This window comes from Mycobacterium sp. NGS51, from assembly GCF_059812525.1.
Window position 1 is genome coordinate 224,747 of sequence record NZ_JCALCV010000007.1, and the last position, 45,070, is coordinate 269,816.

At 64.0% G+C, this 45,070-nt stretch carries 49 protein-coding genes (1 of these 49 only partly in view); 21 read left to right on the top strand and 28 right to left on the bottom strand.

Annotation, left to right across the window (positions count from 1 at the left end; all coding sequences use genetic code 11):
- From AC5Y5W_RS11480 to AC5Y5W_RS11520, 9 genes are all read right to left on the bottom strand, one after another.
- Positions 1-65, bottom strand: the 5' portion of a protein-coding gene (locus AC5Y5W_RS11480; protein WP_500009509.1) for an NAD(P)H-dependent amine dehydrogenase family protein. Its footprint begins 1,009 nt before the window's first position; 65 of the gene's 1,074 nt are visible here — the first part of the coding sequence; its start codon is at positions 63-65; its stop codon lies beyond the left edge, outside the window.
- Complete coding sequence (locus AC5Y5W_RS11485) at positions 62-487, bottom strand: hypothetical protein (protein ID WP_500009510.1); 426 nt, start codon at positions 485-487, stop codon at positions 62-64. The genes AC5Y5W_RS11480 and AC5Y5W_RS11485 overlap by 4 nt, the downstream gene beginning before the upstream one ends.
- Before the next feature lie 21 nt (positions 488-508).
- Positions 509-1,114 (bottom strand): hypothetical protein, encoded by a 606-nt coding sequence (locus AC5Y5W_RS11490; protein WP_500009575.1) that lies wholly within the window; start codon positions 1,112-1,114, stop codon positions 509-511.
- A gap of 89 nt (positions 1,115-1,203) precedes the next feature.
- Positions 1,204-1,332 carry a hypothetical protein gene (locus tag AC5Y5W_RS11495; protein ID WP_269455137.1) on the bottom strand — a complete coding sequence of 43 codons (129 nt, stop codon included), beginning with the start codon at positions 1,330-1,332 and terminating at the stop codon, positions 1,204-1,206.
- Positions 1,333-1,348: 16 nt separating this feature from the next.
- Positions 1,349-2,152, bottom strand: coding sequence for a CbbQ/NirQ/NorQ/GpvN family protein (locus AC5Y5W_RS11500; protein WP_500009511.1), 804 nt, complete (start codon positions 2,150-2,152; stop codon positions 1,349-1,351).
- 23 nt (positions 2,153-2,175) lie between these two features.
- A complete protein-coding gene (locus AC5Y5W_RS11505; RefSeq protein WP_500009512.1) occupies positions 2,176-3,708 on the bottom strand; it encodes a nitric oxide reductase activation protein NorD in 1,533 nt (510 codons plus the stop codon).
- A gap of 162 nt (positions 3,709-3,870) precedes the next feature.
- Positions 3,871-4,473, bottom strand: coding sequence for a TetR/AcrR family transcriptional regulator (locus AC5Y5W_RS11510; protein ID WP_500009513.1), 603 nt, complete (start codon positions 4,471-4,473; stop codon positions 3,871-3,873).
- A 177-nt stretch (positions 4,474-4,650) separates the two neighbouring features.
- Positions 4,651-5,298 (bottom strand): hypothetical protein, encoded by a 648-nt coding sequence (locus tag AC5Y5W_RS11515; protein ID WP_500009576.1) that lies wholly within the window; start codon positions 5,296-5,298, stop codon positions 4,651-4,653.
- A 187-nt stretch (positions 5,299-5,485) separates the two neighbouring features.
- Positions 5,486-6,097 carry a TetR/AcrR family transcriptional regulator gene (locus AC5Y5W_RS11520; protein ID WP_500009514.1) on the bottom strand — a complete coding sequence of 204 codons (612 nt, stop codon included), beginning with the start codon at positions 6,095-6,097 and terminating at the stop codon, positions 5,486-5,488.
- A 161-nt stretch (positions 6,098-6,258) separates the two neighbouring features.
- Between AC5Y5W_RS11520 and AC5Y5W_RS11525 the strand changes: the two genes are divergently transcribed.
- Positions 6,259-7,047, top strand: coding sequence for an SDR family NAD(P)-dependent oxidoreductase (locus AC5Y5W_RS11525; protein ID WP_500009515.1), 789 nt, complete (start codon positions 6,259-6,261; stop codon positions 7,045-7,047).
- On the opposite strand, the gene AC5Y5W_RS11530 is transcribed toward AC5Y5W_RS11525, so the two are convergent.
- Positions 7,041-7,946, bottom strand: coding sequence for a hypothetical protein (locus AC5Y5W_RS11530; protein ID WP_500009516.1), 906 nt, complete (start codon positions 7,944-7,946; stop codon positions 7,041-7,043). The genes AC5Y5W_RS11525 and AC5Y5W_RS11530 overlap by 7 nt on opposite strands.
- Positions 7,947-8,083: 137 nt before the next feature.
- On the opposite strand from AC5Y5W_RS11530, the gene AC5Y5W_RS11535 reads away from it, so the two are divergent.
- On the top strand, positions 8,084-9,547 hold the full coding sequence (locus AC5Y5W_RS11535) for a protein adenylyltransferase SelO (protein WP_500009517.1): 1,464 nt from the start codon (positions 8,084-8,086) through the stop codon (positions 9,545-9,547).
- Positions 9,548-9,567: 20 nt separating this feature from the next.
- Here the strand turns inward: AC5Y5W_RS11535 and AC5Y5W_RS11540 are convergent, their stop codons facing one another.
- Entirely contained in the window at positions 9,568-10,065 is a 498-nt protein-coding gene (locus AC5Y5W_RS11540) for a hypothetical protein (protein ID WP_500009518.1), read from the bottom strand.
- A 254-nt stretch (positions 10,066-10,319) separates the two neighbouring features.
- On the opposite strand from AC5Y5W_RS11540, the gene mbp1 reads away from it, so the two are divergent.
- The 3 genes from mbp1 (at position 10,320) to AC5Y5W_RS11555 (ending at position 11,556) form a co-directional block, all read left to right on the top strand.
- Complete coding sequence (gene mbp1 / locus AC5Y5W_RS11545) at positions 10,320-10,565, top strand: microaggregate-binding protein 1 (protein WP_500009520.1); 246 nt, start codon at positions 10,320-10,322, stop codon at positions 10,563-10,565.
- 116 nt (positions 10,566-10,681) lie between these two features.
- Complete coding sequence (locus tag AC5Y5W_RS11550; protein ID WP_500009521.1) at positions 10,682-11,266, top strand: hemerythrin domain-containing protein; 585 nt, start codon at positions 10,682-10,684, stop codon at positions 11,264-11,266.
- 23 nt (positions 11,267-11,289) lie between these two features.
- Entirely contained in the window at positions 11,290-11,556 is a 267-nt protein-coding gene (locus tag AC5Y5W_RS11555) for a YdeI/OmpD-associated family protein (protein WP_500009522.1), read from the top strand.
- A gap of 13 nt (positions 11,557-11,569) precedes the next feature.
- On the opposite strand, the gene AC5Y5W_RS11560 is transcribed toward AC5Y5W_RS11555, so the two are convergent.
- Positions 11,570-12,766, bottom strand: coding sequence for a cytochrome P450 (locus AC5Y5W_RS11560; RefSeq protein ID WP_500009523.1), 1,197 nt, complete (start codon positions 12,764-12,766; stop codon positions 11,570-11,572).
- A 39-nt stretch (positions 12,767-12,805) separates the two neighbouring features.
- Positions 12,806-13,591: a spirocyclase AveC family protein gene (locus AC5Y5W_RS11565; RefSeq protein WP_500009524.1), complete on the bottom strand. Its 786-nt coding sequence runs from the start codon at positions 13,589-13,591 to the stop codon at positions 12,806-12,808.
- Positions 13,592-13,830: 239 nt separating this feature from the next.
- Here AC5Y5W_RS11565 and AC5Y5W_RS11570 point away from each other — a divergent pair, with 239 nt between their 5' ends.
- Entirely contained in the window at positions 13,831-14,496 is a 666-nt protein-coding gene (locus AC5Y5W_RS11570; protein WP_500009525.1) for a TetR/AcrR family transcriptional regulator, read from the top strand.
- Between the two features lie 18 nt (positions 14,497-14,514).
- Here the strand turns inward: AC5Y5W_RS11570 and AC5Y5W_RS11575 are convergent, their stop codons facing one another.
- From AC5Y5W_RS11575 to AC5Y5W_RS11590, 4 genes are read right to left on the bottom strand one after another with little or no spacing between them, the layout of a single operon-like run.
- The gene (locus AC5Y5W_RS11575) at positions 14,515-15,354 is read right to left on the bottom strand and encodes an SDR family oxidoreductase (RefSeq protein ID WP_500009526.1); all 840 of its coding nucleotides are present in this window, start codon (positions 15,352-15,354) and stop codon (positions 14,515-14,517) included.
- Positions 15,351-16,481: an acyl-CoA dehydrogenase family protein gene (locus AC5Y5W_RS11580; RefSeq protein ID WP_500009527.1), complete on the bottom strand. Its 1,131-nt coding sequence runs from the start codon at positions 16,479-16,481 to the stop codon at positions 15,351-15,353. Before AC5Y5W_RS11580 ends, AC5Y5W_RS11575 begins: the two co-directional genes overlap by 4 nt.
- Positions 16,482-17,693: an acyl-CoA dehydrogenase family protein gene (locus AC5Y5W_RS11585; protein WP_500009529.1), complete on the bottom strand. Its 1,212-nt coding sequence runs from the start codon at positions 17,691-17,693 to the stop codon at positions 16,482-16,484.
- A gap of 51 nt (positions 17,694-17,744) precedes the next feature.
- Positions 17,745-18,953, bottom strand: coding sequence for an FAD-dependent oxidoreductase (locus tag AC5Y5W_RS11590; RefSeq protein ID WP_500009530.1), 1,209 nt, complete (start codon positions 18,951-18,953; stop codon positions 17,745-17,747).
- A gap of 109 nt (positions 18,954-19,062) precedes the next feature.
- On the opposite strand from AC5Y5W_RS11590, the gene AC5Y5W_RS11595 reads away from it, so the two are divergent.
- Entirely contained in the window at positions 19,063-19,752 is a 690-nt protein-coding gene (locus AC5Y5W_RS11595; protein WP_500009531.1) for a VldE C-terminal domain-containing protein, read from the top strand.
- A gap of 19 nt (positions 19,753-19,771) precedes the next feature.
- Here the strand turns inward: AC5Y5W_RS11595 and AC5Y5W_RS11600 are convergent, their stop codons facing one another.
- Positions 19,772-20,914: a peptidase M42 gene (locus AC5Y5W_RS11600; protein WP_500009532.1), complete on the bottom strand. Its 1,143-nt coding sequence runs from the start codon at positions 20,912-20,914 to the stop codon at positions 19,772-19,774.
- A gap of 194 nt (positions 20,915-21,108) precedes the next feature.
- On the opposite strand from AC5Y5W_RS11600, the gene AC5Y5W_RS11605 reads away from it, so the two are divergent.
- The 4 genes from AC5Y5W_RS11605 to AC5Y5W_RS11620 all read left to right on the top strand — a co-directional run bounded on the left by AC5Y5W_RS11605 (position 21,109) and on the right by AC5Y5W_RS11620 (position 25,900).
- Positions 21,109-21,996: a fructose bisphosphate aldolase gene (locus AC5Y5W_RS11605; RefSeq protein ID WP_500009577.1), complete on the top strand. Its 888-nt coding sequence runs from the start codon at positions 21,109-21,111 to the stop codon at positions 21,994-21,996.
- 72 nt (positions 21,997-22,068) lie between these two features.
- Positions 22,069-22,494 (top strand): hypothetical protein, encoded by a 426-nt coding sequence (locus AC5Y5W_RS11610; RefSeq protein WP_500009533.1) that lies wholly within the window; start codon positions 22,069-22,071, stop codon positions 22,492-22,494.
- Between the two features lie 185 nt (positions 22,495-22,679).
- On the top strand, positions 22,680-23,078 hold the full coding sequence (locus tag AC5Y5W_RS11615; RefSeq protein WP_500009578.1) for an MmpS family transport accessory protein: 399 nt from the start codon (positions 22,680-22,682) through the stop codon (positions 23,076-23,078).
- A 47-nt stretch (positions 23,079-23,125) separates the two neighbouring features.
- Positions 23,126-25,900, top strand: coding sequence for an MMPL/RND family transporter (locus AC5Y5W_RS11620; RefSeq protein WP_500009579.1), 2,775 nt, complete (start codon positions 23,126-23,128; stop codon positions 25,898-25,900).
- A 14-nt stretch (positions 25,901-25,914) separates the two neighbouring features.
- Here the strand turns inward: AC5Y5W_RS11620 and AC5Y5W_RS11625 are convergent, their stop codons facing one another.
- Positions 25,915-27,219, bottom strand: coding sequence for a lipase family protein (locus AC5Y5W_RS11625; protein WP_500009534.1), 1,305 nt, complete (start codon positions 27,217-27,219; stop codon positions 25,915-25,917).
- A 216-nt stretch (positions 27,220-27,435) separates the two neighbouring features.
- Here AC5Y5W_RS11625 and AC5Y5W_RS11630 point away from each other — a divergent pair, with 216 nt between their 5' ends.
- Complete coding sequence (locus AC5Y5W_RS11630) at positions 27,436-28,467, top strand: fused (3R)-hydroxyacyl-ACP dehydratase subunits HadA/HadB (protein WP_500009535.1); 1,032 nt, start codon at positions 27,436-27,438, stop codon at positions 28,465-28,467.
- 35 nt (positions 28,468-28,502) lie between these two features.
- On the opposite strand, the gene AC5Y5W_RS11635 is transcribed toward AC5Y5W_RS11630, so the two are convergent.
- Complete coding sequence (locus tag AC5Y5W_RS11635; protein WP_500009536.1) at positions 28,503-28,673, bottom strand: hypothetical protein; 171 nt, start codon at positions 28,671-28,673, stop codon at positions 28,503-28,505.
- 283 nt (positions 28,674-28,956) lie between these two features.
- Here AC5Y5W_RS11635 and AC5Y5W_RS11640 point away from each other — a divergent pair, with 283 nt between their 5' ends.
- Both AC5Y5W_RS11640 and AC5Y5W_RS11645 read left to right on the top strand, forming a co-directional pair.
- On the top strand, positions 28,957-29,253 hold the full coding sequence (locus AC5Y5W_RS11640; RefSeq protein ID WP_500009537.1) for a hypothetical protein: 297 nt from the start codon (positions 28,957-28,959) through the stop codon (positions 29,251-29,253).
- Complete coding sequence (locus AC5Y5W_RS11645) at positions 29,250-29,699, top strand: type II toxin-antitoxin system VapC family toxin (RefSeq protein WP_500009538.1); 450 nt, start codon at positions 29,250-29,252, stop codon at positions 29,697-29,699. The genes AC5Y5W_RS11640 and AC5Y5W_RS11645 overlap by 4 nt, the downstream gene beginning before the upstream one ends.
- Positions 29,700-29,944: 245 nt before the next feature.
- Here the strand turns inward: AC5Y5W_RS11645 and AC5Y5W_RS11650 are convergent, their stop codons facing one another.
- Positions 29,945-30,703 (bottom strand): SCO6745 family protein, encoded by a 759-nt coding sequence (locus tag AC5Y5W_RS11650; protein WP_500009539.1) that lies wholly within the window; start codon positions 30,701-30,703, stop codon positions 29,945-29,947.
- A 39-nt stretch (positions 30,704-30,742) separates the two neighbouring features.
- The gene (locus AC5Y5W_RS11655) at positions 30,743-31,522 is read right to left on the bottom strand and encodes a DUF1906 domain-containing protein (protein ID WP_500009540.1); all 780 of its coding nucleotides are present in this window, start codon (positions 31,520-31,522) and stop codon (positions 30,743-30,745) included.
- Between the two features lie 97 nt (positions 31,523-31,619).
- Between AC5Y5W_RS11655 and AC5Y5W_RS11660 the strand changes: the two genes are divergently transcribed.
- Both AC5Y5W_RS11660 and AC5Y5W_RS11665 read left to right on the top strand, forming a co-directional pair.
- Positions 31,620-32,630, top strand: a complete 1,011-nt coding sequence (locus AC5Y5W_RS11660) for a glycoside hydrolase family 6 protein (protein ID WP_500009541.1) — start codon at positions 31,620-31,622, stop codon at positions 32,628-32,630.
- A gap of 251 nt (positions 32,631-32,881) precedes the next feature.
- Positions 32,882-33,796, top strand: a complete 915-nt coding sequence (locus tag AC5Y5W_RS11665) for an MBL fold metallo-hydrolase (protein ID WP_500009542.1) — start codon at positions 32,882-32,884, stop codon at positions 33,794-33,796.
- A 37-nt stretch (positions 33,797-33,833) separates the two neighbouring features.
- Here AC5Y5W_RS11665 and AC5Y5W_RS11670 read toward each other — a convergent pair whose 3' ends face one another.
- The 4 genes from AC5Y5W_RS11670 to AC5Y5W_RS11685 all read right to left on the bottom strand — a co-directional run bounded on the left by AC5Y5W_RS11670 (position 33,834) and on the right by AC5Y5W_RS11685 (position 37,821).
- Positions 33,834-35,189: a hypothetical protein gene (locus tag AC5Y5W_RS11670; protein ID WP_500009543.1), complete on the bottom strand. Its 1,356-nt coding sequence runs from the start codon at positions 35,187-35,189 to the stop codon at positions 33,834-33,836.
- 9 nt (positions 35,190-35,198) lie between these two features.
- Positions 35,199-35,729, bottom strand: a complete 531-nt coding sequence (locus tag AC5Y5W_RS11675) for a hypothetical protein (protein WP_500009544.1) — start codon at positions 35,727-35,729, stop codon at positions 35,199-35,201.
- A 1-nt stretch (position 35,730) separates the two neighbouring features.
- Positions 35,731-36,999, bottom strand: a complete 1,269-nt coding sequence (locus tag AC5Y5W_RS11680; protein WP_500009580.1) for a molybdopterin-dependent oxidoreductase — start codon at positions 36,997-36,999, stop codon at positions 35,731-35,733.
- Between the two features lie 123 nt (positions 37,000-37,122).
- Positions 37,123-37,821 carry a class I SAM-dependent DNA methyltransferase gene (locus AC5Y5W_RS11685; protein WP_500009546.1) on the bottom strand — a complete coding sequence of 233 codons (699 nt, stop codon included), beginning with the start codon at positions 37,819-37,821 and terminating at the stop codon, positions 37,123-37,125.
- Between the two features lie 238 nt (positions 37,822-38,059).
- Here AC5Y5W_RS11685 and AC5Y5W_RS11690 point away from each other — a divergent pair, with 238 nt between their 5' ends.
- Genes AC5Y5W_RS11690 through AC5Y5W_RS11700 form a run of 3 tightly spaced genes read left to right on the top strand, consistent with a single transcriptional unit; the run spans position 38,060 to position 40,478 of the window.
- Entirely contained in the window at positions 38,060-39,094 is a 1,035-nt protein-coding gene (locus tag AC5Y5W_RS11690) for an NAD-dependent epimerase/dehydratase family protein (protein WP_500009547.1), read from the top strand.
- A 53-nt stretch (positions 39,095-39,147) separates the two neighbouring features.
- Positions 39,148-39,810: a glycosyltransferase family 2 protein gene (locus tag AC5Y5W_RS11695; RefSeq protein WP_500009548.1), complete on the top strand. Its 663-nt coding sequence runs from the start codon at positions 39,148-39,150 to the stop codon at positions 39,808-39,810.
- The gene (locus tag AC5Y5W_RS11700) at positions 39,807-40,478 is read left to right on the top strand and encodes a TIGR04282 family arsenosugar biosynthesis glycosyltransferase (RefSeq protein ID WP_500009549.1); all 672 of its coding nucleotides are present in this window, start codon (positions 39,807-39,809) and stop codon (positions 40,476-40,478) included. The genes AC5Y5W_RS11695 and AC5Y5W_RS11700 overlap by 4 nt, the downstream gene beginning before the upstream one ends.
- A 57-nt stretch (positions 40,479-40,535) precedes the next feature.
- On the opposite strand, the gene AC5Y5W_RS11705 is transcribed toward AC5Y5W_RS11700, so the two are convergent.
- Positions 40,536-40,949, bottom strand: coding sequence for a type II toxin-antitoxin system VapC family toxin (locus AC5Y5W_RS11705; RefSeq protein ID WP_500009550.1), 414 nt, complete (start codon positions 40,947-40,949; stop codon positions 40,536-40,538).
- Complete coding sequence (locus tag AC5Y5W_RS11710) at positions 40,946-41,164, bottom strand: type II toxin-antitoxin system CcdA family antitoxin (protein ID WP_500009551.1); 219 nt, start codon at positions 41,162-41,164, stop codon at positions 40,946-40,948. Before AC5Y5W_RS11710 ends, AC5Y5W_RS11705 begins: the two co-directional genes overlap by 4 nt.
- Before the next feature lie 447 nt (positions 41,165-41,611).
- On the opposite strand from AC5Y5W_RS11710, the gene AC5Y5W_RS11715 reads away from it, so the two are divergent.
- Both AC5Y5W_RS11715 and AC5Y5W_RS11720 read left to right on the top strand, forming a co-directional pair.
- Complete coding sequence (locus AC5Y5W_RS11715; protein ID WP_500009552.1) at positions 41,612-43,045, top strand: hypothetical protein; 1,434 nt, start codon at positions 41,612-41,614, stop codon at positions 43,043-43,045.
- Between the two features lie 261 nt (positions 43,046-43,306).
- Positions 43,307-45,070, top strand: a 1,764-nt coding sequence (locus AC5Y5W_RS11720) for a hypothetical protein (RefSeq protein WP_500009554.1), incomplete at its 3' end; no start/stop codon positions are given.

Here is a 45,070-nt window from a genome sequence, read left to right on the forward strand (position 1 = left end):
GCCGCGACGGCATGGCTACCGACGTTCCCGGTGGCCCACTGAACGACTTTGAGTGGCTCGGTCATGGACTCGGCGGGCTGTACTGCTCGGCGGCCTGCCGCGCCAAGCGCTCCTGGTGGATACGGACCAGTTCGCGAAACCCGAGCCGGTGGTACTTCGGCGTTGGCTGAATGCCCCACTGATCCTGGGCGGTGTCCTTGCCTTCAGCACCTTCAGGCGGCCCGAAGGGCGGGTAGGGGAACTTGCACTCCAGCGTGTCGTCGGAGTATCGGACCTTCAGCAGTTCGCTGCAGATCTCGGTGAGGCTCAGCGTCGGGTAGCCGTAGTACACCGCCATGAAGGGCAACGTGAATGCGCCCTCGATGACCAGGGCGACCAGGCAGACCAGCACGGCCCGCTTGATCCAGGTGTGCATCCGTGCGTAATAGGGTGTGGTGCCCGGCGGCAGGTCATTGGCCGGGTCTTTTTCCTCGGTCGGTGTGGTCACAGTCGTGCTCCTTGAATCTGTTCAGTCGGAGAAGATTTCGCGGTTGACCGTGTGCAGATACGGGATCGCCAGGAAGGGGGTGATGTAGAAGATGTCGTAGAGCCACCACCCGATGACCGGGAACACCACCCCGGCGTAACGCACGTCGGCGAACATCGTCATGTTGAACACGTAGCCACACCAGATCACCACGCCCATCCAGCAGGTGATGATCATCCACTGGTGGCCCCAGCGCTTCATCTGCAAGAACCCGATCGCCGCGGCGACCCGCATGGAGAACACGGCGAGGATCAGCCCGGCGACCCAGGCCTTCTCCCCCGGCCCGGCCGATCCACCGACCCACAGCTCGTTGTAGTGCCAGAAGTATCCCGCATCGAACATGTTGCCCCAGCCGACCATCAGCACCCGGTTGATCAGGGTGTGGTTAGCGATCAGGTCCAGGGCCCACCCCAGACTGTTCAGGCATCCGTCGATCAACACCAAATAGCCGATCAGCGTGACGATCATGGGCCGAACCGACAGCCCGGCGCGCAGGGCCTGGCGCTGCAGCCATACTCCGCGCATGAAAATGGGAAAGCCGACAAGCCCTGGCACCCACATGCCCATCAACGCAGCGCCGACGATCATCCATTTGTCAGCCCGGCGCTGAGCCCGCCGCGACTCGTCGTGGTGGTCCTCGAGACTGATCGACGCTTTGGCGGTGGTCACTGGCGAGTTCACAACTGCCACCAGCCCCGGGCGAACGACATGTAGAGCTGAATGAGGAACATCGTCAGCAAGTAGCCGTAGATGACGACCTGCAGAATGATCAGCGCCCGCTTGCGTTTCCGCTCTTGTTGATCCATACCGGACGGTCCCTTCCTAGCTCGGTGTGCTCGAGGGGTCTGCGGCGGCCAGGCTGGCTGCCGCGACTTCACGTAATCCGTCGCTGATGGCCCCGTCGGTACTCAGCGGTGCGAGAATGCACACGTCGGCCGCTTGCAATTCGGTTGCGCCTGCGACGATTAGCTGTGCGGCATTGACCAGTACCCTGGTGGAGGGCGGCTCGAAGTGGAAGGCATCGTCGGCGGAGCGGATCGCAACCGCGCAGCCCACCAGCCGCCGAGCGGTGGCCAATGCGACACCGGTTTCGGCGACGATCACCTCGGCCTCGCGCTTGGGAGGCAGGTACTGCATGGGCAGAGTGGCAAACCGTTGCCGGAAGGAGGGTTTGAGCTCCTTGAGCGAGCTGCGGTAGGCGGGATTGTACGAACACACGAGCATGAATTCTTCGGGTGCTGTCACCACCTCCCCGGCCCGGTCCAGATACAGGGAGCGGCGGTGATCGGTCAGCGAATGCACGATGGCGAGCGAGTCATGGCGCGCCTCGACGACCTCATCCAAATAGCAGATCGCCCCAGCCTTGACCGCTCTGGTCAATGGCCCGTCGGTCCACACGACGTCGCCGCCGGTCACCATGAATCGGCCGACGAGGTCGGAACTGGTGAGGTCGTCGTGGCAGCTGATGGTGACGACCGGTCGCCGCAGCAGCACACCCATGTGCTCGACGAACCTCGTCTTGCCGCACCCGGTGGGCCCGGTGAGCATCACCGGGATACGGCGATGGAATGCCTGCTCGAACAACTGGACTTCATTGCCGCTGGCGAGATAGGTGTCGGGGGTCATGGGTTCCTTCACGTGGTGAGCGGTTATGCGGCGACGAGTTCGCGGTGGACGTGGGCTAATACGCGGGGCAACTCCTCGACTCGCTTGATGCGTTGCGACCGGCGTGGTCCGAACACCTCCGGGAGGGGATCGACCCGGGTAGGTCCGACGCCGACGTAGTACACGGAGACGCCGGCGTCGTTGGCTTCCTCGACCGCGTGCGCGGCATCGGCCCAGGCGTAGCGGCCTTCGTAACCTTCATCGGAGATCAAGCCGTCGCCGATCACGATCAGCAGGCGCCGCTCAGAGGGCTGTGCCAAAAGCCGGCTCGTCAAGTGGCGCAACGGGGCGCCCAGCCTGGTGTAGCCGCTGGTGGTCAGGCCCAGCCGGCTGGGCGGCACGAACCGCCGATCGGCGAAATCCTTCAGGCAGCGCACTTCGACCCGGTGGCGGGTGTTACCGGTGAACACGAAGACGCCGTGGCGCTCGCGGGCGACCGTCATCGCCCGTGAAAGCGCGTCGGCACAAGCCAATTCGAGTCGAAAGACCTGTCCGCCGTGCACACCCAATGACGAGCTGCCGTCGAGCAGCAGTGCGGTGGTGACATCGCGGCTAGAGGGCAGCAATTCGCGGAAGATGCGGGGTTCGGACACCTCGCCGGTGGACAAGTCGAGGTAATGGCGGACGTATTGGTCGACATCGATGTCGGATCCGTCTTCCAGGCGGCTGGTCATCGCGCGATGGGTGTGCTCCTGGAACCACCTGCGTAGCTCTGCCCCGATGGGTGCCTGATCGGCGGTGTGCCGGGTCTCGGCGCGTTCCAGCACCGCGACGTGGTCGCGCATAAAGCTTTTCGTCCACGCATTCCACTCCGGGTAGGGAATGCCCGGCCGGTGCTGTGGAGTGATGTCGAAATCGTTGTCCTGCGGCCGGCTCGGCGGCGGGAGATTGGGGTTGCGAACACCGCCGTCGCCGCCTACGGGCACGGAATACGGTCGCGGCAGCCGCTTTTGCGTCGTGGTCCACGGCATTCTGCCGAAGCTGCGCCGCAACTTGTCGGACAGTCGCTGCGGCGTGGTGTAGGCCCGTGGCAAGGTACCCAGCACTGGGTGCACCGCCAGGCTCTGCTCCTGACGCGCCATCGCGATGGCACGGTTGAGCATCTGCTGGGCGTCCATGTCACTGGCCGCCGCCTCCACATGGGGTAACAGTCGCCGGATTTCGGTCAACAGGCCCGGCCAGCGCGACGCGATCCATCCGAGGGCGACGCCGGCCTCGACGAGTGTGAGCGCCCGAAGCTCGCGTGCCGACAACTCGTTCAGCCGGTACTCGGTCAATCGATCTTTCGACGGTGCACACTGAAAGGCGATGCCGCAGGTCATGGTTCGGCGTGTCCAGTCGCCGGTGATCCACGGATACGGAACGTGCACGAAGGTCAGGGCTGCGTTCAAGCCGAAGCTGCGCTTCTCCCCAGTCACCAGTCGCACGCCTTCGCGACGGTTTTCACTCAACGCGACCGCGGTCACCGCGCAACTGCGCTCGATCGCCATCGCGGCGGCGTCAGGTAGCTCAGGCATTGAGTGTTTCCCGGCTCAGAAGGTGCCGATGTTGGAGAACATCCAGTACCAGAACCAGATGATCAGTCCGGTCCCTCCCCAAGCGGCGACGTAGCGAAGGATTTCCCAAAGCATCGCCATTTCCAGACCTCCTTGTTGATGGGCGGTGAGCAAGCGGATGTGTCATCGGATCTCCAGTCCGCGCACCGCAGAAGCGACCAGCTCGTCAAGCATCGTGTCGCGGGCCTGCGGATCGTGCGTTGTCGTCAGCACGCCGTAGACGCCGAGCAGGAAGAAGATCGCGCTGTAGAACGCGTCGACCTCCGGGTGTACCTCGCCGTCGCTACGCACCCGCTCGACGTGACGGACCAGCAAGACGATCACCGGGTGATCGGTCCATTCGTCGGTATGCGGCCGTGACGGCGAAAAGTGCAGGGCCAACAGCTCTTTGAAGAGTCTGTCACCTAGTTGCCGCTCAAGCCCCTTGACCAGGCGTATTACCTCGGTCAGCGGTGCGGTGAGGTCGACGGTGGTGTCCAGGAACTGGGCCAGCTGGGTGGCAATTCGGCTCTCCTCCCGGCGCTCCAGCTCGAGCAGGACGTGCTCTTTCGACGGGAAGTGAAAGTAGAAGGTGCCGTGCGCGACGCCCGCAGCAGCCACGATTGCGCTGACGTCCGCGTCGGCCATGCCCGAGCGCTTGAACTCAGTGATTGCCGCATCCAGGATGCGCTGCCGGGTCTGCAGTCGGCGCACTTCGCGTGCGCACGTCTTGACCCGGGGAGCCATGTCTTGTCTTTGTAGTCCCTAGACTGACTGAAGTCAATGATATGAGTCAACGAATCAGTCCATCCGCGACGGCGCGCTAACGGGTTTCAGTGTGTATCCGGGGCGAAAATTCGGCGAAAATCCCGCCCACGATTCACGCTCGAAGCCAACGATTCACCCTCGACTGGGGCGTCGACGTCAGTCCGAAAAGATCTCGCGGTTGACCGTGTGCAGATACGGAATTGCCAGGAACGGCGTGATGTAGAAGATGTCGTAGAGCCACCAGCCGATGACCGGCAGCACCACCCCGGCGAAGCGCACGTCGGCGAACATCGTCATGTTGAACACGTAACCGCACCAGATCACCACGCCCATCCAGCAGGTGATGATCATCCACTGGTGGCCCCAGCGCTTCATCTGCAAGAACCCGATGCCGGCGGCGATCCGCATCGTGAAGACGGTGAGAATCAGTCCGACCTCCCAAGCCTTTTCGCCCGGACCCGCGGCGCCGCCGAGCCACAGTTCGTTGTAGTGCCAGAAGTAGCCCGCGTCGAACATGTTGCCCCACCCGTTCAGCAGCACACGGGCCAACAAGGTGTGATTGGCGACCAGGTCGAGGGCCCACCCCACGGTGTTGATCGCCGCGTCGATGATGACGAGATAGCCGAGCAGGGTGACCAGCAGCGGCCGGACCGACAGCCCGTCACGCTGTGCGCGGCGCAGCAACCACACTCCGCGCAAAAACAGTGGCAGCCCGAAGATGCCCAGCGCCGCAGTGCCGATCAGCAGGCTGCCGGAAATCAGCCACTTATCGGCTCGGCGCTGCGCGAGTTGCGATTGGGCCATGTGTTCGTCGAAGGACAGTCCGTGCGCAGAAGGCGCCGTCGAAACCGAGGCCGTCGGCTGTTTGCCGGTATCGCGCTGGATCAGCTTGGACAGGTTCACCAACCCTCCTCGTCGGAGCCGCCCGGACTGGCGGGTCCAACATAACAAAACTGACTTCAGTCACCAAGAGCGAAGACGGCCGCCGCGATCAGCCCGCCTGCGACGGCGCCATGCTGCGTAACGTCCTCGCGACGTAGTCATCGAGTAGCTCGCGCCGGGTTGGCCAGTCGTGCGTGGTGATCAAAAGCGCGTAAAGACCCAACAAGAAGAACACCGCGCTGTTCATCGGGTCGACGTCCGGGTCGGTCTCGCCGCGCTGGCGAGCATCCTCAATTTCCTGCGCCACCAAAACGATCACCGGATGATCCCGGCCGTCCTCGGTGGGTGGACGGGTCTGCGAGAAGTGCAGTGCCAGAAAATCTTTGAAGAGCATGTCTCCGAGTCGGCGTTCCAACCCCATCACCAGACGCACGGCCTCATTCAAGACGGCAACCAGATCGCGCTGCCCTTTGAGGAATTGCGCCAACTGTTTGACGATGCGATCCTCTTCACGCCGCTCCAACTCCAGCAGCACATGCTCCTTGGTGGGGAAGTGGAAAAAGAACGTCCCGTGGGCCACCCCCGCAGCTGTCACAATGGTGCTGACATCGGCCTCGGCCATCCCGGAGCGCTTGAACTCCGCAACGGCCGCGCCCATCAGTCGCTCCCTCGTCTGCAAGCGTTTCGCGTCACGTGCAGACAACCCGTCCGTCACTGCCATCTTTGGTCCTCTATGCGATCCTAATGGAGAGGCTATCTTCTCGAGCACCCCAATTGGGCTCGCCGGCCGACCGTGTGATCAGGCCGGTCAGGTCAAGGCGGTCTCCGGGCTTGTCCTATATCTCATTGACTAAAGTCAGTCAGTTCGACTTAGATCAAGCGATGGCAATGGAGCAGTTCCAGCTGGACGGACAGGTCGCGATCGTCACAGGGGCCGGTCGCGGCGTGGGGGCGGGCATCGCCAGGGTGTTGGCCGAGGCGGGTGCCGCGGTCGTCGGCACTGCGCGCACCGAGTCGCAAATCAACCGGACGATCAGCGACATCGAGCACGCCGGCGGCAACGGGCTGGCACTCGTGGCAGACGCGATGAACCGCTCGGATAGCCAGCGCGTCGTGAAAACCACCATGGAGCGCTTCGGCCGCATCGACATCCTGGTCAACAACGTCGGCGGGTCCACCTACGCGCGGTTTCTGGACATCACCGATGAAGACTTCAGGCACACCTTCGATTGGTGCGTGACATCGGCATTCATGATGAGTCAGCTGGTGGCGCCGCACATGCTGAGCGCCGGGCACGGCTCCATTGTCAACATTTCTTCGGGCTCTGCCCGGTTCGGCATTCGCGCGCTGACCGCCTACTGCGTCGCCAAGGGCGGACTGGAGGCACTCACTCGGGCGATGGCGCAAGAACTTTCGCCCAAGGTCCGGGTCAATGCCATCGCCCTTGGCTCGTTCGCTACCGACGGACTGCAAGGAAGCCTGGATCTGATGCCCGGATCGCTGGAGAAGATGCAAGATCGCACCCCGCTGCATCGCCTCGGCGACGTCGAAGACCTGGGGCGACTCACGGTGTATCTGTGCACGCGCGACTGCTATGCCACCAACGCCACGTTTCACGTCGACGGCGGCATCGATTCGAACAACTCTCCGCTGCCGATTCCCGACTACTGAGAGCTGTTCTGCTCCAGGCCGGTTCGCAGCAGATCCCAGGCGAGCCCGCGAGCTTCGGTGGCTCGGGTGTGCAGCAGGCCCTGTACCGAGGTGATGGAATCCGGTTGCGGTGCATGGCCTTCGATGACCGCGTTGTGCAGGTCTTCGGCTACCTCGACCGCCATCAGCGCCGCGTCGCCGACACGCTTCAACGCGTGATGCAAACTGTCGTCTTCGATCAGCAGCCGAGCACTGCGCAGCTCCACCGAGAAATCGTTGACGACTTGGCCGATCTGATCGAAGATCGGGCTCATCAAGCGCTGCCGCTCGTCGCGGTCCTCGATGTCCAGGACATCCGAGCCCTGTTTCCACAGGGTTGCCAGCTTTTGGGTGTGTGTGCCCACCGCGCGGGATACCTCGATCATGGCTTGCTTCTGGAGTTGATTGCGGAGCTGGACTCGCTCGACGCGAGCCAGCTCCCGCTGAGCTTCCAAGTCGGCGCGGTGCAATTCCCGCTGTGCGTCGATCTCGGTCCGGTGCAGAGTGCGCGTCAGGTCCAGTTCACGCGCCCATCGTTCCTCGGCGGTGGCGAGTTCCATTCGCACTCGTTCGACGGCTTCGTCCGCGTTCTGCCTGGCCTGACGCTGAACGCTGCTGGTCTGCCACAACGACACCAGGGCGACGCCGCAAACCGCGGCGCCGAAAAACCACTCCGCCCTGGTTCCCAGCTCGCCGGGACTGAGAAAAATGAACCAGCCGATAGCCAAACTGCCAGCGAAACCGCAGGTCAACCAGCCGATTTCGCGCCATCCCCGGGGCGTGAACCCCCGCGGGGCGGGCCGAATGGGCATCATCGCTTGCGTTGGCTCGGCGGAGTTGCTGACATCGCTGACATCGTCGCGCTCCAGCAGTCCGGTCATCGTCACCTCCCGATTGCTTCAGCCTCCCCGACGCAGATTTCAGCCTAAAGGTCTGAGCGCTCGGGCGGGGAGCGGGCCGAGGCCGCCCGCGCTGTCGCGAGCGGTTACCCGGGCGACTGCTCCGTACCCTCGGTGGGGTGAGCGTTGCACCCGAAACCAGCATCGTCCTGGCGGACTGCTTCTCCCGCGACCTACCGGAGATGGCAGTCCGCTGGACGGCCCAGGAGGTTCAGCAGCCGCGACTGCTCGTGCTCAACGAGCCCTTGGTCGCTGAACTGGGGTTCGACCATTCCTGGCTGCGCGCCCCAGACGGGCTGAAGTTTCTGGTCGGCAACCTCGTGCCCGCCGGCGCCGAGCCCGTCGCGCAGGCCTACGCCGGACACCAATTCGGCGGATTTGTCCCGCGTCTGGGCGATGGTCGCGCGCTGCTGCTCGGCGAGCGCGTCGACACCAACGGCAGCCGCCGCGACCTGCACCTCAAGGGGTCCGGAGCCACGCCATTCGCCCGCGGCGGTGACGGCCTGGCCGCAGTCGGCCCGATGCTGCGCGAATACGTCGTCAGCGAGGCAATGCACGCTCTGGGTATCCCCACCACCCGATCCCTGGCTGTCGTGGCGACGGGGCACTCAGTACCACGGGAAACACTGCTGCCCGGAGCCGTGCTCTGCCGCGTGGCAAGCAGCCACCTGCGGGTGGGAAGTTTCCAGTACGCGGCGATCACCGGAGACGTCGACTTAGTGCGCCGCCTCGCCGATCACGCGATCACCCGGCATTACCCGGACGCCGCGCAGGCCAAGCAGCCCTACCTCGCATTGCTGGATGCGGTGATCGCCGCTCAGGCGTCGCTGGTCGCGCGCTGGATGCTGGTCGGGTTCGTCCACGGCGTGATGAATACCGACAACATGACGATTTCAGGGGAAACCATCGACTACGGGCCATGCGCGTTCATGGAGGCCTACGACCCGGCCACGGTGTTCAGCTCGATCGACTTCTGGGGCCGCTACGCCTACGGCAATCAGCCCGCTATGGCCGAGTGGAACCTCGGCGCGTTCGCCGAAGCCCTGCTTCCGCTATTCGCCGACGACCGGGAGCAAGCCGTCGCGCTCGCGCAGGATTCCCTCGGATGTTTCCGGCAGCGCTATGACGCTGCCTGGTCGGCGGGCATGCGGGCCAAGCTGGGGCTGTCCGACGACATAGCCGAGGACGTCGCGGCGCCACTGGTCAATGAGCTGCTAGGGCTGCTGCAGTCCAGCCACGTCGACTACACCTCATTTTTTCACCGGCTGGGCCGAGCGGCTCGCAGCGACACAGAGCCCACACGCGGACTCTTCCTCGATCTCGCCGGGTTCGACGCGTGGCTGGCGCGCTGGCTGCCGCTGAGTCCGGATGCAGCCATGATGGACCGAGTCAACCCGGTCTACATTCCCCGCAACCATCTCGTCGAGGAGGCCCTCGCCGCGGCAACCGACGGCGATGTGCAGCCGGTCGAGCAGCTCCTCACCGCAGTGACCGCCCCCTATGACGAGCGGCCCGGCCTCGAGCGCTACGCCGAGCCGGCACCGGAGGACTTCGGCGCCTACCAGACCTTCTGCGGCACCTGAGGTTTGGCCGGCCCGGCCGGCTAGCCGCCGACCTCGGCGGGCAATGGTGGCGGCAACGGCGTGGGTGGCGTTGCGGTCGCGGGTGCTGACGTCGCCGGTGCCTGGGGCGTTTGCGCGCCGTGGAAGTCCACCATCGGTTCGTCGCGGATCACGTGGTCGCCAGCGCTGACGACCAAAGAGCTTGCGGTGACCGTGTAGTCGATACCGTCGTTTTCTGCGACGAATTTTCCGTCGCCGGACTGCTCGGCCGGACGGATCAGGGTGGCGCCGTCGCGCACCCGCACGCCGCGGTACTCGTATTGGCCGCCCGGTGTTTTGCAGATCGCCACCCGCGAGGTGTCAGTGCTGCCGAACGCCACCGTCGAGTTCGGCTCGGCGCACCTCGCGGTGGAGTCGAGGTAGCCGTGGGCGTCGGTGGCGGGAGCCGCACTGGCCGACGGCACCGGGGTCGTCAGCAACGCGGCCCACGCCACCGCGGCGATGACTGAGCGGAGCTTGGAAAACCCGGTGGACGACATCGACGTCCACCAGACCACGATCGGCCGTGTTGTGCGAGGTGCCACGCCGAGCCAGCGCGATCTCTGCGGAAAAGGCGTATTCGCCAATGCTTGTGATGTCTGTCACCGAGGTGCCGAATTCCGGCAGTTCAACTCGGTTGGCGTGCCGCTGCTGACCAGCCTGTCTTGTTTGCCGAGGTTTGCGTTGCTCGCCCTGCGGGAACTGAATCGCCTGAGACGGTCGAATGCCGTCGAGCTACGAAATTGGAGGAAATGTGGCGGACAAGAGCGGACCTGGGGAAGCCATCAGGGGCGTCGTCGAGGGCGCCAAAGGATTGGCCAAAGAAGCCGCCGGCGCGGTGACCGGCAATGACGAACTGGTCGAGGAGGCGAAGGCTCAGCAGGACAAAGCCGAAGCCCAACGCAACGCGGCGCGCAAGGAAGCCGAAGCCGAAGCGGCCCGCGGTAGCGCGAAGGCCGCCGAAGAGCGACAGAAGTCCAACCAGGACACCAACGACTAACACCTCCTAGGCAGAAGGGCCCAGTTGGATCACCGCTGGGCCCATTCTCGTCTGTCGTGCCGGATTCAACGAGTGAGTGGCAGCGGGCTGACTGCTAGGGAATGCTGGGAGTCGCAATGGCTGACATCACGATGTTGATTCTCGCTGACCATGACTGGTTCCGTGAACGGTTCGCCGAGCTGGATTATCTGCAAGCGCAGACACCCCTCGACGGGGCGGCACTCGAACGGGTATGGCGTCCGCTGGCGGACAAGCTCGATCTCCACGCCTATATCGAAGAGAAGATCTTTTACCCCCAACTGTTGACGCGCGGTGCCGATGATCCCGAAGGGGAGACGCTCGATGCCATCGGTGATCACAACGACATTCGCGACGGAGTGCGGGCTGCCAACGCGTGCCGCATCGGCTCTGTGGAGTGGTGGGCAGCGGTCGGCCGCACCCGAGTAGCCAACGATGACCACATGGCCGAAGAAGAGCGCGAAGGGCTCTCGGACTTTCGCCGTCACTCCCCGATCGGTCTTCGTGAGGCACTCGGCCGGCAATACAGCGAGTTCATGTCTGCGCATGCAACCACCAAGGGCGTGCCGATCGTTGATCGCGACCCCGAAAGCTACGTCGAGGGAGTCGAGCGCGCCACGCAGTCCAAATCCTCGAAGCGCATCGACTTTTCGCTCCAGATCGGCAGCCTGAAAGGCAAATAGGTGTTGCGGGTTACGCTGTCCCGGTGAGCAGCAAGCAAGTGGCCGGCGGGGTGGTGCACAAGCTACCGGCGGACCTGCGCGAGGCGCTGATCGTCAACTCCACGGCACTTGAGGCCTGGAACGACATCACGCCGTTGGCGCGCAACGAGTTCATCTGTTGGGTCGAGGACGCCAAACAGGAGAAGACGCGCGAGCGCCGGATCCGCCGGACCCAGGAGGAACTGGAAGAGGGCAAGCGCCGGCCCTGCTGCTGGCCGGGCTGCAAACACCGCGAACGCAACGGCAGGTAAACCTGCCCGTGCGTTACCCGGTCTTGACGGGCAGGCGCGCCCAACCTCGCACACTGGACGTATGCGCCATAGCCGCGTTGTGGTAGTCGACTTCCCAGTCGGTCCATCGGTTGAGGACCTCTTCGAAGGCGACCCGGGCTTCGAGCCGGGCCAACGCCGAGCCGAGGCAAAAATGCAGTCCCCGCCCAAAACTCAGATGCCCACCCTCTCGGTGGATGTCATAGCGATCGGGATCGCTGAATCGTGTTTCGTCGCGATTAGCTGACCCGTTGAGCAACAACATGTAGGAGCCCTCGGACACGACGTGGCCGTAGAGTTCGGTGTCGCGCGCGACGTAACGCGCCTGCACCGGTGACGGCGCCTGGTAGCGCAATGTCTCTTCCACCGCGGAGGCAATCAGCGACGGTTCGGCAACGAGCTCGCGTCGTTGATCGGGATGTTCGCCGAGCAGCTGCCCCATGAACCCGATCAGCCGAGCGGTGGTTTCGTTGCCCGCGCCGGCGATCATCGCGGTGTACGCCAGGACTTCGGTGCGGTCGAGCGGGCGCAGCGATCCGTCCTCGCCTTCAATCTGTGCGTTGAGTAGATCTGTCATCAAATCATCGGAGGGATGCGTCGCCCGCCAGTCGATGTATTCGGCGAACATCGTGATCGCATCTTCAAAGATGGTCGGACTGATGTCCCCCTGCTGGCGGTCGACAGCTATGCGCTCGTTGTTGCGATCGCGAATCAGCTGTTGCCCGTCCTCAGGAATGCCCAACAGGTAGCCGATCGTGTGCATCGGCATGATCGCACCGAGATCGGCGACGAAGTCAAACCCGTCCCGATCACGAAGCGGATCCAATGCACGCGAACAGAAGTCACGCACCAGCCCTTCGACGGCGAGCATTCGGCGTGGGGTGAAGACTCCCGACAACAAGCGCCGGTGCAAGTCGTGCAGCGGTGGATCCTCGAACAGCAAAATCCCCGGGGGCACCTCGATGCCGCTGAACAGGATGTCGGCGGTCGTGCCGCGGCCGGACCGATAGGTCTGCCAATCGGGCAGCGCCCGGACGACGTCGTCATAGCGACTCAACGCATAGAAGTTGTACTTGTCGTTGAAGTAGAGCGGCGCCTCGGCACGCATCCGCTGCCAAATCGGGTAGGGATCGTCGTCGATGTCGAAGTCGAACGGGTCGTAGTACAGCTCGGCGGTCGGGTTGGTGATCACTGATCCCTTCTCCTTGCTCTGAACCACACCTGGGCGTGCCTACCGCGGTTGGTTTTCAACCCCTGGGAACAGCGGCGCTGTCGGTCCTGCGGTCACCCATCCGCCTAGCTTCGTGGCGAGGTGGGGCGCGAAAACCGCTCCGTAGAGCAGGTTTCCGACGATGACGACAGCAACGATGGACAGCACCGACGATTGCAGGCGACCCTTGGCGCGCTTGTCGGCCCACATCTCGATGACATTTCGTCCCTCGGAATCCGTGCGTCCGAGCAGGTAGGTGAAGACCATCATCTGCACACCCATGGCGAGAGAGTCGTAAATCGGATACTGGTGTTTGGTCCCCTCCGACACTGCAAGCCCCGGGATCACGTAGCCATAGTGGAAGATGCCCAGCCGCGCCCCCAGGATGGCGTTGAACAGGAACGCCCAGCAGAAGCCGACGACGAGACCGACGCTGAGCAACGTGAACGGCCTGCGCCAGTGAAACTTTGCGCTCAGCCGCCGCCCCACTGCGGCACCGATGACGGCCGGCAGCACGAAGTAGGAGATGTAGCCGATAGGAACCGACGAAGGCAACCCGCCCCACGTCATGTTCAATGGCCACCACGAGGGCATGCGCGGCAGCGCGGGCGGGAACTGTGCGTACATCGCCCAGTCATAGGGCGCTTCGATCCACGAGAACGAGATTGCCGAGATGCTGAGCAACAGGAGCGGGTGCACGCGGCGGCGACGCAAGCTCAGGTACACACCGATCGCGAGAAAGCTAACGCCCCCGATGTAGGCGAAGGCGAGGCCCGCCTTCAGCAGCGGGGTCAGCTCGGCGCTCACCCGTCACCCTGTTGGCTCGCGGCCCCGCGTGCTTCCGGATCGAAGTAACTGACCAGGCCGAACACCAGGGCGATCAGTCCGAACAGTGTGCCGAGCATGATGACTGCACCCACGCCCACGCCCCTTCCGATACCGACTCCGGCGCTTTACAGATAGTGGACACTATCTTAAAAATCCGGCGGTGGCGACTATCTTCAAAGCGGTCAACCGCCGAGACGCGGTCCGAGGAGTGAACACCCGTGACCCAGCGCCCTGCCGCTAACAAGCCGACCGCGGCCGAATCGCCGGCCCGCGCTGCGCGCCGGCCCCGCGGCGCACCGCGGACGCTGCTGCTCGATGCTGCTCGTGATCTTTTCGCCCGCCGGGACTACCGCAGCACGACGACGCGCGAAATCGCCGAAGCCGCCGGTGTCACCGAGCATCTGCTCTTCCGTCACTTCGGTTCGAAAGCGGGTCTGTTCCGACAGGCCCTGGTGCTACCTTTCACCGACTTCGTCGATGAATTCGGCAGGACGTGGCAATCGGTGGTGCCCGAGGAAACCGATGAGGAGGAACTGGCGCGACATTTCGTCGGGCACCTTTACGACGTGCTGGTGGAACACCGCGGGCTGCTGCTGACGCTGCTTGCCTCCGAGACGCTCGGCGACGAGGAAATCGCCGACGCCGGCATTGCCGACATCGGACGGGCACTGAGGGTGCTCGGACAGATCAGCGCGGAGGGCATGCACCTTCGTGGGATGCGCTCCAGCCAGCCGGACCTGCCGGCCCACTCGACGGTGGCGATGATCGCCGGCATGGCGGCACTACGTTCGACCTACTTCGGCACCAAGCAGCCGTCTCGCGAAGCCATCGTCGACGAACTCGTCCAAGCGACTCTGCACGGCTTCTTGCACCGACACGACTGAGAGTAAGGACTTTGCGGTTTAACCGTTTTCGGCTGCCACCCTGGCTCGCTCCTGCATGGACGCGACCACTCCGCCATCGCTGAGGATATCGGTGCCGGTGAGGTAACCGGCTTTGTCGCTCGCGCAGAAGGCCAGCAACTCCGCCATCTCTTCGGGCTTGCCCCACCGCGGCACCGCTGCGTCGGCGACCAGCGCGCCGGCGCCGGCCTGCTCCTCGAGCCGGCCCATCTCGGTGTCGATGGAACCAGGGGAAACCGAAACGATGCGGATGCCCCGGCCGTTGAACCTTTCGGCCTGCAAGGTGGAGTACCACCGGACGAAGCTCTTGCTGATCGCGTACGCCAGACCAGAGCGGGCCTCCTCGGGGACGATGCTGCACACCGACGTCATTTCCGTCATGAAACGGGCTTCATCTTTCAGCGCCAGCGGGAAATGCTGTGTCGGGGTGATGTTTTCGGGCAACAAGTGGGCTGCCATCGACGCCACGTTGACGATTGCGGAGCCTTCATCAGACCTGTGGTAGAAGGCCTCGTTGACGTTCAGCGTGCCGATCGCGTTGGTCCGCATGACGTAGTCGGCATCACCCATGCTGGGGCTGACCCCGGCAGTGTGGATCACTGAGGCGACCGTCCCGAGACCGGATGCGATTTCGAGTAGCTCGGTAACTGCCTGCCGGTCGGTGACGTCACAGTTGACGATCGTGGCTGTGATCCCGAGATCCGTTAACGCGCCGGCCGCGGTCTCCAGCCGGTCCTGTCTGACGTCGCAGAGGACGAGGGTGCGGTCGCGGCCGACGATCTTGGCCGTGGCTACACCCATGCCGCCCCCACCGCCGGTGATCACCGCTACTTGATTCATAGGTGCGCCTTGGTTAGCACGGCGTATCTGGTGATGTGCTGATCGGTGGTTCCGAACTCGTACTGAATTGCGGTGAGCCGCTTGAAGTAGTGCCCGATGGCCAGCTCCTCGGTCATCCCCATTCCGCCGTGCAGCTGCACGGCTTGCTGGCCGATGAACCGTGCCGCCCGGCCGACGGTGGCTTTGCCGGCCGACACTGCGCGGGCACGGGTCGCCTCGTCGGCCTCGAGTTTGAGGATCGCGAGATAGACCGCGGCGACGGACTGCTCGAGTTCCATATACATGTCGACCATCCGGTGCTGCAGCACCTGAAAACTGCCGATCGGCTGGCTGAACTGCTGACGCTGTTTGCAGTATTCGACGGTGTCCGCCAAGACTTTTCGCATGCAGCCAACCGCTTCGGAGCAGATCGCCGCGGCGCCCTCGTCGAGTGCCCGGGCTAAGGAGGGCCCTGCCAGGCCCGGTTCGCCGAGTAGCGCCTCGGACGGCAGCCGCAGATCGTTGAACGTGATGTCGGCTGCGCGGCGGTCGTCAATGGTTCGATACGGATGGACCTCGATACCGACTGAGCCGATATCGGTGAGGAACAACGAGATTCCATCGACGCCCGGTGTGCGGGCGCTGACCAGTAAGTGCGTTGCCAGCGGAGCGGCCACCACCATGATCTTGGAGCCGTTCAATACCCAGCCCTCGCCGTCGGGTTCGGCCTGCGTCGACACCTCCTGCCAGCGATCACCTGAGTCCGGTTCGACGCCGGCTAACGTCACAACCGCGGTGCCGGCAATGATCTTCTCCAGCAGCGCGGTCGCCGCCTGGCCGCCAGCACGGCGCAACAGTCCGCCGGCAACGACGACCGTGTCCACATACGGTTCGACCACCAGTGCATGGCCCAGTGCCTCGCTGATGATCATGAGTTCCACTGGGCCACCGCCGATTCCACCGACGTCCTCGGGCAACGTAGCTCCCAGAATGCCCAGCTCGGTCGCAAAGCCGCGCCAGATAGCGGGCTGCCAACCGGCTCCGGTCTTAGCGGCTTCGCGGCTCTTTTCCAAGGTGTACCGAGCGGCGAGAAACTTCGCGAGGCCGTCGCGCAGCAGTTCCTGCTCGTTGGTCAGATTGAAGTCCATCTACAGTCCCAGTGCCGCCTTGGCGAGGATATTGCGTTGAATTTCGTTGCTGCCGGCGTAGATCGAGCCGGCTCTATCGTTGAAGTACCGCAGCGGTGCTACGGCCTGCCACGGCTCACCGGTTTGGTACCCGTCGGCGGGCGGTTCGAACTCGGCGATCGGACCGCCCGGCGCAGTCACGTGCGGCTGGTAGGCCCGGCCGCGCGGTCCGGCCGCCTCCAGGGCGAGTTCGGTGAGTGCCTGACTGAGTTCGGTGCCCAGAACCTTGAGCATCGACGACGCCGCACCGGGGTTGCGGCCCTCGCCCACGGCGGCGAGCACCCGGTATTCGAGAATCTCCAACACCTCGGCACGGATCCGCGCGTCGGCAAGCTTGCGCATGAAAGCGTCGCCGAGACCGGGTCGGCCCTCGGCCGCTTCGCCAATCTCGTCGGCGCTTATTTGCAGGGCCGGTGCTACCGCGCCGCCGCCGCGCTCGAACTCCAACAGAAACTTGGCAACCGTCCAGCCGTTGTCGATTTCGCCGATGACGTTGGCTTTGGGCACCCGCACCTCGTCGAAGAACACTTGATTTTGGATCTGTTCGCCCGAGGTCATCACCAGTGGGCGAATCTCGATGCCGGGTGAGGCCATGTCGATCAGTACGAACGTGATGCCCTGCTGCTTCTTCTCCAGGCGGGAGGTGCGCACCAGCGCGAACATCCAATTGGCCTCGGCGGCATGGGTGGTCCAGATCTTGCTGCCGGTACACACCAAATCGTCGCCGTCGGCGATGGCGGCCATCGACAGCGCGGCCAGATCCGACCCCGCCTCGGGCTCGGAGTACCCCTGGCAGAAGAACACCTCGCCAGTCAGGATCCGCGGCAGGAAGTAGTCCTTCTGCTCGTCGGTTCCGTACGCGATGATGGCGTGCGCGACCATCCGAATCCCCATCGGGGACAACGACGGTGCACCCGCCAGCGTCGATTCGCGGCTGAAAATGTAGTGCTGGGTCAGACTCCAGTCGCAGCCACCGTATTCGACCGGCCATGCCGGCGCCGCCCAGCCCCGCTCGTGCAGGATCGCCTGCCACGCCATGCTCGCGTCGTGCTCGGCGTAGACGCTGGTCATCAACCGGCCGGCGCGCCGCAACTCCGGAGTTAACTTCTCGTCGAGAAACTGCCGGACCTCATCGCGGAATGCCCGCTCTTCGGTTGACCACTGCAGATCCATGAGTTTCCCGACCGCGACGTCGTATCCGTGTGATGTCCGCGCGAGTCTAGCTCAGGCCGCGTGGGCGTCCGGGGTGCGCACATGCTCGGGGCGGACACCGCGTCCGAAGGTGATCGGTGGGATGAATTGCAACGGGCCCCGACCGACGATCTTCGGGATGCGGATCGGGGATAGATCACCAGTCAAGTTCGGCGCAATTGCCCTGTCCTGAGCGAACACTTGAATAGCCTGGATGATCCGGGTTGGCAGCTCTCGCCGGCGCTGCACTTTCGCGAGATCGGCATTGTTGAGACGGCCGTCGCGCAGCGGTCCGCACAAGATGTTGGCCGCTGCCACCGCATCGGCAACAGCGAGGTTGATGCCAACCCCGCCGATCGGTGACATGGCATGGGCCGCATCGCCGATGCACAGCAGGCCGGTGCGCCACCACGTCTTGAGCCGGTCCACCCGCACGTCGAGTTGACTGGTCTCATCCCAGGATTCAAGGTCGTCGACGTGCTCGCGCAACTGCGGTCGCACCGACACGATGCGTTGCTTGAACGCCTCGAGCGACTCGTCGCGAGGATTCGAACCCTTCGGCATCAGATACGCGATCTGCCAATAGTCGCTGCGGTAGATCAGCGCCATGGTGAAGCCCTTGCGGATGACCCCGTATAGCTCCTCCGGATCGCCGGGGCGCCATTTCAGCCGGAACCAGAGCACGTCCATCGGAGAGTGCGCCGCGGCGACCTCCAGACCGGCCGCGGCCCGCACCGCGGATTTGCGCCCGTCCGCGCCGACCACCAAGTCGGCGTGCACCTCGAGGTCAGGCGTGCGCACCCCGATCACTCGATCGCCATTGAAGATCAAATCTTTGACCTCCGCATTGCGGATCAACGTAAATTCCGGGTAGGCAGAAGCCTTTTCAGCGAGGAAGTCGAGGAAGTCCCATTGGGGCATCAAAGCGATGTAAGGGTGCTTGAAGCCCAGCCGTTTGAGCACACCAAAAGTGCCGAAGGTGCGTATCGAGCCGTCGGTGTCGAAGGCGACACGGTTGACCTTGGTGTGCGGTAACCGCAGGAGCTCATCGACGATGCCAAGCTCATCCATGATGCGCAGGGTGCTCGGATGCACAGTGTCGCCGCGGAAGTCGCGCAGGAAGTCATTGTGCTTCTCCAAGACGACAACCGGAATTCCGGCTCGGGCAAGCAGGAGGGCGTGCACCAGGCCGGCCGGACCGCCGCCGGCCACGCACACCTTGGTCTGGATCGCTCGCGTCATGGTCTGACAGTACTGTTCGTCGGTCGCAACCGTCCCCGCTGTCTTATTGACAACTTGTCATCACGCGAAGATTGCCACGGCGCCTCATATGGCGCACTACAGTGCTTGCGTGGGCGTACGGCTGTTAGCTAACCAGCGGGGCCGATGGCTGGCCCTGGCGGGCTCACTCGTCGTGTTCGGCGGAATGCTGTACGCCCAAGGGACAGAGGCTCCGTGCTGCGCAAAGTCGTCGGCGATCGCACAGACAGACGCCAAACCTGTACAAGGCGCCCCGCCCGCCGCCGGCCACTCAGAGCCGCACATCGCCACTGCCGCTGAGGTCAGTTCGCTGGCGGCCAGCGCGCCCGCCGCTGCCCAGCAATTCGAGTTTGACCTACCCGCCGGCATTGCGCCGGAACAGGGCCTGCAGGTCAAGACCATCTGGGCGGCCCGTGCCATCAGCGTGTTGTTTCCACAGATCACCACCATCGGCGGGTACCGGCAGGATCCCTTGCAATGGCATCCCAACGGGTTGGCGATCGACGTGATGATCCCGAACCATCACACACCCGACGGTATCGAGCTCGGCAACCAGATCGCCGGGTATGCGTTGGCGAATGCCAGACGGTGGGGCGTGCTCCACGTGATCTGGAGGCAGAAGTTTTACCCAGGTATCGGCGCGCCGAGCTGGACGGCAGACTACGGCTCGGAAACCCTCAACCATTACGACCATGTTCATATCGCCACCAACGGCGGCGGATACCCGACCGGGCGGGAAACCTATTCGATCGGATCGATGAGCCCCGCACCGTCGCAGTAATCGTGCTCGACGACGTGCGCTAGTGGCCGTCTCCAGCAGGGTTCAGCACAAAGTCCACGATGATGCCTGCCATGGCGTCAATTGCGCTGCGGGCGATGACTTCATAACCGTGGGTGCTCAGCGTAGGCAGACACAACAACCCCGCCCGCGGTGTCAGCCCGGCCGCCTTGGCGTGGGAGGCGTCGGTTTCGAACGCGCCTAACACCGCGGCCTGAGGATGCAGCCCACGGTCGGTGGCAATCGTCATCAGCCGGTCGGCGACATCCTTGTCGTAGACACACAACGCGTCGCTGTAACCGACGATGGGCCCGCCGGTGACGCTGGTCGCGTACTCCTGCTCGGTAGGCCCGACCTCCAGAGCGAGGGTGAGACTGCCCGGCAGCGCGGCGCTGGCGTAATTGCCGCCCACCCCGCCGATCTCCTCGTTGGTGGTGAACACGAGATAGACGTCGTCGACGGGTCGTCGTCCGGACTCGCGTAGGAGGCGAGCGGCGCGCAGCAGGGCGGTCACCGCGGCGCGGTCGTCGAGGAAGTACGCGCCGACGTAGTCGCCGAACTCGACCAGCGTTCTCTTGCTCCGGTCGACGCACACCCGGGTGCCGGCGCGAACCCCGGCGGCGGCCAGCTCATCGGTGCTGCGGCCGGTGAAGACGTAGACATGCTGCCAATCCAGCGCCTTGTCGCCCTGGTCGGGTTTGGTTTCCCAGATCCGCGGGCTCTCCTTGGTGGTGTGTTCGGAGCCGAGCGTGAGCACCGCGGTAAGGGTTTCCTGGGCGCCGAGCACAGCCACCGGCCCGAGCCCGAAGTTGCCCGGATACATCGTCCCCAACTGCGTCAGGTGCAGCGAGCCGTCGGATTCGACCCGCTTGACGAGCATGGCCAGTTCGTCCATATGGGCCATGACCCGCGTCGCGGGGGTGGGCCCAGCGGTCGAAGCCAACCGGTGACGTTGCTGGTGCGCCGCAGCGTCGTCGTTCGAGCCTTGAGCGGCGCCGATGTAGCCGACCAGGTTCCCGGCGTCGTCGGTCCACATGTCGTCGACGAGGGGTTGCAGCTCGCGGGCGCACACAGCGCGCACCGCCTCTTCTTGGCCGCACGGCCCGTAGGCCCACAGCAGTTCTTGCAGCAGGCCTGCGGTGGAGTCGTCGGCGGACTGTGCCATCGGTTTCCTTTCTGCAACCGCAACGGTATAGGTGCCGCGGCAGGTGCAGAGGGAAGGCGGTTTGCGCGGCTCTCGCAAGTGGTAGCCGCAAAGGCGGCGGCAGGCCATGCTAGAAGGTGGGACCGCACGCGTTCGGCCGGCACCCGTGGGGGTCGCGTCAGACGGCCCGATGCAGAAACGAAGGAAGGACTGCTGTGAACGAAGAGCAACGCAACAGGATGCAGTCAGGGCAGGGCTTCATCGCTGCGCTGGACCAGAGCGGTGGCAGCACCCCCAAAGCTCTGAAGCTGTACGGCGTTGCGGACGACGCGTACGACAACGAAGAGCAGATGTTCGATCTCATCCACGAGATGCGTGAGCGGCTGATGGCAAGTCCGAGCTTCACCGGCGACAAAGTTCTGGCGACCATCCTGTTCGAGCAGACGATGGACCGCAGCATCAACGGCGAGGACACCGCGGCGTTCCTGTGGAAGCAGAAGCGCGTCGTCCCGTTCGTGAAGGTCGACCAAGGACTCAGCGATGCCGAGAACGGTGTGCAGCTGATGAAGCCGATGACCAAGCTCGAGTCGCTACTGGATCGGGCCGTTGACAAGGGCATCTTCGGCACCAAAATGCGTTCGTTCATCCAAGAGCCGAACGAGCAGGGCATCAAGGCCATCGTCGAGCAGCAGTTCGAGTATGGGCACAAGATCGCCGAGCGTGGGCTGATGCCGATCCTGGAGCCCGAGGTGAGCATCAAATGCCCCGACAAGGCCAAAGCGGACAGCCTGCTGGTGGAAGCGCTGCACGCAAAGCTCGACGAGCTGGCGGGCGACGGGCAGGTAATGCTCAAGCTGACTTTGCCGGACGAAAACAACCTCTATACGCCGTTGATCGAGCATCCCCGAGTTCTACGGGTGGTCGCGTTGTCCGGCGGCTACAGCCTCGCCGAAAGCTGCACGATCCTGGCCGAATGTCACCACCTCATCGCGAGCTTCTCCCGAGCGCTGACCGAGGGGCTGACGGTTGACCAGAGCGATGCGGAATTCGACGAGAAGCTCGGATCGAATATCGAGGAGATTTACACCGCCTCACTGACGTAACGGCCGCTGGCGTGGCCGATCGTTCTAAGGTGCGTGGTGCTAAGTTCGACGGCGAAGCGAGGGAGCGGAATCGTGGGTTCGGCGTTGTTTGGTTTTCTGACCATAGTCGCCCTTGCGCTGACATTGGTGTTCGCCGCCTTTGCTGCTGTGTATGTGAGACGGCTGGGGGACCGAGCACCGACTCCGATAAGCGAAGAAGTAGGCAGCGCGAAAGCCGTTCTGCGTAAAGTCCGCAAACGCGAAGCAATGTCGGCCGAGGAATTGGACTTTGCGAAGCAAGTCGCTACTGCTCGTGGCTCCGTGATGGCATTGTGCATCCCCGGCGCTTTGTTCATGGTCGGATGCTTTTATGTGTTCGGCAGTCTCTACCACCTGCACGGAGCGACCCCCTCCGAGCGGACATTTCTCGGGGTGTTTCCCATGTTGGCGTCCATGAACTTCACGACTCAGATTCTCCGCAGCGCAAGGTTGAAACGGCGTCTGCAGAATTCCCGTTGACGCAAGCCACGGCATCTGGCGCGGCCACCAGCAGGCGGCTCTGTCCATTGGGCACATGACCGTCTACTATTTGCGTTGGCGCGAAGCCGGAAGCGGGGGCGAGAAGGCGATGTCCGGACGGGGTCTCGAAAGGTGATGGAGTGAGCCCTCGTTCAGTCGGCAGGACTGTCTTGGCGCGATTCTGGATGCCTTTGGTTACCGTCGTTGCGGTCGGCGCGGGTGCGGTGGCCATGTGGAAGGTGCATCAGTTCTCCGCTCCCCCGCCCGTCATCACCGTCAATGGCCCGGCAGCACCTGAGCAGTTCACCCCCAAACAGCTCACGTATGAGTTGTTCGGCTCCGCCGGCGAGGGCGGGATGCTCGTCTACTTGGACATCGACGGGCATCCGCATCAAATTAGTCTCACGACATTGCCGTGGTCCCACACCGAGACGACGACCCTCACCGTGGTATCGGGCAGCATCTCGGCGCAGGTCCACGGGGGTCAACTCGGCTGCCGAATGCTGGTGAATGGCGTTGTCCGCGATGAACAATCGGATACTCACGCGGACGCGCACGTCATGTGCAGGGTGAAGTCCGCGTGAGCGAGCATCGGGCGCAGTATCGGGCGAGACGACCCTTCGTCCCCAGAATGGTCCGCGTCTTCGCGATACCGATCATCGCTTTTTGGGCCCTGCTCGCCGTGTCGACCAATACCTTCATGCCGCAGGTAGAGCGGGTCGCGGAAGAACTCGCAGGGCCGATGGTCCCGCACTACGCGCCCTCGCAGCGGGCGCTGCTGCGCATCGGCGAGAAGTTCCACGAGTCCGATTCAACCAACTTGACGATGCTCGTGCTGGAAGCCAACCGGCCGTTGGGTGATGCGGATCATCGGTATTACGACGACTTGGTGCGTCGGCTCAAGCAAGACCCCGAGCACGTGCAATACGTGATGGATCTGTGGGGGAAGCCGATCACTGCGGCGGGAGCGCAGAGCGTCGACGGCAAGGCCGCGTACGTTTTGCTGCGTCTTGCGGGCGATATCGGCCAAATGCAGGCGAATGAATCCGTTAACGCCGTTCGGCATATCGTCGCGACGGACACGCCGCCGCCCGGGCTCAAGGCCTATGTCAGCGGCGCGGCTCCGCTCGCCTCGGACACGGTGGCTATTGCCAATTCGAGCTTGAACAACATCACGATTGTGACGATCTTCCTCATCCTCGGGATGTTGCTGCTGGTGTACCGGTCCATCCCTAACCTGCTGGTGCCCCTGCTCGGAGTCCTGATCGAGATGCTGGTCGCGAAGGGGGTTGTCGCAACCCTCGGGCATTTGGGGTACATCGAGCTCTCGTCATTCGCCGTGAATATCGTTGTCGCGCTGACCCTGGGAGCGGGGACCGACTACGGCATCTTCTTGATGGGCCGCTATCACGAGGCGCGGCAGGCCGGCGAAGGCAGGGAGGATGCCTTCTACACCGCCTATAAGAGCGTCACGCCCGTCATCCTTGGCTCGGGGCTGACGATCGCGGGGGCGTGTTTCTGCTTGACTTTCGCGCGCCTCAACTACTTCCACACCATGGGGCCGGCGGTCGCCATCGCCATGGTGTTCAACATCGCGGCAGCGCTGACGCTCGGTCCGGCCTTGTTGACCGTGGGCAGCCTTTTCGGACTGTTCGACCCGAGAGGGAAGGCCAAGGCGCAGCTGTACCGGCGGATCGGCACGAGCGTGGTGCGGTGGCCGGTGCCGGTCCTCGCGGCCAGTGCCGCTGCCGTCGTGTTCGGGGCGATCTTCGTGCCGACGTACCGGCAGAACTACGACGACCGTCAGTACCAACCGCACAGTGCCCCCGCCAATCAGGGTTTCGCGGCGGCGGATCGGCACTTCCCCAAGAGCAAGCTGTTCTCCGAGATGCTGATGATCGAGACGGATCATGACATGCGGAACTCAGCTGACTTCATCTCGTTAGACCGGGTGGCCAAGAGCCTCATTCGGCTTCCCGGCGTCGCGATGGTGCAAAGCATCACCAGACCCTTGGGCCGACCATTGGAACACGCCACGCTCCCCTACTTGTTCACCACGCAGGGCAGCGGGAACGGTCAACAGCTTCCGTTCAACAAGCAGCAAAACGCCAATACCGACCAGCAGGCAGCGATCACGACACACTCTGTCGAAGTCTTGCGCAAAGAGATCGTGTTCTTCCAGAGGATGTCGGATGAGCTGCACAAGACGGTGCTCACCGTCGAGGATTTGCAACAGATCACCGACGAGATGAATTCGGAAATCTCAAATCTCGACGACTTCTTCCGGCCGATCAAGAGCTATTTCTACTGGGAGAAGCACTGTTTCGACATTCCCATCTGCTGGGCATTCAGATCACTCTTCGATGGGCTCGACAACATCGACCACCTGGCTGCTGACATCAAGGACGCCAGAACCTCCCTCGAGGCCCTAGACAGGCTCTTGCCGCAAGTCATCACACAGCTGAAACTCACTGCCGACGACTCGGAGGCGTTGGCCGCTCTTTTAGTCAGCAGCTACGGCCAGTCGTCTCTACAGTCCACCCAGACTGACCAGACATTCGACGACTTGGTCAATGTGGGGCTTGATTTCGATCGTTCCCGCAGCGATGACTTCTTTTACATCCCGCGAGAAGGTTTCGACAATGAAGATGTCAAAACCGGTATGGCGCTTTTGATGTCGCCGGACGGCGAGGCTGCTCGCTTCATCGTCACCCACGAGGGCAACGCGATGGGGCCTGAAGGGGTGCAGCATGTCGAACAGTTCCCCACAGCGATCACCACGGCGCTGAAAGAGACCTCGTTGGCCGGGGCGAGAGTTTATATCGGCGGGTCTGGATCCAACGACAAGGACATCAAGGAGTACGCCGCCTCGGATCTGCTGATCGTGGCGATCGCGGCGTTCGTGCTGATCTTCTTGATCATGTTGTTTCTGACGCGAAGTCTGATGGCCGCCTTGGTGATTCCCGGCACCGTGGCCTTCTCGTACGCCGGAGCGTTCGGGCTCTCCATCCTCGTCTGGCAGCACCTCATCGGTCTGTCCCTGCACTGGTTGATACTGCCGCTGACGTTCATCATCCTGGTGGCGGTGGGTTCGGACTACAACCTTCTGTTGATTATTCGTGTCAAAGAGGAGCTTCACGCCGGATTGAATACCGGTCTGATCCGTGCGCTCGGAAGCACCGGTGGTGTGGTGACATCCGCAGGGTTGGTATTTGCGTTCACGATGCTGGCAATGCTCACAAGCGATCTCAGAACGATCGGTCAGGTGGGTTCGACGGTATGCATCGGCTTGCTGCTCGACACGTTGATCGTGCGTTCGTTTGTCGTACCGTGCATCGTCAGAATCCTCGGACCGTGGTTCTGGTGGCCGACGCTGGTGCGTTCCCGCCCGCTGCCGCAGCGGTGAGGCCGGCCGCGTGGTCACCGCCCGACGACGACCTTCGCCGTGACGACGCCCAGCTTGAGCATGCCGAACCAGGTTGAGGGGTTGAGCAGCGTCGGCCACGCCGTACGCGCGCGATCTTTGCTCACGTTCTGCCCGTCGAATCGGTCACGCAGCCATCCCAGCGCCATGGGAGCAGACAGCGGATGCAGCAGCAAGTGGCCGCAGAACCGGTCCCGGTGATAGGTGATCGCGGCTCCCGCTTCCTGGTAGAACGCGACGAGCTTGTCGATGGCGTCGACGCTGATGATGCGGTCATGCACCGCCTGCACGACCAGCACCGGAGGGCGAGGAACGAACTGGCCTAACTTGGTCGCATCAAAGACGTCTCGCACGTCGGGCAAATCCCAAAGCTCTTCGGCAGACATATCGACGTATGACCCGATGTCGGTGCCGCGCAGACGCCAGACGGCCTGCGCTGTTGTCATCGAGTGGAGCTCGTCGAGCAATTTCTTGCCCTCGTCACTGGCGTGTTCGTCGACGACACGTTGCGCGCCGGGAAAGACGTGCGTCAACGCCGCAATCATCAGCGCGGCCAGGCCGGCGAAGAAGGTGCCGTTGAGGTGGCGTGCAACGTTGCCGCAGTCACCGACCGGTGACCCGAGTACCGCGCCGACAATGTTGAGCTCTGGAGCGTAATCCGCGTTGTGTTCGGCGGCCCACGCCGAGGCGAGTCCGCCGCCGGAGTAACCCCACAGGGCGATGGGAGCTGCCGGTGACAAGCCCAACCGGTCACAGTGCAACGCCGCGCGGAGGCCGTCGAGAATCCGGAAGCCCGGCTCATGGGGTGCGCCCCACATCCCGTGGCATCCTTCGTGGTCGGGCACCGACACCGCCCACCCTTCCGCCAGCGCGGCGGCGACAAGCAGGTATTCGGACTGCACGAATGCTCCGATCGGCTTCGCGCCGCAGCGCAGAGCGTATGACGGAAAACATTGTGGGTTCACCGCGTCGATTGCGCATTGATACGACAACACCGGGCAGACGCGCCCCGGATCGCGTTGTTCAGGAAGCAGAACGGTAGTCACCGCGGCTTCGGGCTCCCCGTGCAAGTCGGTGCTGCGATAAAGCAGCTGCGTGGCACGCACCCGCTGAGGGATAACGCCGAGAAACCCCAGCTCTACGTCGCGGGACCGCAGCAGATCTCCGGGGCTTGCATCTTGATAGCCCGGCGGCGGTTGATAGAACGGGTCTTCGTCGGGCACCCGCAGCGGGGCGTCACGGCGAAGCTTCTCGTAGGGCACATCGGGTGCCGCCTGAGCTGCAGTGAAGTTGTCGCTCATCGCCAACCGCTCCCCCTCGCGCGGACGGCGTGCTGGCCATCCGAGTAGTTACCGCGGGCTACCCGTGAACGGCTGTTCGCTAAACGTCACGCCGAGCGGCGGGTGGCCTGACTCGCCACCGGCGAAGCGCGGCGGCGTGTACCGCTACGGTGTCCGGGCGTTAGTGTGCTGTGGTCGGCCTCCGCGAACCAGCCGATAGAAAAGTTGGGCGAATTCATGACCGCAGCAGCAGAGGCGTCGGTAATCGAATCCCGGGTCGGCCACTACTACCAGATGGATGGCACCTACCTGGTCGGCCGCGAAAAGCTACGCGAATACGCCCGCGCAGTGCAGGACTACCATCCCGCCCACTGGGATACCGCCGCCGCCGCGGAATTGGGATATTCGGACCTGGTGGCGCCACTGACGTTCACCTCGGCCCCCGGCATGACCTGCAATCGCCGCATGTTCGAATCGGTGGTCGTCGGTTACGACACCTACATGCAAACCGAAGAAGTCTTCGAACAGCACCGCCCCATCGTGGCCGGCGACGAACTGCACGTCGACGTTGAACTGACCTCGGTACGCAGAATCGCCGGCAGAGACCTAATCACGGTGACCAACACCTTCACCGATACCGCCGGCGAGCGGGTGCACACCTTGCACACCACCGTCGTCGGTGTCACCGCCGAAGATGTCGATCCGGCGATCAAAACCGCGGTACACAACGCGATGATGCACGACGTCGACATTTTCGCCGTCGGTGAATCCGATGACGCGTACCAGAAGACGGTGCGTCCTGAGGGGGAATTTCGCATCACCGACGGAGGCATGACCCGCACGCCGGGAACGCCATCGTTCGACGACGTGGCGGTTGGCGACGAGCTACCGGTGCGCCATACGCGACTGTCCCGCGGCGACTTGGTGAACTATGCCGGTGTGGCCGGCGACGCCAACCCGATTCACTGGGACGAGGACATCGCCAAGCTGGCCGGGTTGCCCGATGTGATCGCCCACGGAATGCTCACCATGGGTCTGGGTGCGGGATTCGCTTCCGCATGGTCGGGCGACCCCGGTGCGGTTACCCGCTACGCGGTGCGACTGTCGGCGCCCGCGATCGTGTCAGCCGCCGAGGGAGCAGACATCGAATTCAGCGGCCGGATCAAGTCGCTGGATCCGGCGACGCGCACCGGTGTCGTCATCGTCGCCGCGAAGTCCGCCGGCCGGAAGATCTTCGGCCTGGCGACATTGCATGTCCGCTTCCGCTGACCTGGGACCTGGCGGCGGCGGTCGACGACGAGGCGCTATCCGTGTTGGTGGGCGTCGTGCTCGGGACACATCGCGGCGTCGCGCAAGGCCAGGACGAGAAGTTCCTGCAGCAGCGCCCCGTCGTGTCCGGGGTTGAATCTCGCGCGGTCTCGGTGGCGCCGCTTCTTCTGCTTGGCGGTCCGGTTCTCGCGGTTGCGTCGGCTCATGCTGGGAGTCTGGCGGCAGGGTCCGACAGCTTGAGCTAGGCGCGCATGCCGCTCGCGGGAGCCAACCCGCCATGATTTTCCCTTCCTGCCGATGAAGGAGATTCGACGAGCTGAGGCGACTCGTCCGTCAGTCCACGAATCGGTAGGCGACGTCAAGTGAGCGGTAAGTGCGCACGGCTCGACAGTCAGGGTGAGCAACGTGCGGCGATTGGCGACGGCGGCCTGACCGAGGGGACGTCATAGACCGATCCGCCGCGTGAGTCATGACTGCTATCATGCATTCATGACTCAGGTGACCTGGCGTGCTCCCGACGAGCTTGTCGAGCGAGTACGCCAAGTGGCGTCGCGACGTGGCTGGAGTCTCAACGAATACCTCACCCAATTGGCTCGCGCTGCGACGGACCCTGCTCTCGCCGGGGACGATGTCGACCGGCTTCGTGAGCGCCTTGCGCTGGCTGGGCTGCTGGTCGAAGCCGGACAACGGCGCGTCCGGCCGGATCGCGATGCCGTGGCCCGCGCGCGGAGGGCCGCGGGTGAGGGCACTGCGTTGTCCCGCCTGGTCATACGTGATCGGGGGTGAGCGCTGGTGTCTTTGCCGACTCTTCCGCGCTGGTCAAGTTGTACGCCGACGAGCAGGAATCCGATGACGTCAGGAAACTGTCGCACCTGGTAGTCAGCCAGCTGGCTCGCGTCGAGGTTCCCGCAGCGCTTTGGCGGAAGCATCGTATGGGCGAACTCGCGGCAACCGATGCCGCGGTCCTCGTCGCCGACTTCGAAGCGGACTATTTCGGTGACATCGACGGGCCGCCGCGGTTCTCGGTTGTTGCGGTCACCGTAGCCGTCATCGATGCTGCCGCACACTTCGTGGGTGTGCACGGGCTGCGGGCATACGGCGCGATGCAACTCGCGAGTGCCATGTCTGTGGCCGACGCGGTGCCGGACGGTGTCGACTTCCTCGCCTACGACAGTGCGCTCAGCGCAGCTGCCGCAGCCGAAGGATTGAGGATCCCCGCGGTGCGCCGATGATTATTGCCTGGTGATCACAGCCAGGCCCCTGGCGGGTCTGTACAGGACGCGAGAGCGCCCGCCCGGTGTCGCAGTCACTGACACTCATTGTGTTGCAACGCCTTACACCTGACTGCACTACGGTTTGTCTCACGAAACGTTTCAATTACTACGATCTGGCAATCGGGCACTTGCTGGAGAGGAACACAACCCTTTCCATCCGCCCGACGTTTAGGTTTAGGTTTAGGGACGGCCGCTCAGTCGGGTCAGCCCGGGACGTTAGCCTGCAACGACGTCAGCGCATCGGTGCTCAGCCGGGCTAACTCCTCGGCCTCGGCCGGGTCGAGAGCGGCCGCGAAGATCTCCGCCATCCGCCGGTTGGTCGCCTGCTCGATCTCTCCGTAGCGGTCTTTCTTCTCCGCGCCGTCGGCGAACGGTTCGGCAAAGCCAAACATCATGGTGTACTGAGGCCCCTTGTTGAGCATGTGTGCCTCGACCGGGGTGATTCCGGAGATGGTGAGCGCGTTGAAGTGCACCCCAGCGCGCAGTTCCCGCAGCACGAACATCACCTGCAGCGCCCGGGCGGCGGCATCGTCGGCCAACGGCATCGCGCGCCAGCCGGCGAACAACGGCAACCCCGCAATCGGCGTCGCTGCGATGATCTTCTCCCCCAACGCGGCGATGCGATCCAACCCCTGCGCGCCGGACAGGTACTTGCGTGCAAACCCTGCGGCTTGGTCCGAATACAGTTGCGCTGCAGCGGCGGCGCCGCGCACCGCGACGCCTTCCTCCCACATCGCACTCAACGTGTTCGGTTCGAACACCGCAAACACCGCACTGACAGTGTCGCCGGTGACCTCGCCCAGCACTCCCCCGCGGCCGGCGACGTAGCCCGCCAATGGGTTCTGGTAGCCGGCCGCGACGCTCTCACCCAAGGTTTCGGGATGCAGCATGAAAACCGCGACGGCTTGCTCCATCGCCGCTCCCGCGGTCGCGGCAGCATCCAACATGTCGGTGTCGCTCATGGCCTGGGCTCCTCCTCGGTATCGGTGTGCTCGTCGTGATCAGCGGGCGAGGTCCCACTGACCGAAATCGGTTGCGAGGACGTCGTTCACGTCGACGTGCACGCCGTCGATCGTAAGACCCGGGTCGGATGCGGTGACGACTTCGCGCTGGAACAGCACTGCCGCGGGCTCGCGTTCGCCCCCCGACCACCCCTTCGTCTGCCACGCCCACCGATACCCCGGAGTGGTCGAAGCTCCGATGACCCCGTCGGTGATCGCCCAGGCGCACTGGCGAACACCGCCATAGATCCCCGTGCGATCTACCCCCAACACCGAGTTGATTCCACGAAACCATTCGACCGCCAGGCTTTTCCATGTTTTGGGATCGACATCCTCATCGACGCTGAAAAAGATCGGCGCCGACTTTGGCCCACCGGCGGCGGTGTGCAGTTTCAACGCGGTCTGGGCGTCGGCCACACCCCCGTCGTAGCCACGGGTGAAATCCGATGGCGTCGGCCATCCCGGCTTGCCGAACTGGTAGCAGCTGACGATCTGCAGCCCGGCCGCCCGGAGCCGGTCTGCATAGTCGCGGGTGACCGGCTTGAAATCAAAGTCGGCGCCCGGCCGCGACTCGGAAACGTAGACCAATGCCCCGTCGAGGCCCGCCGACTTGATCTGCTCGGGCTGGACTAACCGCTCTGCGAAATCGACGAGCTGCAGACCCTCGGCAGCAGCCCTCGGTGTGCCGAGCGTCGCGCCGAGGGCGCCGGGAACGGCCAGCGTCGGCGCGAACAGCGCCGCATACCTGAGGACATCGCGCCGGGATGCGGGTCTCGTCACAACTGGGAGCGTATCCGCGCTTTGCGGAGTTAGTTCGCCGATGGCCGTTCGTCGGGCCGGTTTGTCGTCCATTTTTTGAGAGCGCTAATTTCCTGGGGTGATGTCTTCAGCTGCTAGTGCGGTCGCGCGGTGGATCACCCCTTTCCTGATGGTTGCGGCCGTTGCCGGCCCAGGTCTCGTTGCCGGCCCAGGTCTCGTTGCCGACCCGGTGCAGGCCCCGCCGATGCGCCTGGTCAATGGCGCGAACCCGCTGGACGGCAAGCCCTTCTATGTTGATCCCGCGTCGAAGTCGATGCGCGCCGCCAAAGGCGCCAATCCGCCCAATGCAGAGCTGATCGCCATCGCGAACACGCCGCACGCCTACTGGATGGACCAGGCGTCTACTCCCGGTGTGGACGCGAAGTACATCGCTACCGCGCAGGCTGCCGGCGCCGTACCGATCCTGGCACTGTATGGAATCCCGCATCGCGACTGCGGAAGCTTCGCAGCGGGAGGGTTCGGGTCGGCAGCTGCCTACCGCGGGTGGATCGACGGCGTCGCCTCCGCCGTCGGTACTGGACCCGCGGCGATCATCCTCGAGCCCGATGCGCTGGCCATGGCCGACTGCTTGTCGGCCGATCAGCGCCAGGAGCGCTTCGATCTGATCCGCTATGCCGTCGACACCCTGACCAGCAACCCAGCCTCGGCCGTCTACGTCGACGCCGGTCACTCACGTTGGGTGAGCGCCGAGGAGATGGCCGCCAGGCTCAACCAGGTCGGCGTGACTAAGGCGCGGGGTTTCAGCCTCAACACCGCGAACTTCTTCACCACCGATGAGGAGATCGGTTACGGCGAGGCGATTTCGGGGATGACGAACGGGTCGAACTACGTGATCGACACGTCGCGCAACGGCGCCGGACCAGCCGACGGCGAACTGTCTTGGTGTAACCCGACCGGCCGAGCCCTGGGTACCCCGCCCACCACGGCGACGGGCGGCGCGCACGCCGACGCCTATTTATGGGTCAAACGTCCGGGTGAGTCCGACGGGTCGTGCGGCCGCGGGGAACCCCAGGCAGGCACCTTCGTCAACCAGTACGCGATCGATCTCGCCCGCAACGCCGGCCATTAGGGGCTTGCGCGTCTTTGCTTGAGGCGCGGAAGCGCGTCCGAAATCTGGGCCACAGAGTGGCGCCGCGTCGCACCTTCAGCCCAGGAAACTACGCCCCGCCGCGGCCTGGACTACGCATTTTCCAGGGTGCGCCGAACTGCTGCGCCGCGCGATGCTCATCCAGTGCGATCTAGACCGGCATGCGTTCCCCACGCGGCGCCCACCGATCGGTGTGGCCGTCGTTCCGCATATCAACGATCGAGGAGAACACAATGAGCTTGGACAACGCCTTATCCGTTGGTACACGAGGGCTCGACGACTTGGTTCCGTCGCGCTACGCAGTCCAGGTCGGCGACATTGAAGTGCTGGTGATCAGCGACGGCGTGTTACCGATTCCGGCTGCGACCATGGCCATCAACGCCGACAAGGCCGACCTGACGGACTGGCTGACCGGCATGTTCCTGCCGCCGGATGTCATCGACTGGCCGCTGAACGTGGTGGTAGTGCGCAGCGGCGGCCGAACAATCCTTGTCGACGCTGGTCTAGGCGTAGAGTTTCCGGACTTTCCGCGGGCGGGGCAGACGGTGCACCGATTGGAGGCGGCGGGCATCGATCCCTCATCGGTGACCGACGTGGTGCTGACCCACTTGCACATGGACCACGTTGGTGGCCTACTCACCGACGGGCTAAAGGCGCGACTGCGTCCGGACCTGCGGATCCACGTGGCGGCCGCCGAGGCCGAGTTCTGGGAGTCGCCCGATTTCTCCCGCACCCACATGCCGCCGCCGGTGCCAGATGCGCTTCGGTCGATCGCCTCGCGGTTCTTGGCTGGGTACCGCAGCCAACTGCGTCCATTCGAGACGGAGTACGAGGTGGCGCCGGGAGTGCTCATCTGCCGAACCGGCGGTCACACTCCAGGACACAGCGTCGTCCGCCTGGCCTCCGGCGGCGACCGACTGACATTCGCCGGCGACGCAATTTTTCAGGTCGGGTTCGAGAACCCTGAGTGGCACAACGGATTCGAACACGACCCCCAGGAGGCCGCTCGCGTCCGGGTGCGCCTATTGCGCGAGCTGGCGTCGACAGGCGAGTCGCTGGTAGCCACCCACCTGCCGTTCCCGTCTGTGTGTCGGGTGGCGGTCGCTGGCAACGCTTTTCGGTGCGTACCGACCGTCTGGGATTACTGACGGCCCGGCAAGGGCGCGCTGGTGACTCGAAGCATCGTTACCAATTCGTCAGGATGAAGTGGTTGATCGCCAGCGCGCCTAGAACGTTGGTGGCCAGCCACCAGCGGTGTGTTGACCGGGGCAGCAAGGCTGGCGTTGCGGTCAGCCACACGGTGAATGGCAACCAGATGCGCTCGGTTTCGGCCTTGCTCAGCATGCTCAGGTCTGCGCACACAATGGCGATGATGACAGCCAGCGCCACGAGATGCAGCCCGCTGCGGCGCGCAATCGCCGACATGTCGAAGACCCGGCTTATCCCGGCCACGCTGCCGAGGCCGATCGCGCACACGACCGACGCCAGATTCGCCCAGCTCCAATATTGAAACGGGCGGTTCTTCGCAATACCCTGCCAATAGCGTTGCTGCACAAGGGTATAGCCATCGAACCACCAGAAGCCCGCCATCGCGAATGCTACGACGACTACGGCCGCGGCGCCTGCCGCGGCGGTGAACGCTCTCCGCGCCGCCCGTCGGCCATTGACCGCGATGAGTACCGCCAGCGCCGGCAGCCCGATGAGCAGCAACCCGTAATTGAGGAAGATCGCCCAGCCCAGTAGCAGCCCCGCGCCGATCGCGGCGAGAGTTGGCCGTCGCACAGTCCGGCTGGCCGCCAGCGCCAGCAGGGCAACGCCCCAGGCGGCGACACCGGCAAAATACGCGTCTGCCGACACCGCAATCCAGATCGCGGTCGGCGCTACCGCGACAAACGGTGCGGCCGACCGCGCCGTTGTCTCATCGGAGACGGCGCGCACGGCGACGATCACCGCGCTCGCCGCGCTCGACCCGACCATTACGCAGAATGCACCCGCCCACGCGCCGCCGCCCAGTCCGATGCGGTCGAGCCACACGAAGGAAAGCAGCGCCCCGGGCGGGTGTCCGGACACATGGGTGATCCAGGAATGGGGCTGGTAGTCGACGATGCGCGCCGAGAAGGTCCGCAACATCTCGGGGATGTCGGTGATCGTCGACACTTGCCGCAGATATTCGTGGCGAGCGGTCAGCCGGCCGGCGAAGCCGAGCTTCCACCCGTCGATCATCGCCAGCGAGAACGCCCATGCGCCGGATGTGGCCCAGGTCGTGAAAGTGAGGGCCCGCCATGACATTCGTTGTGCTAGATCGGGGCCTGAGACGACGGTGGCCGCGCCGATGACCAGAGCTGCAATGCTGCCCCAGCCGACATGGGCCTTCCACCACCCGAAAATCGGTGCGGTGTCAGCAAAATCGTGGATCGCCCGCGGTGTGCTGTGGATCAGCGGGGCGACGCCGCCCAAGCCCAGATGTGGCACCACGAATGCCGTCACAACCAGTGCGGCGCCCAGCGACACCGCGGCGACTTCGCGGCGCTCGATTCTCACCCACTCACCCTAGGATCCATCGCCGGCCCGGGAGTGTCCGCTGACGGCCAGTCGGGCCGCGTAGGTCAGCGCGCTGAGACCGTAGACGGCTGCCACGAGCAGCAGCCAACGTCCGAGGAACGGCTGTTGGTTTTGACCGGTGGCCGCGGCGTAACTGGCTGCTCCCTGCCGAATGATCCCGGGAAAGAACATGGCCAGCGACAGTCCGGCGGCCAGTGTCGGCACACGCAGGTAGTTCAACGGCGACACCGGCGGTGTGCTCGTTGCGGTCCGCTTCCGGCGACCTCGGATGGCGGTAAGGGCTGCGGTGAGGGAGCGGTCGGCGAGGGCGTAGAGCGGAAACAGGACCAGGTCGTGGGCGATGATCGCGGCGATGAACCACACGCCGATGGATTGCCACCACACGGTGGTGTTCCACAGCGCTTGGGGACCGAGCATGATTACCGCGTATCCGGCGAGTGCCCATGCGGTGATGGTGCCCAGCAGGTGCAGTGGATGGCTGCCGTAGAACGCGGCGAATCGGGTCAGCAGTGCGCGCATGTCAATGCTGGGCGAAGTCTATGGACCGCACCCACTTGGTGTTATGGACACCAGGCAGCGCGGGCACGATGATCCGGGCTGGATAGCCGTGGTCTAGCGACAGGTCGACGCCGTTGACCCGGAGAGCCAGGAGCGATTCCGGGTTGCCGACTTGGTTGGCTTGCAAGACAGCGTGGTTGAAGGCGCCGGCCCGCTCCATCGAGCGCACGGACATCCGCGCGGGTTGCGGGAGGCCGGCCAGGACGGCCAGATCGCGAAGGCGAACTCCACTCCAAATCTGGGTGGTCGACCACCCCTCGACGCAGGCGATCGGGAGTTCGGCGCTGTATTGCGGCATCGTTTCCAGGGCGGCGCGGTCGAATCGCATTGTCCGCGAGGGCCCCCGCACGGTGAGTCGCCAGTTGGCGCCGGTGTCCATGGGCGCAATGCGGGCAGCCAGCGCGGTCCTGTTCACCTGGAAGTCGTCGGGGGCCGCGATGCCGCGGCTGCGGCCGCGTGGCAGCAACAGCGCGGCATGACGAGTGACACCGCCGAGCGTCTGGCCGGCGGTGAGCAGCCCGACGAACAGCGCGCCGCCGCCGACGAGGGCCAGCGCGCCACGGCGACTGATCGTCGGTGGATCCGGATTGGCGGCAACCAGCCCGTCGATGTCCGGTGGTTCGGGACGGGTGTCGGCGCGCGAGGTGCGCAGTACGGCGCGAATCGGCTGCGAGGGCAGGCTGATGAGCATCTTCGGGAGTTTGATCAGTACGTGGACGGCGAAACCCGCGATGAACACCCACGCTCCGAAATAGTGCGCGGAGTAGAAGCTGAAGCCGAAGATGTAGTCGTATTGGATGTTGAGCAACCCGGTGGCGATTTCGAAGAGAATCCCGCCCACCAACATCAACAGTGAGAGGCGCTCGACCAGGTTGGCGATCGAGCGCACGGGTGGCCAGGTGAACAGTCGGGGAATCACCGACCAGAGCTTGGCCAGCACCACTGGGACGAGGATCATGGCCAGCCCGACATGCACGCCCTGGGTCAGGCGGTACAGCCATGACGGCTTGCTCGGCCAATCGAACGTCGGCAGCTTCAGCCAGCCGACGTGGGCGGGGATGGCCTGACCGAACTGCGGACCATACGCGATGTAGGACAGCAGGCCGGTCACAATCACGACTGGCAGCCCGGCGAGCAGCACCGCGCCTAGCACCGACGTCAGCCACGGTCCGCGCAACGGACTTCTCCAGCGCTGCAACACACTGACTCCTACCGGGCGGCGGTGATCCAACGCCCGCCACAACGCGGCGGGAAATCCGTAGACCGGCTCCGCACCGTCTCTAACCTGCGACTCGGTGCGCCGGTGCGCGTCAAGACCTTTCGGCTCGCTGGGCAATCACGTGTCCTTTGCCGACTACGGAACATCCCCGCCGCAAGTGGCCGCTGTGAGCACCGCGATGACGCGATCGTGGATGTCGACGATATACCTGAGCGTTAGGCCGGCCGCCTGTGCGATGCCACCGAGGGCGCCGGCACCAACACGTGACCACGGAAACCAGTGTCCCACATGCTGTTCAGTCTCCCAGCGCAGTAATTCGTGACATGACGCGGTGCCCCGGGATTCGATCTCAACGATGACCAGGCCACCGCGTGTGAGGAGGTCGGCTGCTCGCCTCAGGATGCGGACAGGGTTACCGCCGATGCCGATGTTTCCATCGGTCAGCAAGACCTGGTCCCAGTTGCCCTCAGCCGGCAACGGTGCGAACAGGTCGCGGCGAATAGCGGTTGCACCGCGTGTGCGGGTCATCTCCACGGCAACGGTCGAGCTGTCGACCCCCAGTGCCGGCAACCCGCGCTGTTGCAGCGCGGCGGTGAATCGGCCTGGGCCGCACCCGAGGTCCAGTGTGGGGCGCAATGAGCAGTGCCACAGGACGTACTCATCGGCGAGCCGGTCTTCTGCTGTGCTCTGTGGCCCGCCTATCCACCGGGCCATCGGCAATTCGCGGCGATACCCGTGGTGATTGCGGGCCCAGCAGGCGTCGCCTGCCGCAGCTGATCGGTAGATCAGGTCGATGGACCGCGTCGCAGTCGCAGGGCACGTGTCAGCAGCCATAACCGATCCCTGGCCTTCGGACGCGCAGGCCCATCCCATCCCCATCCCATCCGGATCCTTGGTGCGTTCAATTGTTATTCGGTGCTGACTACGCTCAGGATTGCCGCCAGAGCCATTTCCAAACTTGCGATGTTTGCCGCCAGTTAGCTCTGGCCGCTTCAGTCGAGCCGTCGCCGTCGGGCACAGTGGGGAGGGGCCGGTTCTGCAAGCATCGCTTTCGAAAGGACGTCGAGCTGTCGTGAGGGTATTGCTGACTGGTGCGGCCGGCTTCATCGGCTCAAGGGTGGCCGCGGCGCTGCGGGCCACCGGCCATGAGGTCATCGGTGCCGACCTGTTGCTGCCCGCCGCGCACGGAACTGACCCGCAGTTGCCGCCAGACTGCCAGCAGGTCGACGTGCGAGACGGGCGGGCGTTGGCACCGCTGCTGGCCGGCGTTGATCTGGTATGTCATCAGGCTGCCATGGTGGGCGCCGGGGTGGACGCCGGTGACGCCCCGGCCTACGGTTCCCACAACGATTTCGCGACCACGGTCTTGTTGGCGCAAATGTACGCGGCTGGTGTCCGGCGGCTGGTGCTTGCGTCGTCGATGGTGGTGTACGGGCAGGGCCACTACGTCTGTCCTGTTCACGGGCCGGTCGAGCCGTTACCGCGGCGGCGCGCTGATCTCGACGCCGGGATATTCGAGCACCGCTGCCCGGTGGCTCATGAAGAACTGCAGTGGAGGTTGGTCGACGAGGATGCCGCGCTGCGCCCGCGCAGCTTGTATGCCGCCAGCAAGACCGCGCAGGAGCATTACGCGCTGGCGTGGTCGGAGGCGACAGGCGGGTCAGTGGTGGCCTTGCGCTACCACAACGTCTACGGCCCCGGAATGCCGCGTGACACACCATACTCGGGGGTTGCCGCGATCTTTCGTTCATCGATCGAAAAGGACTCTCCGCCAGAGGTGTTCGAAGATGGGGGTCAGATGCGCGACTTCGTTCATGTCGACGACGTCGCGGCCGCGAATCTAGCGGCCGTGGATGTCTCGGAGCGTGGCGGCTTCGCGGCATTCAATGTCTGCTCGGGACAACCGATCTCGATCCTCGAAGTGGCCGCCGCGCTGTGTGAGGCACGTGACGACGCGCTCTCGCCGGTCGTCACCGGGCACTACCGCAGCGGCGATGTCCGACACATCGTCGCCGACCCCGCCCGCGCCGCCAACGTGCTGAGGTTCCGGGCGGCCATCGATCCCCGTGAAGGCCTGCGCCAATTTGCCTTCGCGCCCCTGCGGTAACCGGCCTCCGGACCGCGATGCGCTTCTCCGACGATGCCCTAGGGTCGGACGACATGCCCGACGACACTGCTGGGGTCACCGTGGTGCTGCCGTGTCTGAACGAGGAAGACTGCCTGCCGGGGGTGCTGGCGGCCATCCCCGCCGGTTACCGGGCGCTGGTAGTCGACAACAACAGCACCGACGACACCGCCGCGGTGGCCCGACGCCACGGCGCTGCGGTGATCGTCGAGCCGAGACCCGGTTACGGGTCGGCGGTGCACGCCGGAATTCTCGCCGCCACCACCCCGATCGTGGCGGTGATCGACGCCGACGGTTCGATGGATCCCGGTGATCTGCCCCGGCTAGTTACCGCACTCGAGGCCGGCGCGGACCTGGTGACCGGTCGGCGACGGCCGGTGGCCGGGCTGCATTGGCCGTGGGTCGCCCGGGTCGGGACCGTGGTGATGAGCTGGCGGCTGCGGAACCGCCACGGTCTGCGCGTGCATGACATCGCGCCGACGCGGGTGGCCCGGCGTGCCGCACTGCTAGAACTCGGTGTCGCCGATCGGCGATCGGGCTATCCACTGGAGTTGCTGGTCCGCGCCGCCGCCGCCGGATGGCAAGTCGTCGAACTCGACGTCAGCTATGGCCCGCGGATGGGTGGGCGATCCAAAGTAAGCGGTTCATTGCGCGGCAGCATCACCGCCATTCTGGATTTCTGGAAGGTGATTTCGTGAACGTCCTCCCGGTGACGCTGTTGGTGGTCGCCAAGGCCCCAGTACCCGGCCGGGCCAAAACGCGGCTCGCCGCCACCGTCGGTAACCAAGTCGCCGCCGAGATCGCTGCCGCGGCGCTACTCGACACGCTGGATGCAGTGGTCGATGCGCCGGTGGCCGATCGGGTCGTAGCACTCACCGGCGACCTAGACGCCGCCGCAGCCGCCGCCACGATCCGACAGCGGCTGGCCTCCTTCACGGTGATCCCGCAGCGCGGTGACGCCTTCGCTGACCGGCTTGCCAACGCACACAATGACACAAGCGCCGCGTCCCCCGGACAACCCGTCCTGCAGATCGGGATGGACACTCCTCAGGTAACTGGTGAACTTCTGGCGCGGTGCGCGCGCACGCTCCTTCATTCCCAGGCGGTGCTCGGACCGACCCGCGACGGCGGCTGGTGGATATTAGGTCTGCAAAAGCCGCTGATGGCCGAGTGTCTGCGGAGGGTGCCGATGTCGCAATCTGACACCGGCGCGCTGACCCGAGCGGCGTTGCAGGACAACGGCTGTCAGGTGGCCTCCGTTGAGCTTCTGACCGACGTGGACGTTGTCGATGATGTTGCCCTAGTGCGCGCTGCGTGCGACCCGGCCAGTCGCTTTGCTCAAGCGACATCTACCGCCCAGCTCTGAAGCAGCGGTGCGGGTAGCGCCTCTGCGACGACGACGGCGGTCTTGCCTTGAGTTCTCTCAGGCGATCACATAGGCCGCAGGCCAAGCGCGCGCCAATCGCTGATCCGTGGTCAGCAGCACCAGATCTGCCGTATCGGCGAGTTCAACGTAGACGGCATCGGTGAGGCGAAGAGTGTCGCGGCGCGCCCAAGCCCCGGCAAGCAGCGGCATGAGCTCATGCCGGGTCACTGGTGCCTGCCTCAACTCATCGAGTGCCGTATCGACTTGGGCAACGGTGAGCACACCGGCGCGTTGCATGCGAGCAAGCGCTGACAACACTTCGGCGTCAAAGTGTGCCGGCGCGTGCATCACAGTGCGGGCGAGTCGAGCACGTACCGCTGGATACCGATCGCCTGTGCGCGCAAGTAGATCGACCATCGCACTAGCGTCGATGACCACGTGCTCTGACGGTAAGGCCGCGGGCGCGCTCACGCTCCGAACTCGTCGCGGACGACATCAATCGCATCCAACACATCGTCATGCCGAGCGGCGGTGCTTCTGGCCTCCAGCCCGTCAAGCCATGCGTCGGTTCCAGAATTTTCCAACTCGGCATTGATCGCGGCCTGAGTCAGCGCCGAGACATTCAAGCCTCGCGCCCTGGCACGCTCCGCCAAGTCGTCCGGGACATACACATTCAACCTGGCCATACACACTAATATACACACACCTGCTTAGGCTTCGCTGCTATGCCGATAGCCCGCGTCCCCGGGAATCCCCTGCTGCGCACCGCCGATCGCCGTCTGCACATGGCGGCTGGACAGGAGATTTCGCAAACGTCCGTGTGACAGCCTTTCCGCCGAATTCCGGCGGCGGCGTGGTGGGTGGCTCAGGCCATCGAGTGGACGGCACGGAAGCGGACCGTCGCGCTCAACTGGATCGAGATGTCCTCGCAGGACTGTTCTTATCTCCTCGAAAGCGTAATCCGCACCTAGCTTGCTCCGGGTGCTCCGAGCTTTTGAGCTGCTGACCGAACGTTGTCGCCGCGCTCAATCACGGCACCGCGTTCTTGTAGGTCACTGATCCGCTGCAAGTGAACACCCTGTCGAATTCGTATCGTTATTGCAGGGATAAGTCCAGGCGAAAGGGACCTCTCGGTGACAAACTTCGAAGCTGTCGGTGGACAGTTCTGGCTGCCCGAATATCCCGACGTCGTGGTTCAGGGAACTTTTACCGCTACTGCAGGTGAGCGGGCCGAGGTGGCCTTGGAAGGCGGCCTGCCGATAGGTCTACTGCCGGGGGGCCAACCACCGGTGCCTGCCGCGAAGGTGGGCGAAATCGCTGGCGTGATGAGATCACATGCTGCGGGCTCGGCTGCGAGATTTCGCCCAGTGACGGTCGCCGGTCAACTCGCGAGCGGTGAGTTTGTCACGCTACTGAACGCACCCAATTTTGGTGGCGCGGGCTCGGCCCCGCGCTATGTCGCTTCGGCAGCCATCATTGGAGCCGCCCCCGTGACATCCGATAAGAGCTACAGCGCCGTTCGATTTCTCCTCGACAACCCGCTCTGGCTCGCACATCTCACCGACGGCGATTCTGCTGTCGTCGAAGACGATCAGTCCGTGCTCAGTGTCGAGTCCTCCTCGGACGGAAACTGGCTAGTTTACGAGTCGTCAACGCCGGTGGGTTTGCGACAAATCGAAAGTCGCGTTGTATCAGGATGTCTCGCGCTCGCACAACTGGCGCTATTTCCGGATAAGGACCTTGTTGCACGCCAGACACAGATGCGTGTCGGACCCGACAGCCCCTGGCTGGCGGTGCATGGCCCTGCGTTCGGTGTGGAACCGGAGCACGCCCGCCTTCAGACCCTGCTGCCCAGCACCGAGCTCACTATTGAGCGGTTCGCCAGCTGGATAGAGCTAAACGACCGGTTCGACGGTCTGGCATGGGCGGTGGCTAAGGAACTGGAAATGCCCGTTCAGCTCCAGGTTCAGGTGCTCACGTCGCTGGTTGAGGGATTTCACCGCCGGTTGCCCTTCCAACAATTGTGGTTGCCGGAGGAGGCGGACCAACAGAAATCCAGGGAGCAGCGAGCCGCGTTGCAACGTATACGCGAGGCCGCCGTTGAGGCTGCTGCTACCCAAGCAGAGAAAGATGGGCAACTCGATCACGAGCTGGTTCGCCGACGCGTGGGCGATGCGCTTGGCCATCTCGGAGAACGAAGCTACCGCGAACGCGCCACCGACATTGTCGAAGCGGTGCTGGCCGCCGTTCCTGAAATCGGTGAATCCGTGGCTAATGTCCCTCCGCGGCTGAGAGACACCCGGATCGAGTTCGCCCACCAGCTGCCGCAGCCGAGCATGAACGACTCGAAAGATCCGTTCGAGAAGCGCGCGCTCCGCTGGCTAGCCCTTTCTCGTCTCACTACCTGGCTGATTCGGGTTCTGCTGCTACTCCACGTCGGCGTCGAACCAGGTCTATTGCGTGAAAGATGTCTCGAGCACGAACGATTCGCGTTTCACCGAGTGAACCTCGACAAATTGGTGAGAGAGCTTGGGTGGGTGCCGCCATCTGAACCCCAATCGAAATAATTGAACACCGGCGACCGTCGGTACCTAGGCAGCAAATGCGTGCGAGTCGCCCGGCCGGCCTGTTCATTACGCATGGCTCGAGTCCCGCGACTGCTGCCCACAGACCCCTGCTCCGGTCTGTTCCGACTTTCCTGTCTTCGAATCAGTGCGGCTCTTCTTCGTTTCAAAACACCGATAGTTAAGGGGGTGCCCCCCAGCCGGATGGGATACAAACTCGTTGTAGAGATAACGAAGCGACTCTTAGAGCGATTGCGACGGTGCATGACTAACAGCGGCTCGACAAACGACCTCCTGGTACAGGAAACCGATCCAGCACTCGGATCGAATGCACGAAGTGACGCTTTTAGCGCTTCCTGGGAGCTCTTCGATCAGGCGAACCGGGCAGGACAAGAGTTGCCTGATCGCTGGAACGAGCTAGTCAGGACCGATCTCTTCGATACATCTGTCTTTGCGGATGCGGATGGCCATGGGCGCGTCGACGTATATGTAGACGAATACGAGGAACATCGCCTTGATTCTCTGCGGAGCGGTGCGAAGAAATTCGTCTCGCTACTCCTAGCAACCGCGCGCGAAGCCTTGCTGGACACGGAGCGGTGCGTGTCAGCCGCTCTGCGCGCACCCGGTCGCAACCACCTCCCTCAATTTCCGTTGTGCGAGAGCGCCGCCGAGTTCCGCAATTTTCTCGACTCAGGAGCCCTTGACGGACTTCGACCAGATCAAATCCAGCTCATCGAGCAGTTCCAGCCCTACTACCTAGCCACTGACGACGATGACTCGCATCGCATCTTCCTCCTACTAGTGCAGCACCTGCACCGCCTAGGTCAAGTCATCGAGGCTGAGAGCAGGCCCCTAGTCGCATTCTGGGCACACTCTGCGCAACCGCAGATACTGGTTAATGCCCCCGGCTCAGCGAGCGAGCTTCAGGTCAAGCCCGATGGCCTCCTGGTCGATACCCATTGCGTCGCAACATTTCGCGTGCCTCCCGGAACACGTCCCCGTGCGAACCCTTGCATAGCATTTGATCCGGTTTTCAACGCCGAGCCGTGGCCTCAAGATCCCGACGACAACATGAGCGTCCGCTGCCGAGGACTCCTGCTCATCATCGAGTTGTTGATCCAGGGACTAGAGCGGTCGGTGGGTCTGCGCCCGCCGTTGCACAGTGGTCGTTTTCGACTACTGCCATCGCCTGAGGATGACCCGCTTTGGGCTCGGGTAGATGCCAGCGACGTTCCAGACATCGAAAGCGGTTTGGCGGCATCCGACCTCGGCCTAGCGACCTACCAAACTGGCGACGAATTCATCATGCTGGTGCAACGACCGGACGGGATCTATGGCCGTGTGGTCCCCCGGGCAACATCACTCGATGAGGGCATCCCTCGCGGAGAGGCCGCGGAGCGTGCCAGCCGTGGATCCGCGGCGCGTTGGGGCCTACCTGACTTTGTTCTTGCGCCCAGAACCGTTGAACGCGGTGCCGCAACAAGGGAAGTCGGCGACGGCACAATCGCCTGCGGAGACTTGGGCGTCGCTGTCCAGGTCAAGGCCAGATCGAACGCGACCGACAATCCCGCCCGCGAGATATCGTGGATTAGGAAGAAGATCGCAGAGGGAGCTCGGCAGGCCGCCGGCTCAGTAAGAACGGTTCAGCGCTCACCGCTAGAGCACACCAACGCCAGAGGGCGATCGGTAACAGTTGATGGATCTTCAATCGAATGGATCGGTCTGGTGATTATCGATCATGACGACCCTCCCGACACCCTCGAATACGGCGCCGATGCCGCGCGACTTCCATACGTGGCCGTATTGCGGCGAGAATGGGATTTCCTTTTCGATCAACTCCGCTCAACTACCGCCGTTGTCGCGTACCTTCACCGCATTGCCCCCGATCGCGTCGCTCCGGGCACCCACGTCGCCAACTACTACGAACTCGCGCTGGCCGACGAAAAGACGCCAGCCGACCTTCTCAACTCCCGCATTCCGGATTCACTGAGTGACCCAATCTTGCGCTCTTCACATCCTCTTCTACCG

What these genes read in the sequence shown, in the direction of transcription:
- AC5Y5W_RS11490 (WP_500009575.1), bottom strand. Translation starts at nt 1,114, where the DNA reads ATGATCGTCGGCGCTGCGTTGATGGGCATGTGGGTGCCAGGGCTTGTC.
- AC5Y5W_RS11495 (WP_269455137.1), bottom strand. Translation starts at nt 1,332, where the DNA reads ATGGATCAACAAGAGCGGAAACGCAAGCGGGCGCTGATCATTCTGCAG.
- AC5Y5W_RS11500 (WP_500009511.1), bottom strand. Translation starts at nt 2,152, where the DNA reads ATGACCCCCGACACCTATCTCGCCAGCGGCAATGAAGTCCAGTTGTTC.
- AC5Y5W_RS11505 (WP_500009512.1), bottom strand. Translation starts at nt 3,708, where the DNA reads ATGCCTGAGCTACCTGACGCCGCCGCGATGGCGATCGAGCGCAGTTGC.
- AC5Y5W_RS11510 (WP_500009513.1), bottom strand. Translation starts at nt 4,473, where the DNA reads ATGGCTCCCCGGGTCAAGACGTGCGCACGCGAAGTGCGCCGACTGCAG.
- AC5Y5W_RS11515 (WP_500009576.1), bottom strand. Translation starts at nt 5,298, where the DNA reads ATGGCCCAATCGCAACTCGCGCAGCGCCGAGCCGATAAGTGGCTGATT.
- AC5Y5W_RS11520 (WP_500009514.1), bottom strand. Translation starts at nt 6,097, where the DNA reads ATGGCAGTGACGGACGGGTTGTCTGCACGTGACGCGAAACGCTTGCAG.
- AC5Y5W_RS11525 (WP_500009515.1), top strand. Translation starts at nt 6,259, where the DNA reads ATGGCAATGGAGCAGTTCCAGCTGGACGGACAGGTCGCGATCGTCACA.
- AC5Y5W_RS11530 (WP_500009516.1), bottom strand. Translation starts at nt 7,946, where the DNA reads ATGACCGGACTGCTGGAGCGCGACGATGTCAGCGATGTCAGCAACTCC.
- AC5Y5W_RS11540 (WP_500009518.1), bottom strand. Translation starts at nt 10,065, where the DNA reads ATGTCGTCCACCGGGTTTTCCAAGCTCCGCTCAGTCATCGCCGCGGTG.
- AC5Y5W_RS11550 (WP_500009521.1), top strand. Translation starts at nt 10,682, where the DNA reads ATGGCTGACATCACGATGTTGATTCTCGCTGACCATGACTGGTTCCGT.
- AC5Y5W_RS11575 (WP_500009526.1), bottom strand. Translation starts at nt 15,354, where the DNA reads ATGAATCAAGTAGCGGTGATCACCGGCGGTGGGGGCGGCATGGGTGTA.
- AC5Y5W_RS11580 (WP_500009527.1), bottom strand. Translation starts at nt 16,481, where the DNA reads ATGGACTTCAATCTGACCAACGAGCAGGAACTGCTGCGCGACGGCCTC.
- AC5Y5W_RS11585 (WP_500009529.1), bottom strand. Translation starts at nt 17,693, where the DNA reads ATGGATCTGCAGTGGTCAACCGAAGAGCGGGCATTCCGCGATGAGGTC.
- AC5Y5W_RS11590 (WP_500009530.1), bottom strand. Translation starts at nt 18,953, where the DNA reads ATGACGCGAGCGATCCAGACCAAGGTGTGCGTGGCCGGCGGCGGTCCG.
- AC5Y5W_RS11600 (WP_500009532.1), bottom strand. Translation starts at nt 20,914, where the DNA reads ATGGCACAGTCCGCCGACGACTCCACCGCAGGCCTGCTGCAAGAACTG.
- AC5Y5W_RS11615 (WP_500009578.1), top strand. Translation starts at nt 22,680, where the DNA reads ATGCCTTTGGTTACCGTCGTTGCGGTCGGCGCGGGTGCGGTGGCCATG.
- AC5Y5W_RS11620 (WP_500009579.1), top strand. Translation starts at nt 23,126, where the DNA reads ATGGTCCGCGTCTTCGCGATACCGATCATCGCTTTTTGGGCCCTGCTC.
- AC5Y5W_RS11625 (WP_500009534.1), bottom strand. Translation starts at nt 27,219, where the DNA reads ATGAGCGACAACTTCACTGCAGCTCAGGCGGCACCCGATGTGCCCTAC.
- AC5Y5W_RS11630 (WP_500009535.1), top strand. Translation starts at nt 27,436, where the DNA reads ATGACCGCAGCAGCAGAGGCGTCGGTAATCGAATCCCGGGTCGGCCAC.
- AC5Y5W_RS11635 (WP_500009536.1), bottom strand. Translation starts at nt 28,673, where the DNA reads ATGAGCCGACGCAACCGCGAGAACCGGACCGCCAAGCAGAAGAAGCGG.
- AC5Y5W_RS11640 (WP_500009537.1), top strand. Translation starts at nt 28,957, where the DNA reads ATGACTCAGGTGACCTGGCGTGCTCCCGACGAGCTTGTCGAGCGAGTA.
- AC5Y5W_RS11650 (WP_500009539.1), bottom strand. Translation starts at nt 30,703, where the DNA reads ATGAGCGACACCGACATGTTGGATGCTGCCGCGACCGCGGGAGCGGCG.
- AC5Y5W_RS11665 (WP_500009542.1), top strand. Translation starts at nt 32,882, where the DNA reads ATGAGCTTGGACAACGCCTTATCCGTTGGTACACGAGGGCTCGACGAC.
- AC5Y5W_RS11675 (WP_500009544.1), bottom strand. Translation starts at nt 35,729, where the DNA reads ATGCGCGCACTGCTGACCCGATTCGCCGCGTTCTACGGCAGCCATCCA.
- AC5Y5W_RS11685 (WP_500009546.1), bottom strand. Translation starts at nt 37,821, where the DNA reads ATGGCTGCTGACACGTGCCCTGCGACTGCGACGCGGTCCATCGACCTG.
- AC5Y5W_RS11695 (WP_500009548.1), top strand. Translation starts at nt 39,148, where the DNA reads ATGCCCGACGACACTGCTGGGGTCACCGTGGTGCTGCCGTGTCTGAAC.
- AC5Y5W_RS11710 (WP_500009551.1), bottom strand. Translation starts at nt 41,164, where the DNA reads ATGGCCAGGTTGAATGTGTATGTCCCGGACGACTTGGCGGAGCGTGCC.